Consider the following 56,185-nt stretch of genomic DNA (forward strand, 5'->3'; position numbering starts at 1 on the left):
ACGGGCTGTGCGGGGGGGTGCGGGGTGGGGGGGCCGGGGGGGGGGGGGTGCCGCGGCCACGCCGCCGCCCCCCCGCCGCGAGGGTTGGCCCTAGGCGGGCTTCGCCCTCCGGGCGGACGTAGGGCTCCCCGACTTCTGGGAGGCCAGCGGATCGTCTTCCCAACAGCGGGGGTTGGAAATCTGCTCGGCGACGGCCGGGTCTGCTACCTGAGTGCCGGCGAGGAGCACCACAGGAACGTGCTCGACCGGATCGAGGATGTGCACGGCTGTGGCCAGTACACCGGGGGAGTGGACGGCGGCGCTCACAGGACGGTGGCGGTGATGTGGCAGTCCGGCGAGTACAGGACCGGCATCGCGGCGGCGGCGCCCTTGGTCCAAATCTGCACCGGGTCGTCCTGGACGTCGCGGGTGATGACGATGCCGGGGGAGTCCTCCCGCTCGATCTGCGGGTTCGTGCCGCGTGACAGGGCGAGGGACTCGGTGGTGGTGCCGTACTGGGTCTGGCCCCACTTCGCGCGGTCTGGCGGCAGCATGATCCACCGGTCTTCCGGCAGGACCCGCTTGGACACGTCGTCCTGCCACACCTGAGCCTTGTAGAAGGTGACAGGCGGGAGCCCGTACGTGCCGCGCACTGAGTTGACCTGCTCTGGATTGAGCGTCGCCGTCGGAGTCTGGCCACCAGCAGGAGTGCCGTAGTAGGCCGCTCGGTAGGACTGGTTGCTGACTAGATGCGACCAAGCCTTGCGGGAAGTGAGGACCATCTCCGGTGCCGGGGCGCCGATGGAGTCGAGGTAGTCGATCCACCGAAGCTCATCCGCGATGGGATCCGCTGCAGGGTCAGACCACGGCTTCGGCGCCGTAGGCATGTTGGCCTGCGGTACGCGGTAGTCCGCCTCGACCGTGAGGCCGTTCTCCCCTGCGAGGGTGAACTTGCCGTCCAACAGCACGTCACCGGCAGCGAGTTCGAGGCGGGAGCGGATCGCTTCGACGTGGCGCTCCACATCGTCGTACAGCAGCTCCACCAGGCGGTCCTCGTCAGCGCCGCGCGAGGCGTCCAGGAGGAGCTGCTCCATCTCGCCGACGAGGAGCTTCTGGCCGAGCGCCGGCAGAGTGCCCTCGGTCTGCGTGGACTCGGCCTGCCGCTTCGCGAACGGCACGCTCGTGTCGTACGCCCGGTAGGAGGCGGTATTCACACGGCGCTTGCTCTGCCGAATGCGCCACTTCACGTCCTGCACCTTGGTCTCGGCGAACACCGTCTGGGTGAGCAGGAAGTCGCCGGGGTTCGGGATAGTGCGGGCGTAGACCGTGAGGTCGGCGACAGAGACGTTCTTCAGGAGGTCGGCGACGCTCATGCGCTTACCGCCCCGAGGAAGCGGATCTGCGCCCCGGCCGGGCTCGGCGCAATCTTGGCCGGGTCAATGCCGCCCGGGATCTTCGCCGTGTTCACGGTGCCGTGCCAGAACAGTGCTGCCGGGATCTTGGTGATGCCGGAAGTGAACGGCGCCTCGGCATACACGAGGCCGGCGAAGACCTCGCGGCCGTCCTTGGCCGCGGGATCGTATGCGCCGAAGAGCCCGGAGGCGGTGATGCGTCCGACAGGGACGCCCGAGCGGACGTAGCCGTGCGGCTGGGCGGCGGACGGTTCGACGTAGTGGGTGTTCCTGGTGAGCTTCGTCAGGTCGAGGGTGATGGTTTCCGTGGAGTCGGTGCCATGCCGGGACGCGAGCCAGTCCCGGTTCGTGGTGGCCGTCACGGAGGTGGTGTACGGCTGGATGCTCAAGCCGTTTCTCCTGGTGATGCGGTGCGGTCGCGCACTCACCGGATGGTGGAGCCGTCCACGAGGAGAAGCGAGGCGTGGTCCCCGAGCGGGTGGTTCGAACTCTGAGAGCTAGTCGGAGGCGGAGATCAAGCCGCGGCGACGGGCCATCTCCAGGCCAGCCGCGCCAGGGGTGCGTTCGATGCCTCCGGGATGGGGCGGCGGTACGGACGCGGGAGCGCCGCCGGGAGCGGCTGGACTCGAACCCGCGGAGGCGGAGAACAGCTCGGGCCGGCGACCCTGCAGATCCTGGACGGCTTCCTTGAGCGCGGGGTCGTCCACATCGTCTGTGACGCGCAGCAGTGCCATGGCATCGTCGAGGTCGCGGCCTGCTACTCCCGCGCTTACGAGCATGGAGCGGCGTGAGGCTTCTTGCTCTTTCGCGGACGCTGCTGTTTCGCGGGCGAGGGCGGCCTGCTCCCGGTCGGCGAGCGCCTGTTCACGGCGCTGTGTCTCGGTCAGCTGCTCTTGCTCAACTTGGCGAACCTGGGTGATGAACTCCTCGAGAGCTGAAGCACTGGGAAACCCGAGCTTGTCGACGAGGGTGCGGACCGCGGCACGACCACCCTGGTCCTTCTCTCGCGCCATCAGGGCGTTCAGGTGCTTCTGGCTGAGGCTGAGGGGCGCCTCGTCATTTGAGGGGTCCTCTGCGGAAGCACCCAGGATGGGGAGGATCGGGCGGCCGTCGCGGCGGAAGCCGAGCGCGATGTTCGGGTCAGGCAGGGTGCGGGTCATCAAGAAGTGCTGCTCCCAGACGGCCCCGCGCCGTACCCGAGTCTACTGACGTGAACAGCAGCCCCGCGATCACGTCGCAGGAACGATGGGCAGACAGACACAACAACTTCGGGCGAACAGGGTAAGCGCGGATATATGGGGTTGAAGCGACCCGCCCAGCAAGATCAACAGTTCGCTTCATCTCCGTATCCTGATGTTCAGGACCTTTGGGGGGAACATGCGCAAGTATCCGCACCGTACGAAGCTGGTCGCAGTCCTCGTGGGAACGTGTGTAGTGACGGCCGCCGCGATGTTGCTTGTCACCGCGGAGGGGGACGACTGGGATCGCGTCCTCACCTACTCGGAGCGGACGGCGATCCCCGTGGGCGGTGGCCGTATCGAGGTCGCCTATGAATCGGTAGATAAGGCGTCATCGAATATCCCCAAGTACGGCGACCGGACTTACACGCCGCACGTGTCGGTGACGGCGTACAACGATTCCGCCGAGGCAAAGACCTACACGATCAGATTCGACGTGTCGCGGTCTGGAGCTCCAGTGCACGCCAGCAGCAACGTAGTGACTATGTCCGGGGTGCAGCCCGACAGCAGGAGCCACGCCCAGTACGAAATCACGCAGAAGGAACGCAGGGGGGAGCCTGGCGAGGCTGCGGAGGACGGGCTGCCGTCGGAGCAGGAGACATACGTCGACAGCCCGACGGGCAAGGACTTCACCCTGGAGATACGAGAAGTGAAGTCAGAGAAGCACTACACAGAATCCGGCTCTACTCGCTGACATCATCTGCCTCTTCCTCGGGGGCCGCTGATTCGGTGTGCTTCCGTCTGGTGCCCGTCTCGGACCGTTGCCCGGCCCTGATCCGTTCGAGTTCCTGACGGGCGTCCTCGATGGGGTACCCGGCGTCTTGCAGCATGCGAATGCCTGTCTCCAGCGAGAGCACGCCCGCGGTAACGCCGCGCACCACCTCTTCCAAGATGGCCGTCCGGTCGGTGGGGGTGTGCGGGCCGAACACGATCTGAGCAGACAGCGGGGCCCCTGCAGCCCAGCCCTCTGTACGACCGGCTTGGTGGATCCGCTGGACCATCTTCAACAGCAGCGCGTACTTGTGGGCGCGCGCGAGCCGCATGGAGTCGACCAGGGAGTCCAGTGGGCCGAGGGACAGCTGTAGGGCGTATCCGCTGGGCACGTCGGAAGGATCGACGGTTCCCAAGCTGACGGCGGGGAGCCGGGCGTTGACGGCGGCCCTGTCTCGGACCTCCTCGACCCGGGCACGCAGCTCGGCGAGCTGGTGCGAGGTGTCGAGGACGTCCATGCGGCCGCCGTCGGCGAGCGCGAAGATCGTTCCAGGCTCGACCGCAAGCGGTTTGGGCCTGCCGGTTACGCGGTCGACCTCGGGGCGTGCTCCGGCCAGGCCGATGATGGGTGCGCCTGTGGTGGCGGAGGCGCGCGCGGAGTCGGTGTCGGATTCCGCAAGTTCGTCGAGTGCCTGCATGACCTTCGCGAGCGTCGGCTGCCCGAAATGCTCGCCGTCGGAAACCGTGTTGCTGATGTGGACGAGCGGGATGAAGTCCAGCCGTAGGTCCAGCTGGTGCAGAACCTCTCCGTCTCCGCGGGTGCGGAAGCGGGCCTTGTCCAGCGGCAGTTCGTCAAGGGACTGGCCATGACGCAGATCGTCCAAGGACCATTCAGCGTCGGTCAGGTAGCACGTAATAGTCGACGGCCGACCAGATGCCCAGGGGTAGAGGCGCTCGATCTTGCGGGAGTCAGGGTTGTAGCGATCGCCTGGCTCGACGACGAGCCCTCCGGCCCCATCGCCGACTGGCTGCCGTACCCCCTGTCCGTCCACTCCCTCATGACTGCGTGTGGATGGCTTGATGGGACCGAGTTCGTACGTGATCCGTCGCAGCCTGGCCTTCACGCCCCTCTTGGGGTCTTCAGGGAGCTCCCAAGCCAGGTGTACGCGCTGCGGATAGTCGCCAGGGTCGGCATCGTCCTCGAGTACGGGGAAGTAGAAGCCGGGGTCGTACGTCTTGAGACGCGCTCGCTGTTTGTCCGGATCCCAGGCCAGCAGGTACAGGCCGTCCCCGAGGAGCACGGCCTTGCGCTCGGCGGCCTGCATACGCAGCGGCAGTAGCTCTGCCTCCGCCCACGCTCGCAGACGCTGCTGTACCTCCGCGGCCGCCACAGCTTCGGGCGCCGGGGTTTCGTCGGTGGCGTGCTCGGCGCCGGGCACGATGATCTGCTGCGACTTGCCCAGCAAGTGTGCGAGAGCGGTGTCGACGAACGTCGACGCATCGCCGAACTCCCGGCGCTCGGTGGCTGCTTCGTTACCTGTGTGAGCGGCGAGTTCTCCGGCCTGGTTGTTGTCGTATGCCGCCATGAGCTTGTACGCGGCGAGACGACGAACTGCCTCATCGGGCAGCCACGTCGCGTGAAGCTGAGGAGTCAGAGAGCGGTGAGGCCGTCCGTCGTGCGTGGCGGACATGACCGGCTTGTAGTTGAGCCACGACCAGGAGTCGGTGAGGAAGGTGCGCAAGCCCACGGGGTGAGGTCCGTAACGTCGGCCCCGCGCCCTCTTCACCCTAGGTGATCGAGAACCTGTGTCAGTGGGGTGGAGTGTGGCGCAGCACCTCCTCCAGGCCGGCCTCGGTATCGAGCACGTCGCGGAGGCGTTGCCGCAATGCGTGGTGGTGCTCGCCCAGTACCTGCTGCCCACGGTTCTCTACGGGGTTGTCCCCCTAAACCTGCGCCATGACCGTTCTCCTCCCATTTGTGACGGGCCCGTGGCTTGACCCGTCATGAGTAAGAGGCGCAGCAGGGTGCTGGCGTGAACTCGCCGATGCGACTTCTCCGTACTCATCGTCGGCCGGACAGGCGGTTGTCGCCGTACGGTGTCGACGTGGAACTTGCCTGACTGGGTCCGGCGAGTTGTGTGAGCGCGTGAACAGCGGCGTCCATGCGGTCCGGTGAGTCCATGCCGGCGACCCACGTCACCATCTGCTGCTCTAGCGCAGGCCATTCACCGACGTGGTGCACGCGGCCTTGCTCGTAGAGCTGGGCGATCGGCTCCGCTCGAAGGCGCTTGCCTTGTTTGGCGGTCACCGGCAGCACCGCGGGCATCAGCATGTTCTCCGTGCGCTGTTCGCGTTGGAGTCCCTGCCACGCCTGGTGGAGGATCTGCGTGCTCATGTCGCCGCCGAAGTTTGACTCGACCACGATGGCGTCGGCCCGCAACTCGATTGCAAGCAAGCATGCTTCGCGGCCCCACGCGTCTGCTCCGCGATTACCGGAGCGGTCGTCCAGGACGTAGAGGTGACCGTTGCGGTCCGACGCTGCGGCGACGATGCCCGTCTCGTCGCCGACAGCGGACTCTCCGCCTGCCGGGTCGACGGCAACGACGATGCGGGCCAGGTCGATACCGCGCAGCTGCGCCGCGCTGGTCCGGTTCTCTGTGATCCACGACCACTGCCACACACCGCCGTCCTGCGGGCGCGGCTGCTGCATGTACAGCGACCACCACACGCGCTCGCCCACGGAGCGGCGGATCTCGGAGAGCGCCTCGGTGTCGTACCGCTCCGGCCACAAGGCGGTGCCGATGGGGCGGCCGAGTGCGTCGTCTTCGGCGAGGGCGAGGGCGGGCAGGTCGATGACCGTCCATCGGTCGCCCTCGTCCGCGAGGACACGGCCGGCGAGGTCGTCCTCGTCCCAGCGGGTTTGGATCAGGATCACGGAGCCGCCAGGCTCGATGCGGGTGAGCAGGACGGCCTGCCACCACTCCCACAGCCGTTTGCGCATGGTGGGGGAGGAGGCTTCGGCGGCGTCCTTGATCGGGTCGTCCACCACGGCCAGGTGGGCGCCCTTGCCTGTGAGGCCGCCGCCGACACCGGCCATGACGGCGCCGCCCTCGGTGCCGGCCAGGTCGAAACGGTTCGCGGCCGATGAGCCGCTGCGGAGGCTGATGCCGATCTGGGGGCCGTAGTTGAGGATCGCGTCCCGAATCCACCGGCCGTGATCGTCGGCAAGGTCGGAAGAGTAGGAGGCGATCATCACCCGGTGCTCTGGGCGACGCCGGAGGTACCAGAGCGGTGCCCATCTGGCGGCTCGGCGACTCTTGCCATGTCGGGGCGGCATCGTCAGCAGCAGCTTCGTCGGCTTCCCGGCCGCAACCTGCTCGAACGCCGCGTCGATCTTCGCCAGGTGCGGAGCCTGCATCTCGCGCCCGTCTGTGAGGACGGAGGCCATCGCACCGGGGGAGCGGTTCATCGCCAGCTCGCGCTCGATGCGCAGGAGCTGCGCACGAAGCTCGGGGGTGGAGGCTGCGGCTATCTCACGGCGGCGCTGTGCGGGAAGCGACCGATAGATTTGGAGGACCGCAGCCTCGTCAGGCCTCGCCACCCTCGCCGTCGGCGAGGCTGATCAGCCGTTCCAGCTCGTCCAGACCGGCGGTCTCGACCTGAACTGCCCCACCGTCCGGACCCGACAGCTCCGTGCGCACGGGCCGGTCCAGGCCCAGGAGGCGACTGCTGCGTTCGATGATCCGCACGGCCCGGTCGACGGCCTGATAGTCGCCGTTGCGGATCGCGGCCCGGTAGACGCCGAAGAACAGTCGCTCGAGTCGCTCCACCATGAGCTGACGCAGCTCATCGGAATTGGTATCCAGGGCAGTGGTGCGCTCGACGAGGGCCTTGGAGACGTCCTTGCACGCGAGCTCGATGAGCCGCTTGTCGGTGGGAGGTTCCAGGCCTCGTTTGTACTTGTCGATGCCGTACCCCTGCGGGTAGGCGGCACCATCTGTATTGATCGAGGGGTCGGCGGCGAGCTTGCGGCCGATTGTCAGCCAGTCGACGCCGGCGAGCTTGAGGTCGATCGCGTCAGCGCGGCGCTGGGTGATGGCAGCCCGGGTGGCGCGGTTGGGGCGGCCCATGACACAACTCCCTGGGCCCCGCGCCTACTGTCCATGATCCCTGACTCAGCCGCGAACCGCGGTGACCTGCGCGTTCACAAAATCACGATCCGGGATACAGGGGCGCCCGCAGAGACAGGAGCGGCGGTGGCGCTCCAAAGCGCACTGCCGGCCGCACCTCGCGTCGGCCGGGGACGACGGCAGACCTTCCAGGGGCTTTCACCCCTTGAACAAGTCGAGCACATCCAGGGTGGGACGCACGTCGCCAAACGTTCTGTAGACGGTGTGCAGTGTGGCGTTGTGATCCTGATCGCGACCTGCCGCGTTCGCGTCGGCCACCATGATGACCCGGAAGCCGAGGGTGCTGGCATCGCGGGCCGACGACTCGCAGCACACGTTGGTGACAGTTCCGGTGATCAGGACCGTATCTACGTCGCGCTGCTCCAACAGCTCAGGAAGGTGGCAGCGGCCAGGGAAGAACGCGCTGGGCGCGGATTTCTCCACCAACAAGTCGTCGCGGTGGACCAGGAAGTCTTGCCAGAGACGGTTGGCCAGAGGCCCGGTGCCACCAGAGGTGCGGAAGAGTTCGGCGACTTCCGGGCCGAAGAACTCGTCACCCACCGCCGTACGCTCACCCACCGCCGGCAGGACCCAGGCGACCGTGCCGCCCGCCGCTCGAAGGCTGTCCGCGAGGCGGCTGATGTTCGGCACGATGCCTTGGCAGTACGGGTTCTGTGAGACGAAGAAGGGCACCATATCGATCACTGCCAGGGCGGTGCGGGCTGGGTCAAGGTGCGTGAACGCGAACCGGCGGCTACGGCGTTCCTCCTGCCGGGCGTACTCCCGGTCTTCTATTCGCCATTCATGCTGCTTCGCGTCGATCTCCGGCAGCAAGAGTCCCCCCGTCCTCAGCACCAACATGATGACGTGAGCTGGCCAACCTACCGGCTGTACAGGGGCGGTGCGGGAGCGACGGAGAAGCCGCTCCTGCTGGAAGCGTCACCAGGGTGAGGTTGAGCGTCGACCTATGCGTTGCCCTCGGCAATGCGAGGGGACAGCGGGTTCGCAGGCGGCAGGCTCCCATTGATCTCTGCGCATTGCCCGGCGATCCGGGAGGCGGCATCCGGGAGGAAGGGCTGCAACTGGTTGCTCAGTACGCGGCATGCCTGAACGAGGGCGGCGAGGACCGTGTCGAGGCGTTCCCCGGCCTCCCGGGCACCGCTCTGCTCTGCCTTGGCCAGCTCCCAAGGTCGGGTGTTGTCGATACAGCGGTTGGACTCTTCCACGATCCTCCAGACCGCGGAGGCTGCCTTCCGCAAGTCGAAGCTGGATAGGGCCGTTTCAACCTCGTCCGGGACGCTACGGCAAGCCGCGGTCAGCGGTTCCGTGGCCAGAGCCTCGGCGCGGGGCAGGGGCACGTGACCCTCTCGGTAGCGATGGACCATGGTCACGACCCGGTTTACGAGGTTGGCCGCCCGCCAGGTCGGCGTTGGCGCGGGCGATGAGCCGCTCCCGGGTGAAGTCGGCGTCACCGACCCTGGGGACTTCCCGCAGAAGCCACCAGCGCACCGCATCGGCGCCGAACTCGTCGACGAGGTCCGCAGGGTCGACGGTGTTGCCGCTGGACTTGCTGATCTTGCGTCCGTCGACGGTGAGGTAGTCGTGGACCAGGATGTCGGTGGGCAGCGGCAGCCCTGCGGACAGCAGCATGGCCGGCCAGTACACGGCGTGGAAGCGCACCACCCCCTTGCCGACCAGGTGGATGCGTCGGTTGCTCTGCGCCCACCAGCGTTGATAGGCCTCGGCATTGTCCCCGTAGCCGAGGCTGGTGACGTAGTTGCCGAGCGCGTCCCACCACACGTAGACGACCTGGCTGGCGTCGCCCGGTACAGGAATGCCCCAGCCGCGGGCTCGGATGTGGGAACGGGAGATGGAGAAGTCGTGCAGCCCGCCGGCGATGAGGGCGAGGACTTCGTTGCGGCGGGCAGCCGGTTCGACCCGCAGGGTCCCGCTGGAGATCAGTTCGTGCAGGGTGTCGGCGTAGCTGGACAGTCGGAAGAACCAGTTCTCCTCGGCGACCAGTTGGGGTTCGGTGCCGTGCTCGGTACATCGGCCGTCGACGAGGTCGGCCGGGGTGTAGAACTGCTCGCAGCCCACGCAGTACAGGCCCTCGTAGTGCTTGCGGTACAGGTCACCGGACGAGGCGCACTGGCGCCACAGCCGCTCCACGCCGATGCGATGACGCGGGTCGCAGCTGGTGCGGATGAAATCGTCGAAGGAGAGCGCCAACGGTTCCCGCAGCGCGGCGAACGCCTCGGCATTGCGGTCAACGAGGGTCTGGACGTCGACTCCTTCGGCCTCGGCGGCCAGGACGTTCTTGAGTGAGTTGTCGTCGGTTCCGCTGAGGAACCGAACCTCATCGCCGCGGTGGCGGTGGTGCCGGGCGAGGACGTCTGCCTGCACCAGTTCCAGGGCAAAGCCGAGGTGCGGGCGGGCATTGACGTACGGGATCGTTGTGGTGACGTAGTGGCGTGGTGCGGTCATCGGAACCTCCAGTAACGAGGCGGAGCTCCGAGTCCTTGAACAGACCGAGGCCCCGTCTCGGGGCCTCGGAAACGCGCGTGTCCGGTATCAGCAGCCCCGCTGGCGGGGCATCATTTCGATTCGGAACGAAGGCGCGATCATGCGGGGATGCTAGCAGCGGTGCCCGCGTTCGCGGCGAGCATTTCTGACTGGAGGCGAGGCGTTGCCGACCGAGCCGAACAGCCGAGCTCCGCGCACCGCGGCCGCAGCCGAGATGCGCAGAGCAAGCAGGTCGGCATCGGCGATGGAGCTCCGGACGCAAGGAAGTCACCTGACAGGCTGATCAGGCCCGTCGGACAGGCCGCAGACGTACCAGATCCACACGGCGGACTCGGTGGGCGGCCCGCGATGGCCGGCCACCTCGTCCACCGATCAGCCGGTCAGGCGAATGTCAGTTGCTCCGGGCCGTTCTCGTCTGCATCACCTCCGGGCAGGGGTAGCGCGTCTGGTACGTCGCGGTTGATGCGCAGCCACCAGGCGAACTGCCAGTTCCTGCAGGTCCGGTACAGCCGGGAACTCCTATTGCCCGCGTCGAGCGGAATGGAGTGCTCGCCCCATCCGAGGATGGGGCGAGCGTTGGTCAGTCGGACGCCGAGGCCTTGTACGAGGGCGTCTCCCTCCCAGGTCTCGCCGGGTGTGTGCTCGAATGCCAGGTGTGCATTGCGGGGCCAGGCCCAGGGGATCGGTAGTGCACACAAATACCAGGCGACTGGCGGATTCGCCGTGGGAAGATGGAGTGTCTGCCGGCGTTGATGGATGTTGATGTGTGGCCGGTCGCATTCTCCGAACGTCTTGAGGCAGTGCTGTGTCAGGTCGATTTCACGGATGCCGGCCAGCCACATGATGCGATAGCTGTCACGGGCTTCAATGTCTATGCGAACCCTGCTCGAGTCCGCCATCGAATGCATTACCCTGCCCCTCCAAATTAGAATTCCTATCCTCGATCAATTCTAGCAAAATTGCCAGAATTCCGCTGTGCTTATTGTGTCGGAATTCGTCAGGGTAGGGCATGTTGAATTCCTCCGAGAATGCCAGTCGGTATTCCTCGATCGGCAGGACCCGGGGGTGCTTGCAGACGGCCTTGACTGTGGCCCTTGTGGTGTCACTAATCTGCACGTCCTCGAAGTACCGGGACAGCAGGCCGCGCAGCGACTCGGGTGTGTGGTAGCGGATGCGCTGCCACTTGCCGCGCACGAACCGCATGTCCACGTTCTCGCTGTCGAGAAACGACAGGCGAGTGGAGTCGCGGCTAATGGAGTGCTCGGACTTCTCGTACGTCAACTCTCGCTCCAAGTTACGCGTCCCGACGCAGACTTGCCCGTCCGCCGCACAGAGCGCGTTCACAGTGGTGAGCACCCAGTGCTGGTAGTCGAGGGAGGTGGTGGCGTTGATGACAGAGTCGAGAACCACCACCTCAAAGAGGCCGTTCTCCTTCAACTCGCGTTCGATGCCTCGGATCTGGCCCACGATGGTGCGGATGTCGACGGCGTACTTGCCCTTCAGGGTGCGGTACGGCTCGTAGTCGTCGATTCTGTAGCCCTTGCCGCGCAGGTGACGTGCGTAGTCGCCGTGCCCGGAACCAAAGTCCACCACCCGGTGGGAGGTGGTCAGCCACGGCAGGACGAGGCGCTCCCATACCTCGGACTTATAGCGGACCTTGTCCGCCTTGGCCTTCGAGGAGTGCTCGCGCAGCCGGTTGGGCTGCACGATGTGCTGATTCCACACCGGGGCCTGCTCTTCGAGCCCTGTCCAGTCGTAGACGCCGTACTCGCCGGTGAGGTCCTCGACGAGCTGGCCGGCATCGAAGGAGGCCACGGTCCAGGCGAGTATGTCGAAACGCTGGGCCTTTGCGACGGCCGCGTACTCGGCATTGAGGACGACGCGGCCCTGGTCATCGATGACTACCGAGCCCCACGGGCCGTGGGCGGCGGTCATGAAGCCGATCGCCTGCTGGAACGGCAAGTTGCGTGACTCTTCGACTTCAATGGTCTGCCACGGAATCCAGCACCACTGGCCGATCGGCCCCGGCTCCGCGTAGACGACGGAAGAATCAGTCTCGACGCGGTTGTGCAGGAGGTTGAACTTGATCTCGTCCTGAAGCCGCACCTTCTGCGGAAGGATCATCGCTGGCGTCGTCGTCTGACCGATCGCCTTCAAGGCCTTGGTCCTCTGGTGACCTGCGACCAGTGTCCCGTCGGCATTCAAGATCACAGGCTTCACCCCACCGTGGCGGCGCAGCGATCCCTGGAGCCTGACGAACGACTCCTCGGATAGGCGTCGAGGGTTGTAGTCCGCGGGCCTCAGCTTCTCCAAGGGGAAGACAGGGTCGAACCGTACGTCGAGAGGGTTCACGCGACCGCTCCTTCTGCGGCCTGGTGCTCCTCGTTGAGGATGTGCCAGCCGAACCCGAGGTCGGAGTCGTGATCGCCGACGAAGTTCTTGTACAGGGCATCGAGCAGCTCGACTTCGGCCTGTGTGATCCGTACGCGGGTGGAGGACCACTGCATGTACCCCCACTGCAGGTAGTCCACCGTCGCCGCAGCTCCGGTGTCCGCGCCGTCGGTGGGCAGCTCGATGGGTGCTGGGAGTGCCGTCTCGTCCAGGAGCTGATCGAGCTGGTCTTGGTCGTAGCCCGTGCCCTGGAGGTTGGGGAGTTCGGTGAGGATGTCCGCGAGGAGCACGCTGTCGTACCCGGCGAGATCGCTGGTGCGGTTGTCGACGATGACGATCTTCGCTGCGGCGTCGTCATCCACGTCGAGCCAGGTGACAGCGATCTTGTCCCAGCCGAGCTGTTTGGCCGCCTTGAAAGTGTGATTGCCAGCGAGGATCTCCCCTGGACGCCCGGTCAGAGCGCCGCGGTTGACGACGATCGGCCGGTACTGTCCGTTGACATACAACGACTCGGTGATCGAGTCCAGGTCACCGGTACGCGGGTTCCGGTGGTACGGGACCAGCTTATCGACCGGGACGGCCAGGTCCGCGAGTGAGGCCGGTATGCGAAAAGCGGTGGGCATGCTGCTCCAGCCCCACGCCCATCCCCGAGCCTAGGCGAGCCAAGCGAGGGCCTACGCCAGCAGGCTGGGCAGCCCAGTCGTTGTCAAATCACCCGCGTCATGTCTCGCGGCAGTGTTCTCTGGGAACGTTTCTTGATCGGCAGTATGGGACAACGGCCGATGGATTGTCAGTGCCCGAAGCTACGGTCCTTGGGTAGCGCAATGAGGTGCTGCGGGGAGGGATCGCCGGTGGATGAGCGAGCGACAAAGAGCGCAAATCCGAACGTTCGCGCGAATGCGTTGCCGCGGCAGCGCGGTGGGCATGCTGGATCAGCGACGGAGGTTGATGCGTGGGCCCTTGCGGGGCTGCCCGGGCGGATTCGCTTCGCCTCCTATTTGACTGTCCGAAATTCTGCCCCGTATCGACTGATTGTCGATGTGCTCCTGGAAGGTCAGGCGCGATCCCTCACGGGAGTTGCTCGGGTAGATCTGCCGCGGCTGCTGCGTGAGCACGCAGCTGAGCAGTATGGATACGGGGTTGCGGAGGATCTGCTTCGAGAGGACGCCCTTGAACTCGACCAGAAGATGGTGCAGTTGTTCAAGTGGGGGACCGTCGAGAGCTGGCAAGACCGCGCCGAACTTGAGACGGACTTCCTCCGGAACCGCGAGCGGTACCAACTCACCCAACAAGCCGCAGAGTTGCATCGATTTGTCGTAGCCCAAGAGCGGGCACAGCGAGACACCTCGACATCAGCCCTCCTGGGGCCCGCGTTGATCGCCAAGCATGTCGAGGAGTTCTGCAGTGCGGCACTCGCGCGAGATCACGAGACAGCGGACACAGCCTGGGCGCAGGTTCAGCTGACTCTGAGCGACATGCAGCGGGCTGCTCATCGCTGGCAGTCATCGATGGCTCACGGCTTGAGCGGAGCCCCCACCGCAGACAAGATCGAATCCCTCACCACCCTGCTGCGCAACTACGTCGATGTATGGGGAGCGAGCGTTGACCTACATACGCCGGCTATCGGGGCTCTCGCCCTGCGGGTAGCAGAGCTCGACGCCGATACCTGGCGAGCGATCGCTCTCCATCGCCTTGGGGCAGAAGTGCCTGATGGTGTTCTCGCAGATGCAGTCCACGAGCTGACGGACGCGGCAGCGACGCTCAGAGCTTGGTTCTGCGGCCGAGACAACGAGTCACGACGTCTTCGGCGTCAGGTCAGAGACGCCGTACCGGACGTACTGCGCAGCCACAGAACGCTCCTTTCCGTGGGTGGAGCAGTAAGCCGGCGAGCAGAAGTACTGGCCCTGGCAGGGGAGTTGGAGCGAGCTGAGGACGACCACGCGGCTTGGAACATCTGGCGCAGGGCAACGGGCCTCTACCGGCCCGTCCACCTGATCCTCAATGCTCCGGATGCCGCGCCCGCTGGTTCATCGTTCTGGGACGCTCCCCCCGCCGCAGTAGACCGTCGATTGCGCGCGCGGGGCCACCAAGCGTTGAAAGGCACCCCAGGGCGGATTCCCGACCTTTCCCAAGCACGCGCCGTAGCCCGGAGCAAGGCAGCCCAGGCCCGCCGAGAGCTCGCCGAAGCGGAAGAAGGAATCCTGCGCCGAACCGGACAGCCGCTGAGTACCTGGGGCGAACTCACGGATGCGGAAGGGGCCTTGCTCTGGGAAATGCTGTCCACCGCGAGGTCAGGCACGAGACATCCGGATGGATCACGCAGCGCATCCACCGAAGACGCGCGGTGGCAGATCCGAATGGTTCCAGCCCCCCAAGCCACGTCGTCCGCCACCATCCAGCTTCCCGAAGGAGTCGTCGTGCTCGATGACGTGACCTTGGAGTTTCAACGAGGATGAAGGCGCTCACCGTCAACAAGAGGTTCGAGGAGCAAAGCGCCTTCGTCGGACTCCTGACCAAGCCGCTGGTAACTACGGCCAACGACAGCAAACTCCACCGGCTTGTCATGCGCCACCAGCGGCAGCTCACGGAGTGGTTCCGCAGACTCGGATACCGGCTCATCATCGCCGGGCAGATCATCCGGCTTCACCGTACGCCGCATGCCGGAACGATCGCCGTCCCCTACACCTCGCAGCCCCCCAAGCGACGAGAGCTCGTACTCACTCTCCTGGCCGCCGCTGCATGCGAAGAGCGGGACACCACCACCACCTTGCAGGCCATTTCGGACCAGGTCCGCGTGATCACCAGCCTCGAGACGAGTCCGGTAACCGCCTACGACCCCGAGCAAGGCCCTGAACGTTCCACGCTGCTCCTCGCGGTCCGCCGCCTGGAGTCACACGGAGTCCTCGTCCGCCGCACACGCGACGAAGAAATGCTGCGTGCCTGGGAAGCCGCGCGTACCGGTATCGGAGCCGGATACGACATAGATCGTGCCGCGCTCCTTCAGTTTCTTGACCCCCACACCGTGGCCCTGGCCCTGTCGGCATCAGCAGAAGCCGAGCAGGAGCTCTTTGCGGCAACCCGTTGGTCGCGCATGCTGCGCCTCCTCATCGAGACACCGGCGCTGCTGTACGCCGACCTCAACGAAGATGACGCCGCGTACGCCACGAGCATGGCCGGGCGCCTGGCCGATGCGGCACGGACCATGACCGGGGGAACCGTTGAAGTGCGCGCCGAGGGCTTGGTGCTGATCCTGCACCCCGACCATGCATGGACCGTAGACGCGACGCTCGACTGGCCCAAGGCAGCCGCAGCTTCATGGGTGGCGCTGAGGATCTGCGATGCCGCAGGCAACATTGGACAGCGAAACGCTGATGGAACCGTCTGGCTGAGAGCACACCAAGTCGACGCTCTGGCAGCCGACTTGCACCGCCAACATCACGCCGATCTGACCGACTACTTCAAACAACGCCCTGAACGGATCAGACCAGTCTCCGAAGAAACGCTGCGCGACGCGGGCCTTCTCCACGTCGACGACGACGGCCACTGGACACTGACAGCCGCAGCCGGCAGGTACAGGGCCCCGGAGCCCGCAGCGAGCTGGAACAGCTCAACGTCCCTCACGGAGGACTCAGAGTGAACAACACCACCCAGGCTGCCGGCTTCGAATTCCGCGGAGCCACCAGTGAAGCTCTATCCCCCGAGCAACTGCTGAGCTGGCGTGAAGCGGCAGTATCCGGAGGGCTTCCAGAACCCACACGCACCGACCGGTGGCAGCAGCTGCGCGCCGGTGTCGTCAACATGTGGGAGTTCGAGGTAGCAGAGTTCTGGGCCAGTGACGGGCGAGCCCAGCTGATGGGGCGCAACGAGACCGGCAAGTCGACGCTGATGACCCTCACCACGTTGATCATGCTTGCCGGAAACACGGGGCCGCACCTCATCGACACCCTCGGGGACGGCAAGAAACGCTTCCGGTACTACGTGGAGCCGACTGATTCCGACAAGGATCGACGTGACGCATCCAAGTCGGTGAGCCGGGGATGGATCTGGGTTGAGTACGGCCGCACGACGCCCGCAGGTCCCGAGTACGTCACAGCTCTCCTCTACACAGAGGCCAAGCGTGCCAAATCGGGCCGACCATCACTGACTTGGGCAGTATGTGAAGGGCCTGCCCGCGTCCGCGACGGTATTCTGCTCGTGAAGGGCGCTTCAGTCATCCCCGCGAGCGACCTTGAAGCCACCGACGGATGGCACCGCTGCGAATCGGCGGAGGACTACAAGAGACACCTCGCGCGGCACGTGTTCGACAGCGACGAGACGGCCCTCGACAGCTATGTCCGGATGTTGCGGGTGATCCGAACCCCCAAGCTTGGCGAGCGCCTCGACATGAAGTTCTTGTCCGAGCAACTACGGATGGCCTTTCCGCCCCTGAAGGACCACGAGATTCGTCAGCTCGCCGACGGTTGGGACCAACTAGAGAAGATCACTAACGATCGCGACAGTGCCCAACAAGCCCGGGACGCTCTAAGCGTCTTCAACCGGCGCGCTTGGACGCCTTGGGCCGGAGCGACGGTCCGCCACGCCGCAGACAATGTCGTCGCCGCAAACAGCAGCCTCGATGACATCACCCGCAAGGCGCGCAACGAGGGCAAACGCCATGACACGGCCATCGAGGAGATCAACAAGCTCGATGATGAGTCGGCCACGGAGGAGCGGCAGCGAGACGATCTGCTGACCGAACAGGGTGAGATCCGCCGACTGGACGCCTACACCAATGCTGAAACGGCACAAGAGCGTGCCCGCGCCCTCGCTGAGGATGCCAAGCGCCATGCAGAGGATGCCGCACATCAGGAAGAGCAGGCGAACAGCACCAGGGGCTCCGCTGACCAGCTGCAGGAGGAGGCCCAGCGGCTCAGCGAAGAGGCGCTATCCCACGAGGAGAAGATTCAGGAGGCAGCCGGAGGTGCTGCCCAGCTAGCCCATGAGGCGGGACTCTCCGAAGCCGTCCAGCAATGGATCACTGATGGTGATGACACTCGCGCCCAGGCCTCGTACGAGGCACGTCGCGGCCACCTCGACCACCTGCGTGGATTGCTCAAAGACCTTCAAGGCGCTCAGCACGATGCGGAGGTGAAGGACTCAGCAGTCCGAACCCTCAAAGAGACCGATGATGAAGCAGGGAAGGGCCTGACCTCGGCGATAGAGGACGCAGACACTGAGCGCCAGCGCCTCGTAGATCACATCGGGCAGTGGTCCGTCCGCATCCCAGCCCCACCGTCAGAACAGCACGTCCAGGCATGGACCGAGGTTGCCGGCCGACTCCGCGGGAAGGGCGCTCTCCCTGTCCTTCGACAGTTCATCGACCAGGACTTCCTTGGGCCTCGGCGTGAGCAGCTCATGGAGACGAAGAACAGGGCCGAAGCGACAGTCCAAGCCCTCCAAGTACAGGCAGATGAAAAGCAGAAAGAGATCGACCACCTGGAGAACCAGCCTGACGAAGCACCCCCCAGCCCGTACGGCTGGGTGCGACGGGACAGGCCCGCGTTTCCCTCCCACCACGGCGCACCATTGTGGCGACTCCTCGACCCAGCTGATGGAACAGATGCCGCGGAACTCAGCCTCATCGAGGCTGCACTTGCGGCAGCAGGTCTCCTCGATGCGTGGGTGACTCCCGACGGCAGGTGGGAAGCCGCCCGCGACGGGATCGACGCGGTTATGTTCCCCGGGGGTGAGACGGAGGCCAGCACATCGTTGGCCGCCATGCTCACACCCGCCGATGATTCCGGAGCCCTGGCCGAGCCGGTTACGGCCATGCTGTCCTCCATCGCGTGGATCACCGCTGGACCGCCCCCAACGAACGGCTCATACATCGCGGCGGATGGACGTTGGTCCGCTGCAGGCATGGCAGGGCAGTGCAAGGCCCTGGACGAGGGCGCCTGCTATATCGGCATCGCGGCGCGGCAGGCACGCCGCGAACAGCGCATCGCCACGCTCCGCAACGAGCTCCAGGAGCTTGCCGAGCAGATCGACAAGGCGAACACCACCGCCAAAACCGCCCAAGACGGACTATCGCAATTCAGGGTCATCACGGCTGACGCCCCGGACGACTCAACTCTCGTGACGCTGGTCCGTGCCGTCGCTACCGCAGAGAAGCACAAGGATGACACCGCCGGCCGCCTCGCAGCCGAACAGCAGCTTCTCGACGACCTGCACGAGCAGGTTGCTGAAGCACGACGCGCCGCCTCTTCATGGAGAGAAGCGCATCACCTTCCCCAAGCAGACGAGCAGCTCCAACTGCTTCAGCGGCAGCTCGATGCTCTCGGCAGGCGCCTACAGACCTTGAACACAGAACGGCGGGTTCTCCAGGGAGAACGACAGAACGTACGGCACGCAGAAGGCATCGCCGGGCGGGAGGCCGCTCGGGCAAGCGAACAGGAGAACAAGGCGCAGACACTGAGCCAGAAGGCCAAGCAGCTCAAGGTGCAGGCGCGTACGGCCCTGGAGGCGCTCTCGAAGGACGGGCAGGACCTCCTGGCTCGCGTGCAGGAGATCGACAGGCTCCTTGAGGAGCAAAAGCACAAGGCCGAGCTCAGGCAGAGGGCGCGCTCTCAACACGTTGAAGAACGTGTGGGTGCGGAGGCACAGCTCCAATCGATCGAAGAGGAGCGAGCGAAAGCCAAGCAAGTTCGCGAGGACGCCACCGCAGACTGGAAGAGGGTGGTCGACTGTGGTCTGGCCGAAGACTTCGAGATTGGGACGGAACAAACTTCAACAACGTCCGGTGCGTTGGAAGCGGCGCGGGCGGCGCGGGCAGCCATCGACCTTGTGGACTGGCCTGAGCGAGACACCCACGCACAGAACATTCGTATCCAGAGGGCATGGCGCAAGCTCGCTGAAGAAACCACGCAGGTGCGCTCAATCCTGGAAGTAGATGCCGGACGCACCGTGCGCATCATCGAGTCCGACAACCCCGATGAACTGCCAATGGTCGAAGTGGTCGTCGATAGCTCGGGCATCGGATACAGCCCACGAGAAGCTCTCATCCGGCTGGCACAGCAGCACGAGGAGCTCCAACGGGGCTACGACCAGGCATGGCACGAAACCCTTGACAAGCTCCTCGGCTCCACATTCATCGAGCACCTGCGCGACCGGCTTGAGACTGTCCACTCGCTAGAAACGACCATCAACCAGACACTCGCGCAGCATCCGACAGGAACCAGCCGGATTACCCTCCGGCTCCGTCGTGCTCCCTTGGAGGAAGACCCCCATGGCGCCGAGGTCCTCGACGCCCTCAGCGGAGAGGCTTTTGACCTCCTACCAACGGAAGCTCAAGACCAGATCCAGTTCTTCCTCCGCAGCCGCGTCGAGGAAGCCCAGCGCAGAGCCAGGGACGAAGGCGAGACGGATTGGCGCGGCCGGCTGACCGAAGTCCTGGACTACCGACGGTGGTTCACCGTCGTCATCGACAGCCGCATCGGCACAGGCCGGTGGACACCACTCGAACGTGATGCACACGGAGAACTCTCCGGAGGCGCCCGCGTCGTAACCCTCATGCTGCCCCTCGTCGCGGCGCTCGCCACGATGTACCAGGGCACCCCAACGGGCCCGCGGCCTTTGTGGCTGGACGAAGCGTTCGATGGCGTCGATGGCCCCAATCGCTCCAGCGTCCTCGGGCTGCTCCACGAATTCGACATGGATTATCTCCTGGCCGGCCCGGGGCCTTTGGTGAACAGCGCATCTGTGCCCAGCGCCGCCATGTACGAGGTCGTTCGAGCACCCCACCCCCTGCCCGGAGCTGACCTCACGCTCATGCTCTGGGCGGCGGGCCGCATGGAGCCCCTCGAGCTCCCAGACCCAGCCCACCTGGCGGCACGTGCGGCGGCAACCTCCGCACATGCTGGCCAAGAGCCGGCCCCAGACCTCTTCTCTGCTGCTGGAGAACTCCGTGACGAATAACGACATCGACGCCTCGCTGTTGGCTTGGGCCAAACTGCCGGGGCCCAGCAAAGTCATCGAGGAAGTGCGGCGGCGGATCGGGCAGAGGGGGATCGTGCGCGGTGAGATCAAGGTGGAACTCACCGAATCGGAGCGTCGTGAAGTCGGGAAACTCCTCGGACTCTCCTGGGTGACGTCTGGCAAAGGCGTCAGTGTTCAGCCACTGGAGAAGGCGCTCGCTGGTCGATCCGCGACGCTCAGGTCGCTCGCCGAAAGTCAGGGAAAGCTAGACGATCTGCGGGCCCTGAAGGCCCAGAAGCAGGCCGAGCGAGAAACTGAGTTCAGTGAATCGCTGCGCAGCCTCACCGCTGCCGGAGTTCCGAACTCGGTGGCTCATTGGTTCTTGAAGCTGAGAGCGCGTCCCAGGGCAGGATCCGGAAGCCTGAAGCACCAAGTGGACGCGGTAGGCGCTGTATGGGCGAAGCTACCAACAGCCGACCAGGGGGCGGTGTCTCTCCCTGTCTTCGCTGCCGCCGTCTTGGATGATCCACACGCGCTGGACAAGGACACCGAACTCGGCAGAGCTATGGCCGTGCTGATCACTGGGTGTGCAGCATTCGAGACGGACGGGGCCGTGGACTTGGCCGATCGTGTTACTCCAGGCACCATCACCGCAGGTGAGAACTGGCGGACAGCCTGGGCAGCACGAGGCATCGCCTGCGACGAGGTCTCAAGTACGGTGCTTTGTCTCAATCTGACGCTCACGGGCACGGCGTCAGCGGTCTCCATCACGGCAGCGGCGGCGACGGTCGGAGAGCCAGTCTGGCTCACCCAACGCTCACTCCGTGGGCCCTGGTCCATGGCGCCAGGGGCGGACGCCGTCTATGTCTGTGAGAACCCCGCGGTCGTCGAGGCAGCGGCCGAGCAATACGGCACCAGCTGCGCTCCCCTTGTCTGTACCTACGGCTGGCCTTCATCAGCGGCGCTAGAGCTGATCACCGGCCTGGAACGATCGGGAGCACAGCTCCATCTCCGGGCTGACGACGACAACGCAGGCCAAAGGATCGTCGCCTTGCTACGGGAGTACGCGCCCGGCAGCCGACTGTGGAGGTACGAGCTGCGGGTGACCGCGGCCAACGACACTGCTCGGGAGTACGAGGAACAGGTTCTGTCAAAGCTTCTTCATGATCTGCGGGGGCAGTGACTCGCGCATGTTACGGACAGGGACGTCTGTTGGCTGCTCACGTCATCACGGCTGCCAGATGTGCGCAGGCACCTCGTCAGCGAGAGTGGAGAAGAATCGCTGGTCGCGCCAGGTATCCAGGTTGCCGATGAGGTCGCTTGGCCCGGCTGACGGCGACGTTGAGGAGGTTGGGGCGGGAGGCAGCCCAAGAGCGGGCGCCTGGACGGCGCGGGTCGCTGCCGAGCACAAGGATCACTACGTCGGCCTCCTTGCCCTGTGTGGTGTGGATGGTGCCGACACGGGAGTCCGGGAGCAGGCCACGACAGGCGCGCTCCGCACCCCGCACCACTGCGCGGAACGCGCTGATGACGTAAACGTCTTGGGCGAGATCGACACTGCCGTCGTCCCGTAGCCTCTCCAAGACGCGACGCAGCGCGCGGCCTTCTTCGGGAATCCAGTGCCCGTCTGCTTCGGCGGCCTCCACGTTCACCCAGCAGCTGCGGGGGCGGTAGCGGTAGTCGCCGCGGTCGGGGGTCCCGTAGACCATGAGGTTGTCGTAGGCGATGGGGTTGCTGATGCCGAACATGGGGTTGTCGCAGCGCCGGTGGACACGGAGCGGGCTGCCGACCCACACCTCTTGGGAGCCGTCGGGGAGTTTAGCGGGCAGCAGGGTGCCGTAGCGGTTGGTTCGGTCGGCGAGTTGCTGAACCGAGGTGCGGCTGGGGGCCCATTCCGCGTTGACGCCCAGCTCGTCGCCCAGGGCCCGCTGTGCGGTCCAAGGCAGGACCATGACCGGTTCGAGCTGGAGGGGGTCACCCACGACGACGGTGCGGCGGCGCGCCACATTCCGCCGACGGCCATCTGCCCGGTGGCCTGTCCGGCTTCGTCGATGAACAACCAGCCAAGCGCCTCCGACCCGAGGCGTCCAAAGACCCGGTCCAGAGAGGCGAACGTGGTGGAGACCGCCTGGCCCGGCAACAACCAGTGCCGGGAAGCCGGTGACATGGTTCTGCACGCGGTGACGCTGTACAACGGAACAGCTCACCTGCGGGCTGATGACCGAGAGTTGTGGACTGGCTTTATCGACACAGTGCAGGAGCACGAGCCGCCTCCTGGGTACTACTCGTACGAGAAACTGGCCAAACTCGTAGCCTCATGGAGGTGATTCCGTCGCGGGTTGCGCTGAGGCGATAGGCGTAGCCTCGGGTCGCTGAACTGGCCCCGCAGAGGGGGATGCTGCGGGGACTCGTGACGGTTAGCGGGCAGAGAGCTTGGGGAGTTCCCAGGTGCTCGACGCGAGAGACGACATCCATGGAGGAGCTGTACCCGTGAACTTCGTTGGAGAGACGATCCGCCTGACCCCGCTGGATTCCCGTCTTCATCTGATCGACCGCGGTCCTCTCGTACTCGGCGACCTGAAGATCGAACTGGCGACCGAGCGTGATTCTCGGCAGCGCGTCTTCGAGCAGTACGCAATCGAGGTCGCGGACGGATGTCCGGAGGAATGGCTGGAGCTGGAGGTGGAGCTCAGCGAGCTGGGGGCAACTGTTCCGGCATCGCAAACGATCAGTGATCTGGTGGTGGCCGCGACCCGCACGTCTCACGCCGGTATCGAGGTATGGGGTTCTGCCGCGCTCAAGGGGATGTGGCCGTACCTGGCGGTCCCATGGGTGGACTTCGAGACCATGGGCGCCTGCGTGGCATCTGGCAGGGACCGGGTGAGCTTCGGGGGGCGTCTCTTCGACAGGGATTGGGGATGGCACTTCGACCCGCCCACTGAATCCAATGGGCTCCAGGTGCCGTTCGTGCCACTCCTCGAAGCCGAAGGAGGCGCCCTGTGGACCACGGGTTTCACCGACGTTCCCCCGCCGGCGGTCACACCGCCCGGCGAATGGCCTGCGTTCGTTGAGCAGTCGGAATGGAAGGGCTACATCCCGGGTCGACCGCCGGTCGGGACGGTCTGACGCCAACGCTGGCCGGTGGGGCCCCCTATGTCGTTCTGTGTGAGTCTCAGGGGCCATCCCTCGTCGGATCATGCCACGTGACCGCGTCCTGCTGCAGACATCGGACTGCTGGTCGGTGATCCTTGATGGCATGGTGCACGAACCCGACACTCTCCCCGACGGACCTATCAAGGCGCCCTCGGCCTCGCCTTTATCCGGTGAGGAGGCGTTCAAAGGCATAGATGCCGCGGTCATGGACTTCTGGCGCTTCGCGATGTCCGACCTTCGGACAAACACCTTGCGTGGCTACCTGGCAGAATTCTTGGTCGCCCGGGCTGTGGGCGCGACCGCGAACCGCGTGGAGTGGGACGCTTACGACGTTCTGACCCCCCGACGGCATCAAGATCGAGGTTAAGGCAGGCGGTTACGTTCAGGCGTGGACACAACCTCAGGCCAGCAAGGACCCCCGGTGGGACGTCCCTCAGATATTGCCCGTTGACCCAGACACCGGAAAGTATCTTCCACCAGAGGCGCGCGGCTTCCAGGCTGACGTCTACGTCTTCGCTGTCCACAGTGTCCGCACACACGACGAGTACGACGCCCTGGATCTCAGGCAGTGGACCTTTCATGTACTCAGCCGGACCCAGCTCGTGGCTCTGCCCCGAGGCAGCAAGGGCCACGCCCTGGCTACGCTGCGACGTGTCCGTGAGGCGTCCGTGCTTGTGGGGTATACGACACTCGCTGAACACATCCGCAAGGCCGCCGAGGCCGGAACGGATCCGTCGGTCTGACACGCCACGCGCGTCACAAGCCAGAGCACCTCACTCTTGCTGTCGCAGATCAACAGCCCCGGAACCCCGCGGCCTTCTCCTCGGTGGCGCTTGTGGCGATCGCCACGCCGTGAGGGCGATCTGGTACTCGACCCTGGCCCTGCGCTTCGTGGCGTCGGGGATCGAAGAGCCCCGAAAGTTCGTCCAAGGCGCCGCGGTTCCTTGGGCACTCGGAGTTGTGGATGCCTGTGTCAGCGCCCGGGCCCGGGCCCCGTTCACCGCATCTGGGCGGAGCCAGTGCTGCGCGGCGAAGAGTTAGCGCCGTGCGGCGCCGTTGAAGCAGGCGTAGACGCTGGCCGTGCCGTCGTCGGCCAGGCGGGCGGTGGCATCGAATGCGCCGGCTGGGCGGAAGGCACTGTGGCGGCCGGTCCGGATGCGGTACGCGAGGTTGGTTGCCCGGTTCAGATTCCCGAGGTCTTCGATGTGCGCCCACTCGCCTGGGCGCTCGCGGAGGGCTTGGGCGGTGTCGTGCGCCTCCTGGCTGCGGGTCGGCGCAGGCAAGGGTTTAAAGAGGGCGTGCATTCAGCGTTCTCCGGCGGTGGACAGGGCGGTCTCGGCGAGTTTCCGGATGCGGGCTGCTGTGTGCCACTGGCTATCGGCAAGGTGTTCGCACAGTTCGTTGGCAAGGCGTGCGACTTTGGCGAAGACCAGCTCGGTGCTGGGGCCCGGCGTGGGGATGCTCTGCTCGCGGTCCGGGACGGTGGGTGCGGCAGGTGCTGTTGTGTGGCCGGCCGTGCGGGCAGAGTGGTTCACGACGGGTTCCCTGGGATGGTCAGCGGTGGTTGCAGCGGCAGGTGTTGGTGATGGGATTGAACCAACTGTCGCAGGAGTTGCACCACGTGGCTCCGGGCATCGGAGGGATCTCGGAGTGCTGCTCGGTGCGGTCGTGCACGGGCCTGTTTCCTTTGTCAGAAGTTGTCGGGGAGCTGGGCGCGGGGACCGTCTGGGGCGAGGACACCCACGATGTGGTCGAGGTCCTTAGGCCGCCACAGTGCGGTTTCGAGTCCGCAGGCGGCGAGGTGTTTGAGCCAGTCGCGCTGAGCGGGGCGTATGCGCCCGGTGTCGGACTTGAATTCGGCAAAGATGGTGCGCTTGGTCCTGGGGTGTCCGTAGACCTCGTCGGGCCATCCGGCGTCACTGCGCTGCGAGTTGTGGGTGTGGTAGCTGAGGGTCCAGCCGCGCAGGGCGGCGAGTTTGCGGACGTGGCGGCGGAACTGTTCCTCGGTCATGCGGCACTCCGGCGTCGGCGGGGTGTGTCGGCTTCGAGGAGGGCTGCACGGTGCGCGGCAGCATCCGGGTCGGGCCGCGGCTGATGCCGTTTGGGCGCGTCGGGGAGTTGAGGGCGGCGGTGGCGTTCCTTGAGGAGCTCGGGCAACGGATGACGGGTCTCCTCCCACAGGATTTCGTGGAGCGGGCGGCCGTACCGCTCTAGGACGAGGGCCTGGTGAAGGGCGTCGTCGTGGCGCGTGAGTTGCATGTCGTCGTAGGTGTTCGTGGCAGGCATGTCTGGTTTCTCCATGGGTTGGCCGGGACCCGCAGGGGGTGCGGGTCCCGGCCGGAGGGGTGGCTCGTATTGGACGAGCCGTTCCGGGCGGGCGGGGCGCGGGGGGTCGCTGCCCGTCCGGAGGTTGGGTGGATGTGCGGGCCGTGCCAGGGCCTGACATCACTCAGAACCTAGCACGAAGATGTGTACTGGCCTATTTTGGGTCAGTCGACGATGGCGAGTTCGTCGGGCTCGTAGGGGAGGGGCTTGGGTGCGCCGGGCCACTGCACCATCACGAGCCTCTTGCCGCTGAAGGGGTCGGTGGCGTGGCCGCGGACTTCTCCGAACGGGCGGAGCATCCCCTTGGGTGTCGGCCGGGCGAGCGTCGCGCCGGTGTGCTGCTTGAAGTCTTCCATGATGCTCTCCTTGCTGTTCAGGTAAGGGAGTTGTGCGCAGTGAGGGTGAGTGCGCGCCCCCACTGTTCGGTGACGGGTTCGTCGAAGATGAAGCCTGAGCCCGGAGCTTCGAGCTCGGTGGCACGCCAGTCTGCGCAGGTGGCGGCCAGCGGGCGTTCGAAGTACTGGACCGCGCCGTCGGGCAGGGTCACGGCCAGGCGGATCGCGCCGCCGGGGCTGATGGTTGTGTTGGTCTTGCTGCCCGTTGACAGGGCTTCCTGAGTGAGTGAGTCGCCGAGGATCACTGAACGCTCCTTTTGGGTATTGGCCTATTTAGGATCAGGTGAGTGCTGCGAAGCCGTCGCAGATGGTGCAGGTGTCGCCCGTGACAGGGTTGGCGCCGTCGGTACATGCGGGGCAGGGCAGGCATCGTCCGGCGCCGTGGCAGGTGTCGCATTCGCGAGTGTTCGCGTACGGCCCGTGTAGGTAGGTGACGGCGCCGCTTCCTTCGCAGTCGTCGCACTCGGGGGCGACGGTGCCGGTCACGGTGACAGCTTCGACGGGCGTGAAGAGGGTCAGCATGGAGGGCTCCTCGGGTCCTGGGCGTGGCGGGTGATCGGGCGGGCTCGGCGGGCGTATCTACCAGTCGCCGCAGGCGGCGCACCAGGGGCCCTTGCAGGTGCGGCAGTGTTCCTGGCGGGCAAGCTCACACTCCCAGCAGACCCCGTAGCCCTTGTCCTGAATCGCCCTGATCCGCTTCTCCTTGGCGGCCAGCTGGGCCCTCTGGCTCGCCGAGTACTTCTCGACGGTGGTCATTGCTGTGATTCCTCGCGGGTGTCGTCGGTGTTGGCGTTCCCCCTTCACCGATTGAGTTAATTCTACTATCCATGATGGGGGTGTCCAGTCCCGGAACGTGATCTCCGGTACATACAACTCGCCTGCGGTGAAACCTGCCTGGGGCTCCACGAGCCACCTGCCTCGTTCACCTACGGGGCGAACAACCCCTCCTGCGCAGGTTCCGTCCGCGCCGTCGCATCACCTTCGAGGTGTGTAGCGGCATCAGAGGTCGCCGTTCCAGTCAAATTGCCGCTGCAGATGGACCGCGTACAGGCCCAGCGCCTGGCGGAACCAGGCGCCGGTGCGCTGCGGCTGCTCGCCGCGGCCGTGCGCTTGGCGGTCGGCGACGGGACGGGCGGACTCCCACGCCGTGTATTGGGCGGGAGAGAGAACAGGTGCGCGGCGACCCGCATAGCGGTCGTCGAGCTCGTCGGTCATCACGCGCAGGCGGGCGAGGTCGTCGCGGTGTTCGGAGAGCAGCTGACGGATTGTGTCGGGGGCGTGGTCGCTCACGGTTGGGTCCTCGTCTTTCTCGTACAGGAGATGTGAGAGTCAGCGGCCGGTCTGCTTCTCGCCGGGATGGAGGATGACGAGAGCGGCGAGGGCGCGGCCGGGCCGGGTGTGGGGGCGCTCCTCGTAGAGCCGTCCCACGATGAACTCCCGTTCCAGGTGGCGCTCGAGGTGGCGGAGCCAGCCTGCGGCCACGGATCCGGCGCTGTACTCGGCCATGTGGGCGTGGTAGTCGGGGACCTTCACGCCGCGCCAAGTCAGAGTCACGGCCGGAATGCCTTCCAGCAGGGTGGGCTGGGCGCGCCAACCCGGGCGGTCCTTGTCCGGTGAGTGGGACCAGATGCGGCGCTGGTGCAGGGCGCTTCGGACGTCGCTGGGCAGCGTTTCGGTGCTCACGTGCACGGACTTGCTCCTTGCGGAATGTGGGTGTCAGAACAGTTCTTCGTGCCCGTCGGCGTCGCCCGGCCGCTCACGGGCCTCCCGGCGTGGGCCGGAGTCGGGGACCGGGTCACCGAAGAGAGCAGCGGTGCCGAACCGGTCAGGTGTGGCGGCAATCCGCGCGGGGCCTGCCGGTACAGGAAGCTGGTTGGGGGCCGCTTCGTCGAAGTCGGTACGGCCCATGCCCATCCAGTCCGTGCCGGCCTCGGTGCTCACGGTGTCGTCTCGGTGGCCGGGGCCGACTGCGTGTCTGCTTGCTGCGTGCCTTTTGCTTCGAGGACGGCGTCTGCCCAGTCGAGAACGAGAGCGGTACCAGCCCGGCCTGCGGCCTCTCCCGGCCGGTGTCCTTCCTCGAGGGCCTTCAAGTAGCGGCCCGCGGTGACCTCCAGGGCACTGGAGGACGTGAATGCCTGCATGAGGCGGTCGATGTTCACACCGTGCGTGTGGTTGAGGGCTCTGGCGGCGAAGGCGACGATCATGCCGACGTCGTTGCCGAGCTGCTCGGCCTGGGCAGGGGTGAGGGGCATGGTGTAGCGCATGACGGAGCTGTCTCCTGTGAGGTAGGTGAATTGAGGGAAGGGCCAGCCGCTGGACGGTGCGTCCGGCCTTTTGCCCTGGGGGCGTGCGGGCGGGTGTGCCCGCGCACCCCAGGGCTGCGGCGTTCAGGCCGCGACGGGCTCGCGCTCCGTCTTGTCCGCCTGCTCGGTGCTGCTGTCGGCTTCGGCCTCGGGGTTGACCGTGACCAGCGACTTGGCCTCGGCGTGTGCCTTGGCTTGCTTGAGCTGGAAGCGGGCCTTCGTTAGCGATTCAGCGACCCGGTCGAGCTGCTCCAGGCGTGCCCCGACCTGCGTTTCGAGGGTCTCGGCGAGCTTTAGCGGCTCGGTGCGGGCGATCTCGTCCAACAGCCCGCGCACCTGCTCGATCTTGTCGAGCGTGCTGCGGGTCTTCTTCTGCGCGGTGGCGCGCTCGGTGCGCTGTTCCTCGGTCATCTCCTCGACGACCATGAGGACGGCCTGGTCCTGCTGCTGTTTCATCGCGTAGGCGAAGTGCACGATCTCGTTGTCCGAGGCGAACTCGCCGCGCACGAACTTGCTCAGGACGGAGCCCTGGTTGGCGAGGTTGAGCGCGGCGATCTGCACAGCGGCCTGCGTGCCTATCTTCCCGTCCTGTACGAGCTGCTGGACCTCGATGCGCAGGTCCAGCAGGGCGAGGCGCAGCTTCACGTAGGTGGTGGTCTTGGCGAAGTCGGCCGCTACGGACTCGATGGTCGCGTCCTCCTCCTCGTCGAGGATGCGCTGGTAGCCGTGGGCTTCCTCGAAGGGGGTCATGTCCTCGCGGGTGACGTTCTCGCTCATGGACCGCTTGAACCGCTGGAGTTCGTTCTTCTCCGAGGTGATGGTGACGCGGATCTTGGTGCGGCCGAGGATCTGGTGGGCGCGCCAGCGGCGCTCGCCGGCGACGATCTCGTAGCCGCCCTTGGCGTTGTCGGGGCGGACCTCGATGGCCTGCATGAGGCCGTAGTTGTCGATGGACTTGGCCAGCTCGTTCAGCGCGTCCTGGTCGAAGTGCTCGCGCGGCTGGCGCGGGTTGCGGTGGACCTGGGACATCTTGAGGACGCGGTGCATGTCGGGCTCCAAGTGGTGCTGGTGAGGTTTCTTTCTCCCTCACCTCTTGAGTTAATTCTACTATGTATGGAGGGGGTGTCCACTCACGGAACCCCCCGCCAACGTGAACTCGACCACGCTCCTCTACGCGGGTGTTGACGTGCGAAGACGCCGGTGGGCGCCGAGATGTTCTCGGCGCCCACCGGCGTCACCTGTCTACTGGTCGTCCACTCGCTCGCGCCACGCACGTACCCGTACAGGCGCACTCGCCTCCGGGGTCGAGAAGCAACCGCCGCGGATCGGGCATCTCCCACACACCCGCGCCGCGTCGCGGCCATCCTCCGGCACTTGGGCCTCCGTGCTGTGCGCGCTTGTTACGCACCGTGCCGCCGACCAAGCCACCGGACCCGTCGGCGCAGTGGATCCCTTCCCGCCCCCGATCAGCGCCACCATCCGCTCCGCATCACGTCCCCGGCCTGCGCCCACGCGGGCCGGCTCCCGGACCAGCGCCAGGATCCGCTCAGCGTCGATCACTCCCGCCCCCTCGCCCCGGCACAACATGGACAGGCCGCCGCTCTTCATCCGCGGTGCAGCTGCTCGCGCTCGCTGCACCGCCGCCTTCCCCCGCAGCCCCAAGAGGGCTGCCGCAGCATCCGATCACCGTCTCAGTGCCCCATACCCGCCCCGCCGTCCACGGGGATGACCGCGCCCGTCACATAGGAGCCGTCCTCAATGAGGAAGCGCACCGCGCGCGCGATCTCCTGCGGCTGCCCCAGGCGGCCGAGTGGGATCTGCCCGAGCAGGCCCTTGATGCGCTCCTCGGGCAGAGCGGCGGCCATGTCGGTCGCGGTCAGCCCCGGCGCGACGATGTTGGCCGTGATGTTCCGCGAGCCGTACTCACGGGCGACCGACCGGGCAAGCCCGATCAACCCTGCCTTGGACGCCGCGTAGTTGGTCTGCCCGGCCTCGCCGTGCATCGCCGTCGCCGACGAAATGAACACCATGCGGCCGCTCTTGGCGCGCAGCATGCCCGGAAGGGCGCGTTTGGCCACCCGGTAGGCAGCGGTCAGGTTCGCGTCCAGGACCGCGGTGAAGTCGTCCTCGCTCATACGGGCCAGGAGCCCGTCGCGGGTGATGCCCGCATTGGAGACGAGAGCGGTGATGGGGCCGTGCTCCGCCTCGGCCTGCTTGAAGGCGGCATCGACGTGCCCGGCGTCCGTCACGTCGCAGCGAACAGCTAGGAAACGGCCGCCGCAGTGCTCTTGGCCCGGCTGATAGGAGTTCGCGGGCGGCTCCCCGGAGCGATAGGTGACAGTCACGCTGAAGCCGGCCTCGGCAAGCTCCTGGGCTATGGCATACCCGATGCCTCGGTTGCCGCCGGTGATGAAAACGCTCATGTCTGGACACCTCTTGGATCGTCGATGATGCGGCGTCCGCTCGCGGCGGCCTGCCGAGGTGGGGGAGGCGCAGCGTGGCGGACTGCTGCCGTAAGGAGATGGCCCTGGGCAGCGGTGCCACACCTTGCCCCGTTTCAGTGCTGTTAGGCCGGTTCTGGGGGTGTCGGTACCAGCAGTACCGGCACTGCTGGTGCGGGTTATTGAGCGCCCCGTGGGTAGTTATGCCCGAAAAGATCCAGGCATGGGTGGTGTGACGGTTAGTCACCCCCAAGTCAGACAAAGATATAAACTGCGTTAAGGTCTCCTGATACTTTTACTTTTCTTTACTCAGGGGAGTCTTGCCTTTTATGTGCAACCTGCCGCCGATCACTCGGATGCTCAGGACCTGGCGCGAAGAGCGCGACCCGCACGCCGTGCCCGGATTCACCGCCCGCTACGGCTCCCGCCACCGCAAGGGCCTCACGCAAAGAGGCCTGGCAGAGCTGACCGGCGTGACCGAAGGCTGGTACGGCAGGCTGGAGCGCGGCGTACTCGACCACGTCGGTGACGAGTTCCTGGAGAGGATCGTTCGCGTCCTCGGCCTGGACAGTGCGCAGCGCGCACACCTGTGGCTGGAGGCCAACGGCAGCGAGCCACCGCCGCTCCCACGCGCGGACGCCAGCACCATCGACCCGGTAGGCGCGGCCATAGTCCACAGCCAGAAGTACCCCGCCTACACCTTCGACCACTGCTGGGACGTACGTGTCTTCAACGAGGCCGCGGCCCGCGACTACCCGTGGATGATGCACGGCATCAACGTCATGATTTGGGCGCTCACCTTCCCCGAAGCGCGCCTGCAGCTCATCGACTGGGAGGAGACCTGGGCCAAGCCCATGGCCTCACAGCTGCGCCTTGCCCACAAAGCGAACCCGAACGACGTACGCCTCAACGAGGTCTGCGATCACATCAGGCAGGCCGATCCGGTCGCCCGCAGAATCCTCGACGACGACGTCACCACGGTCGCCCACCCGGATGGAGACAGGCGACGCCTCTACCTGCCACACCAGCATGAGGAGACCGAGGTCGAGTTCGTGGCGCTGGCCCGACTGCGCGACAACACCCGACTCATGATCGTTGCACCGGGCGACATCGTCTAGACGTGGACCCAACTTGTTCTTTGTCTACGGGTGCGGGCCGGTGCTGACACCGGCCGGTCGATGTTGGGTTGCTGGGCAGTCCGGCGATCGGGAGACTCCCGCTCATGCCTACGACCGCACGTGATCTGACGCTGAAACACTTCCGATGGGTCGGCGTGCACGCCGATGTGTGGGCGATCTTCCGGGACGCCAAGGCACTGGCCGCAGTGGTCGCAGGGCTGGTGGAACCGTTCCGGGACGAGGGGGTCACAAGCAGTCTGTGGGATCGAGTCGCGGGGATTCCTCCTGGGCGGTGCAGCAGCAGTCGAGCCCGGCATCGGATTCGTTCCTGTTCGGAGGAGTGAAGGCCTCTTCCCGGGCGACCAAGTGGTGCGCCAGTCGGCTCCCGATTACCGGCGCAGTCGCCACATGCTGCGCCTCCAGCGGTCCGCGCTGGGGCCGGCGAACCGGGTCCTCTTGATCGATGACTGGATCGAGACCGGAAACCAGGCTGCGGCAGTCAGGGGCATGGCCGAGGAATGCAGGGCCACCTGGGTGGGGTGCGGCGGCATCGTTGATCAGCTCACCACGTTGCCGAAGAGCGCACTCGGCACCGTTCGAGGGCTGCTGGATGCGCAGGAACTCCCGCCGTCCGAGACCTGAGTTCAGTCCGCACTTCGCACGAGTCCGAACTTGAGGAAACCTTGCGCAGTTCAATGGGTTATGGGGGCAGGCTCCGTCTGATCTTGTGCCACGGCCAGGATGCACGTGACTGCGACGAAGGCCGTGATGGTATGGCTGTTGGCTGATGCTGTCCGGGTGGGGGGCGTTCGCGAACGCCTCAGGTTTCCGCAGAAAGTTCTATGTGTGTCTGACCGCCCGTCCGGACGAACTATTCGAACTGGCTGACGCGATGCTGTGCGTCGACGGGTCGCTAGTCTCGCCAGTGGATCTGACGCTGGTGCCCGAACATCGGCGTGGGCACGGCGCGTTGTACGGAGCTCTCAACCATGGCCGAATCGACGTCGAGCGGTTGCGTATCGTGCTGGCCGGGCTGCCATTGCCCCGTTTCGAGGGCGCCTGGTGCTGGTGGTCGACGTGTCGCCGTGGTTGCGTTCGGACGCCCCATGCTCGGCGGAGCGGCTTTGCCTAGTAGGTACGGAGTGCTCTGATGTGGTGGACGGCCTCGGGGCGCGGAGTGTGAAGCTGCGCGCTTCGGAGCCTCATGCGGAATCACAGGTACGGCGCTCTGGACGGTTGCCTGCGCCAAGGGCTGACGCCGGCTAAGGCGCCAATCTTTAGCCAACCGCTAACTCTGCTGTTTCCGAGCGCGCGGCGATGGAGTGCCCGGTCCGGAGCGCATCACTCCATCTCCCATTCCAACTCCCTGTCGACAACGACTGGCCGGAAATCATCAAGGACTTCCATCGCTGCTAGGGCGCCTGCTGCTTTCTCAAGCAGATCAGACATACAAGAGCCCATAACGCCTTCAGCGAAGTCAAGGTCTCCGAGCTCATTGCGAAACCCAACCCGAGGCTGCGCCCCCCCTAGTTGACCGAGGACGTAGTGGGAGCCACCGCCATCTCCAGATATAGGAATCCATTCTGGTGACTGCGTGTTCACGTACGTATCTGTATAGGGGTCGCGAGAAATCTGGACCGCCAACAAGAAATCTGCTGCAATAAGTTCGGCGCTCAACAGCGTATGCCCTGGCAAGATTTCAACGTCTCCACTTCCGTTATGGCATCGCAAAGAGGCGTAGAGCTCCGAAGGGAACGCCACCCCTATCTGCTGCTCAGCAGAGGCGATTTGCTCGTGAGTCGCTGGCCGCGGAAGAGCAGCAAAGGTAACAGGAGCCTGTTCGGCCAGCCATGTGTCGATGCGACTCCATGCCTGAATAATCCGCGATGAAGACATGGGCCTCATGATTCCACTCCATGAGTAGCTGTGTACACCGTTCTGCCGGGCGAGCAGCGGCGCGCTTGCTTGCCAAGCCTGCTGTGTCAGTCATTGCCGATGGGGCGCACCGCAGCCGCAGCCGCCTGTTATCGATGACATTTAAGTATGCAGTCTATAACGCTTTATGCGGCGAAACGGCCGAATGTGTGTGATGTCTGACCTTCGGAGAGGTGGGAGTCAGACACCACACACAGACGGCTTGGGCCGGGCCCTTAGGGGCAGGGACGTCCGGGTGGCATCGCCAGCACCCCGGCCCGCGGCTGGCGTTCTGGCCTGCATTGCGCCACAGGAGGAGTCTTTGCCGAGAAGTTGAGCCTTGCGTCCTTCCTCAAGACATTAGAGGAGACCAGCTTGAAGGATACGAAGCGAGGTCTATAGATGGTCGGATCTCGATAGTGCGCACCATCGGGCGTGACGCGGTTGTCGAAATTATTCACGTTATACGACAGAGTCCAGCGGTCTCCAGAGGCCAGGGATGGGTGGACGTGTGCGTTATACGAGAAGCAACGACCGTCCTCCTGTCCGGCGACACAGTCCCCGAATGGTATCGGTCCTGGTTCAGGCATCCGGTAAACCTCGTCATGGCCGTCCCAAGAGCCGAATGGGCCGAATGGGTCGCAGCCGGTCCACATCCGAATTTTTCCACTGAACGCTTGGGTGCTGTCCTGGCTGACAAGGACGAAACTTCCCTTATGAGGCGTCACGCTATACTCATTGGCAATCCCTCGCGTGACGTTGTCACCCTCGGTCTCCCCATACATCCATTGGCTTCTTCCAGTGTTCAGATACTGCCACTTGCTGGCATCAGCGAGATTCGTTCCCTTGACACGGGCCACCCGCATACCCTTGTTGATCTTGGCGTCCTCTACGCCGTAGATGTATGAGTAGCCATCGCCGCTTTGCTCGGCGGACATAACCGCAGCTCCCCATTGGACGCCTGCATCAGCGGGAAGCGGTTCGATCCACTCGGGTTCTGAAAGGCTATTAGGATCGAACGTGGCTACCATCGCCTTTTCGAACCTGAAGTCCCAGTTGCCAGGGCCAAACTTATGCCACTCGTGAAAAATGACTTGCAGGTACTTCTTCCCATCTATTGTCGTAACCTGCCCATCCCCGAGCCAATACCAATGATCCTCTGCGGGAGGTGGCATAATAGCTTTGGGGCTGCTGCTGCTCCCGCCCGTAATGGTAGTCAGATTATCACCAACCTGAGACACGAAGGAGCTGTTGATCAATGGTGCGCTCGTTGGGCGTTTTCCATCGGAATCTAGTGGCCCAATGAAAGTGTCCGAGAATAGCCACAGCCGGCGTCCGTCAGGGAGGGTGACAGAGTACGTAGAGTCACCACCGGTCCACCCATCACGCGTCGTGGACGCGTACTTGTTGAATAGGTCCTCAGGGTAAGCATTCCTTTCTGTCTGCTGAGCCTCCACCATGCTGGAGGACTGGCACTGGCTGTATTGAACGGGAGCGGCAGCACCGCTCGGTTTGTCCGGGCCGTTGTAGTCACCGCCCGAAGCAGTGACTACATGGACAAAGAACCTGTCCTCGTAGAGAATTCGCTGCGTTTTGTAGAAGCCGCCGAGCCTTGCGCCTGCGGTCCGGTTAGGCCCACTCGGCATGGCCTCTACGGCAAAATGGGATGTAGCCTCCCTCACGGCGTCCCCGTAGTAGGACCCTTCCCGTGTCGATTGAAACGGATATTCGTCACAATCCCACGTGCCTCCGCGTGTATATCCCTTGCCGCGATAGAGCTTGCACGCCGCTACCGATTTGGTGTGATTCTTCTTCTTTAGTGACTCAGGTAAGCGAGTCAGAGGATTATTGCTTTTGATGGAGCCAGGGATTTTCTTGACCTTGTCGCGCGGGATCGTATCCATAGGCCGATTCTGCGCTGTCCAGATCAGATCGGCTGACTCTTTGACCGCCGAATCTGCAGTGAGTCTCCATATGGGCACCGCGTCCAGAAAAACGCAGCCGTGGCCGCTCACATCTGCTTCTGAGTCGCAGCGGAACTTCACTCCGGAGATGGTGTCATGAGTGTCATCTCGCACCGGCTGATCTGGCAAACTCAGCATTATGTCGAAGTTATACTTAACCAGGTCTGTACTGTTCGACTGAAAGTCGAACATGGCACTTCCGTGCAATTTCCATGCATCCAGTGAGTCGATTCTCCCATTCGTTGAACTCTGCCCGCAGCCAACCGTGGCATTTATGGGCGAACATAACGCCTCGGCTTTAAGGCGAGCATTTCCGCGCGGGTTTCCGCTCACGACTACGGGATTATCCAACAATAGAAATATCTGCATCTTCCGTTCTGTCGTAGAGCTCCCCTGGTTCCCGAGTCCCAGCAGGGAAACCCGCCACTGCATTACCCCCACCACCTCGCATCTTCCATTAGTGCATTCGATATCCGCTAACTCCATAGTTCTCACCTTGCACCAGGTGAAGTGGTCAAAAAGGATATCGGACAAGCCGGTTTCCTTTACCTTGTCCCAGCAAAATTGCATGCTTCCAGGGGCGGAAGCATCCAATTCACGCGGGGCTTCAGATGCGTATGCGGAGATTTTCCTCCTTTCTTCTTCTGTAAGTCGCGAGTTGCTTGAAAGACCATCCGGTACGGAAATGTCAATCGACTGCTTGCGTGTTGTGTCAGAGTCCGCCATGGCGCTTGGTGAGAAACTGCACAGCAGTAGGACTGACGCCAGTAACATCAAGAGCGCCTGCTTGAGTGACATGTCTCTCCCTTGAGGGGGGTGAATAAATCTGCTGCCAGAAATTGAAGAAGGGTAAGACCAGGGTTGATTGCCCCCTGGTTCGCAAAATGTTGGCCACTATAGAGTTTCTTCAACGCCCGATCAAGGCTTCATGGCGGGAGCATGAGAAATACCTCCCTGGATTTCATCGCACACTATGCCTGCGCTGCAGAGTTGTGCGAGCCCCTTTTTGGCAGGTAGGCCAATGTCAGCCTCGGGTCGATGTACATCCCGACGGGAAATGCCTAACGGGGCTCGGTCTCGGTGATCCACATCTCCTTGACCTGGACTTATGTCGTTGCTTCTATTTGGCCTGAAATAGGTGACGTGGCATTTGAGACCGTCGTCAGTCTTTTTGTCTTGCAGGTGTTGTGCACCCTATGGCCCCTATATAGAGACACGCCGAGGATCGGCACCCGTTTGACAAAGACGTTCAAGGGTTCCGTGGCATGCTTTCAAGATGGATTTGATGTGAGACATGAATTCCTGAATTCCTGCATGCCAGTCGCCGGTTTTCAGTAGCAGGTACAAAGGGCCGCAAGCGTGCCGATGCTGCTGCTGCTGCGTCGTCGTCCTAGTGCCGCATCAGGCAACGTTCGCCCGGCGGTGATGTGCCGCCCGGCTGCTGCGCCGGGAGGTATCGAGGTGTCAACCGGACTAAGGGACGACGCGCCGATGAGGACGGCATCACCTGCTTGGCATCACCAGTTCACGCGGGCGGAGTGGACTGATGTACTGGGACGAGCAGACGGCATGGCAGAGCTTGTTCCTTGACTCCGTTGTCCCCGTCTGGCTCTACCCGATACAGCTGGGCCTGAGGCGTGCGAGTCACCGTGTCCGTCAACTGCCCGTCGGTGAAGAGGGCACCGACGCCGTCCCCCACTGCCCAGCCGGCCGGAAGAGCGTGGTTCGCCACGGCCGTCTGATAGGACGAGCGACGCCCCGGCTCACTGTCGTAGTGCGGGCAGACCGAGCCGGAGAGCACACCCAGCCCATCCGAGAGGTGAGTCAGCGGCCCGAAGGAGTCGGTATGTGAGCCCTCGGCCCAGCAGTTGGCGCCGGCGCTGATGCCGCACAGCAGGGTCCCCCGGTCGAAGGCCTCGCGCAGTAGTCGGTCCACGCCGTGCGCACGCCAGACCGCCAGCAGGTTCGCGGTGTTTCCCCCACCCACGTAGACGACATCCTGAGAGAGCAGGAACGATCGCAGGTCGTTGTCATCAAGGTCTCGCCGAAACAGCTGCAAGACGCTGGGCTCGCAGGAGCGTGCCTCGTATGCCGTGAGGAATTGCTCGACGTAGCCGGGGGCATCGCCACTGGCTGTCGGAACGAAGCACACCTTGGGGCGAGGCGCACATACCTGTTCAAGCACCCAGTCATCCAGCAGGCCGTCGTCGTCAGTGGAGAAGCCGCCTCCAAGGAGAGCCAGACGACGTTCCGGAATGACAGCCACGAGGGTGCCTCCTCAGTTCACGATCCAGACGCGGACGATGTCCCGAAAGGTGCCAAGCCATCGGGTCCGTCCGCAATCGAATAGGCCCTCCGCCGACCTGAAGTCATCTCCACGCAGGAAAGGCAGGGCAACCGCGGACCGAGAACGACAGCAAGCCCGTGATCCACTCCTCAGTCCGGAAGGGACGGCCAGAATGATCACGTGGCTGAACGCGTGCGGGTCCGGGAGATCGATGACGACGAGGGAAGGCGATTGCTGTGGATCATTCGCAGAGGCACCGGGTCGGTGGTGACCTGGCGACGGGCCCAGATGGTGCTGCTGTCCGCACAGGGCATGCCCGCGGCGAAGGTCGCCGAGGTGACGTTCACCAACGCGGATCGGGTCCGCGATGTGATCCACAACTTCAACGCCGACGGCTTTGAGGCGCTCTACCCGAAGTACAAGGGCGGACGGCCCAGAACGTTCACACTGCCGGAGCGGCGCGAGATCAAGAAGATCGTCAAGTCCAAGCCGGCCGAGCACGGTCTGCCGTTCTCGACCTGGAGCCTGGCCAAGCTGGCCGACTTCCTGGTCGCCGAGGGGGTGGTCGATGACATCAGCCACGAGGGCCTTCGGGTCCTGCTCCGCGAGGAGGGTGTCTCCTTTCAACGCATAAAGACCTGGAAGACCTCACGCGACCCCGACTACGCGGCCAAGAAGGCTCGCGTCGAGCACCTCTACGCGATCGCCGACGGTGAGGTCATACCAGAGGATGGCGAACCCGAAGTTGTCTTATGCCTAGATGAGTTCGGCCCGCTCAACCTCCAGCCCCACCCCGGCCGACAGTGGGCCGAACGCGGCGGCCGGCACAAGGGCCCCGGCCGCGAGCCGCGGCCCCGCAGGCGGGCCACCTACACCCGCCCACACGGGGTCCGGCACCTGTTCGCCGGCTACGACCTGGCGAAGGACAAGCTCTACGGTCACATCAAGCCGAAGAAGAACCGCACCAGGTTCCTGGAGTTTTGCCGCCATCTGCGCAGCCTCTACCCGCCGAAGATCCGGATCGCCATCGTGCTCGACAACTTCTCCCCGCACCTGACCACGAGGAAGGACACCCGAGTCGGCGACTGGGCGGCTGCCAACAACGTTGAGCTCGCCTATACCCCGACCAACAGCTCCTGGCTCAACCGGATCGAGGCCCAGTTCACCGCCCTGCGCTACTTCGCACTAGACGAAACCGACCATGCCAGCCACAAGGAACAGGGCAGCATGATCCGCCGCTACATCATCTGGCGGAACAAGCACGCCGCCGACGAACGGCTACGCGAAGTGGTCGACAGGGCGAACGTTGCCTGATGCGGCACTAGTACTGCAACGGTGCTTGCGCTGACTGCTGGGCAGCTCCGTCGTTGATGTGGTTATGGGTGAGGGCCTTGCTGATGTGCGTAGGTGGGCGAGTGAAGTGGAAGCCGTGCACGGGTGGTTCGTGCACCGGTTTAACCGGTCCGAGTCGAGGGAGTCGGCGCTGGCCTATATGCAGGGATTGATTGCCTCTCTGGAGCGGAAGAACGGCTGGCCGCTGGAAGCGCGGGCAGGTCATGGCGCGCCGGACCGTATGCATCGGCTGCTGAACCGGATCGGGTGGGACGCCGATGAGGTCCTGGATGACGTACGCGAGTTCGTCGTCGAGAGCCTCGGTGACCGCGATGCTGTCCTGATCGTGGATCACCGGTTTCCTGAAGAAGGGAATCGGGCGGCGGACCAACGTCTTGGCCATGGCCACCTTCGCGGCGAAGCCGACCATGTCATCGATGCTGGCCCGCCGACAGCGATCTCGGTCGTCCGTCCATGACGTGGGCAGATACAGCCGCCGGTCGATCGTCCAGCAGTTCTTACGTGGCAGGTCCGACAGCAGTCCCAGCACCAACCGCCGGGCACACAGCCGGGGTTCGACCCGGGCAAACCGGCCTGCGATGCGGCCCATGGCCTCCTCGAACACCTCCCGCCAACGGCCTGGATCTATGCTGTGACCTGCGGCCACCGTCTCTTCGTCAGTACACACAACTCACGATGATCAACGGTGGCCGCACCCGTCACCGCACCGGCCCTGGCTATCCGCGCGCTGGCCATCACGTACGGTCTGCGGCATGACAGCAGAGGATTCGAAGGCCCCAAAACCCCGGGTGCAGTTGGTCATTGGCATCATCCGCCAAGGCGACGAGATCCTGCTCGTGCGAGAGAGCCTCGGCGCCGCCGGCGAGATCCTCTGGTCACTGCCCGGTGGCGGGGTCGAGGACGGCGAGCTCATGCACGAAGCCCTCCGGCGCGAGCTACGCGAGGAGACCGGCCTGCTGGTAGGCGACCCGGTGCGGACCGCATTCCTCATGCACATCGACTCCGAGCCCTACCCTTCGGCACTGGCCGCTGCCGTCGAGATCGACGAGTGGTCGGGTGCCATCGCGCCACAGGATGACGACATCAAACAGGCCGCCTTCTTCCCCCTGACCGACGCCCTGAAGCTGCTCGGCGAGCTGGACAGCGCAACACAGCGGGAGCCCATCGTCGGCTACCTGACCGGGGATGTCGCGCCCGGGGCCACCTGGCTGTACCGCAACCGAGGTAGAGACGAGACGCTGGTCGCCCGCTGGTGACGCCAGACGATGGCCACCACACGAAGATCACGATCCCCAGCTGGAGTATTAGAGCGCGCCAGATTCTGGCCCGCCGCGTGGGCCCCTGCTGATTGGCCCACCTATCTGAGAAGGCTGTCGGCGCGTAGAACGACGTAGGAGGTGCCGACGACGGTCATTAGCACGTGGTATGAGGGCTGACCTTGCCGGTTGTCACGGTAGTAGGTGCGTCGAGCCTCAGCGTGAGCCGCTGGAGGGTCCAACACCTGTTCAGCGGCTACCTACGCAACTCTGTTGTGGATCACTGTGGGTGGGTGAGAATAGGGGGTGCGCGATGACACCAATCCCCGGCTGCTGCGGGCTTTCCTGGCTGTGGCCGAAGAGCTGCACTTCACCCGCGCCGCCGCCGGCTCTTCGTCGCACTTGCTCGCAGAGGAGCTGCACGGCTAGCCCACTGTTGTTCAGGCAGCCAGCTGTCGCCAGTCGATCAGAACCCGCTTCCCTGGAGCCTGACTGCCCTCGACCCGTCCGACCCGCACATGCTCGACCTCCAGCAGCACCAGCCCGCGTTTGGACGCGAACGGGGCTGTACGCCACCAGGCCACCAGGTCGTGCACGTCACCGATCGGCAGATCGGTCATCTGCTCCAGGTACTTCAACCGGAGCTTGGAGAGCCGCAGATCTTCCTGGCTGGCCTTCTGTGCGGCGACGAATGCGGCCTTCACCATGAGGCCCCGCCCGTACAGATCGCCGATCCCGACGAACCGTTCGTCAGCCCCCGAAATGTGCTCCTTTAGGCGAGTGATCTCCGCCTCGATGTCACACTCCAGCTTCTCAAGCCGCTCACGCGCCCCTGGCTTCAGCAGCTCGGCCAGGACGTGCTCGGCCACGAAGTCTTCGAGCTTCTCGGCGTTGATGCGGGTCTTGCCGCAGCCATCACACTTGTAGGACGGCGGAGCCTCGGAGTGGACGCGGCTGCCGATCATGCCCGCCGTGCACTCGTCACACACGGCGCACCCGCCAGTCATCAGATACTCGTGGGCGTCACGCGGCTTGCCGCGCTTCTCACTGCGTTCCGTGAACAGCTCTTGCAGGCGCAGGAAAACGTCCGGTTCCAGGACCCGCTCGTCCCAGCCGTCGATCGGCTCACCGTTCTCGTCCAGGCCCGCGAGTCGCGGATTGGTCAGAAGCCGGTGCAAAACCTCGCGGCGAAACTCGTTGCCCCGCGGGGTCAGCATCCCCTTGCTGGTCAGCCACCGCGTCGCCTCGGCTTCCGGAGTGCCACCGAACAGCAGTGTGACGGCCTCTCGCAGCAACGGTGCCTCCTGTTGATGCACCACCCCTGCACGCACGTAGCCCGACAACCGTCCCACGCAGCTGACTCCGATCAATTATTCGCACCTGCGACCACTCGTGTCGACATCATGTTAGGGGTCGCTTAGACCTGGCGTAGGCCAATGTATATCGGTGGCCAGGTGGAACATGCATACGATCTGGCTAACTGGCCAGTGGCAACGCGATACTTGCAGGCCAGGGCTCACCATCCCCTGTCAGGTGTGGCGCGGCTCACAGCAACCTGTACGGGGCATCTTCCGTCTTCAGCAGTTACGTGACCGTCGAAACAGCTATGAAAAGTGCCCGGACGCCCGCAAAGCGCGAAACATCCGGGCCGCATAGGTGGCTACACATCTGAAGCGATTCCCAGGGCCTTCCAAAGGCTCACCGTCGACACCTTCTGTGTCTGCCCCAGCGGAATCGTCTGTGCCGGGAATGCCCCATCCTTGATCAACTCATACGCCTTGTCCGAACCGATCCCCAGCGCCCGAGCCGCCGTCACCACACTCACCGCAGCCGGCAGAGACCTCACTTCCTCCACCGACATCCCGCCACGACGCCCCTCAGAACGAGCACGCTGCACAGTCATCACAGATGAGGACAAAGGTGGTCACATCCCTCTTCCCCGCGCCACCTGGCAGGAAGCATACGGCGCCCAAGGAGGCATCCCCTTCGCTACAGCATGATCAGGACACGTAAGGAACAACCCGGCACATTCAGGGGGACCCACGTGTTCGACGGCAGCACCTACAAGCGATGCAAGTGCACCGAACCCAAACTCGACGACAACGGCCAACGCATCGTCGACGCGAACGGCAAACTCCTGGTGCGGGAGCTCGGCTCCGCCTGCCCCCTGTTGAAGAAACGCGATCACGGCACCTGGTACTACTACGTCAAACTCCCCGACGGCCCCGGCGGCAAGCGCCGACGCCCCCGCAAAGGCGGCTTCCTCACCCAGACGCAGGCCAAAGAGGAGGCACAAAAGCTGTGGGATCAGGCCCAAGGCGGCATCGACGTCGACACCAAGGAGACCGTCGCCGAGTACCTCGACCGCTGGCACACCAAGCGCGTCGACCTCAAACGCAAGACCCGCGGCGACTACCGCGACTTCATCGACCGCATCTTCAAACCCGCCCTCGGCCACCTCGCCATACGCGACCTCCGCGACCGCCACATCCAGGAAATGTTCCAGCAGATATGGGCCTTCAACGACATCAAGAAGGCCAACCGGGAAGCGGCCGAGCTGGCCAAACTCGAATACGAGGCAGCCCACCACGCTTGGAGACAAGCCCCTACCCCACGGCCGCCAGAACTACGACAAGCATGGCGCCAGGCCCGAACAGCCCTCAAAGAAGCCCGCACCAAGCCCCGTCAGGACACCGGCCCCGCCTCACAGAAGAAATACCTCGACTGCCTCGCCGCCGCACTCAGTGACGCAACCACCGAAAAACTGATCACCCACAACTGGGCCAAGCTCGTCGTCATCCCCAAATACGACCGCCCCCAACCGCTTGTATGGACTGACGAGCGCGTGGCCCGCTGGCGCGAAACCGGCGAGAAGCCCGGCCCCGTCATGGTCTGGACCCCCGAACAGACCGGCCAGTTCCTCGACGCAGCAGTCAACCACCCCATGTACATCATGTGGCACCTCATGGTGTACCGGGCACCGCGTCGAGGCGAGGCAACAGGCCTGCACTGGACCGAACTCGACATGGCCAAAGGCGTCGCCTACGTCTCCGGGCAACTCGTCACAGACTCCTCCTACAACGTCTGGCAAGACACCCCCAAGAGTCGCAGCGGCCGCCGCGCCATCGCCCTCGACTACGCCACCTTGGCCCTGCTCACCGCCTGGCGCGACGTACAGAAGGCCCAGCGCACCGAATGGGAGGAGAACCACCGCAACGCCCCCAAGGCATACGGATCCTACGTCGACTCCGGCTACGTCTTCACCCGACCAGACGGCCGTCCCCACCACCCCACGAACGTCTCCCAGGCCTTCAACAGGTTCATTCAGCGCATCGGCCTACCACCGGTCCGCCTGCACGACCTGCGCCACTGCGCCGCATCACTCAGCCTGGCCGCCGGCCTGTCGATGAAGGCGATCCAGGCCCTGCTCGGCCACAGCAGCTACCAGCTCACCGCCGACACCTACACCAGCCTCCTGCCGCAGTTCGAACACGCTGCCGCCAACGCACCCGTTGACCTAGTACCGCGCCGCAACGGCGTCGAGAAGCCCACCAACCCACAACCCCCAGCAGCTGAGGCAGACTTCATGAACCCTCCTGCCTCAGCCCATGGGGACGTAGAGGTGCAGCAATATGCACCCCCCGCTGCCGCAGCGGAGACAACAGAGGACCGGCACCTGCGGGTGGTGCGCGCCGCCCCTCGGGATGAGGCATCCGACGCCGCTTGATCGCGGTGTCCCCCGCTCGTCCCCCGCCCATGGAAAATGCCCCTCGGAGATCACTCCGGGGGGCTCTTCATACGCTGTTTACCCTGGTCAGAGCTGGATTACCAGAGCACATCAATCTGCGACACGCTCTTCATCGACGAGGGCTTCGGCAGCCTCGACGACCAGACGCTCGACGAGGTCCTCGACGTCCTGGACTCACTGCGCGAGCGGGACCGCAGCGTCGGCATCGTGAGCCACGTCGCGGACCTGCGGCGCCGCGTGCACGCGCAGCTGGAGGTCGAGAAGGGGCGCGCGGGCTCGATCGTACGGCAGCGGGGCGGGGTGTGAGGGCCGGGTTCAGCGGCCCAGCGGGCGCCTCGGCAGGGGAGAGGAGTAGACGATGCTGGTCGTCACGGACCCCAGCGCGCCGATCTTCCCCGCAACCTCCTCGAGGTGGCCCATGGAGCGCGCGGCGACCTTGATCACGAAGCAGTCGTCACCGGTGACGTGGTGCGCCTCCAGGACCTCGGGGGTCACCTCGACCAGGTCGTGGAACGGCTTGTAATTGCCGTTCGGGTAGCGCAGGCGCACGAACGCCAGGATGGGCAGGCCCAGCCGCTCCGGGTCGACCACGGCCGCGTACCCCTGGATCACGCCCGCCTCCTCCAGGCGGCGGACCCGTTCGGTGACGGCGCTCGGGGACATCGCGACGGCACGTGCCAGCTCGGCGTAGCTGGCGCGGCCCTCGCGCTGGAGGACATCGAGGATGCGCCAGTCGGTGGCGTCCGTGGAATAACCGGTCATGCCTGAGAGGTAACAGGGGAATCCCCGGCCGATCAAGAGGTACGCCGGTGATCGTCTCTTCTGGGCCGGCGGCTTCGCCCGTAGATTTCTGGTCATGAGCACAGTGACGAACGCAGAGCCGATGACCGCCGCGAGCACTCCGGACGCCGCCGCGAGCGCCCCCCATGCCGTCCTGCGGGTGGCCCCCGCCTCCCCGGCTGCCGCCGCCGCGTACTTCGGCGCGAGCCTCGCCTTCCACGCAGACGTGTCCGACGTGGCCTCGGCGCTGGCCGCCGAAGGCGACCCCGGCTTCGTCGTGGTCGACTCCCGCTCGACGGCCTCCTGGGACCAGGGCCACATACCCGGAGCGATCCACCTCCCCACCGCGCTCATTCCCGAGCAGGCGGAGCAACTCCTCGACAAGTCCGTCCCGGTCGTCACGTACTGCTGGGGCCCCGGCTGCAACGGGGCGACGCGCGCCGCCCTGGCCCTCGCCCAGCTCGGCTTCCAGGTCAAGGAGATGCTGGGCGGCTTCGAGTACTGGGCCCGCGAGGGCTTCGGGTTCGAGACCTGGGAGGGCAGCGAGCGGCGCACTCCCGACGGCCTGACGGCCCCGCTGGACGCGGAGGACTGCGGCTGCTGAGAGCCGGGCGCGGCCCCGCGGGGCCGCGCCGTGCCCGCGGGGCAGGCGACCGATGCGGGCGTTCTAGAGCGCCGACAACTCGTCCACCAGATCGTCGAGCCCCAGCGACCCCTGCGACAGCGCGGCCATGTGCCAGGCCTTCGCGTCGAACGCCTCACCGAGCCGCCGCCGCGCGTTCTCGCGCCCCAGGAGCCAGGCCCGCTCGCCCAGCTTGTAGCCGATGGCCTGGCCGGGGATGGAGAGGTAGCGGGTCATCTCGCTCGCCACGTAATCCGTGGGACGGCTGCAGTGCGCGTCGTAGAACTCCTGGGCGAGGTCGGGCGTCCAGCGCTCGCCCGGGCGGAAGGGCGAGTCCGCCGGGATCTCCAGCTCCAGGTGCATGCCGATGTCGACGATGACCCGCAGCGCCCGCATCATCTGCGCGTCCAGATAGCCGAGCCTGCGCTCCGCGTCCTTGAGGAAGCCGAGCTCGTCCATGAGCCGCTCCGCGTACAGCGCCCAGCCCTCCGCGTTGGCGCTGACGATGCCGATGGTCGCCTGGTAGCGCGAGAGGTTCTCCGCGACGTGCGCCCACTGCGCCAGCTGGAGGTGATGGCCGGGCACACCCTCGTGGTACCAGGTGGAGACCAGGTCGTACACGGGGAAGCGGGTGTCGCCCATCGTCGGCAGCCACGTCCGCCCGGGGCGCGAGAAGTCCTCCGACGGGCCCGTGTAGTACGGGGCCGCGGCGCCGCCCGGCGGGGCGATGCGGGACTCCACCTTCCGTACCCGCTCGGCGAGTTCGAAGTGCGTGCCGTCAAGCGCCTCGATCGCCTCGTCCATCAGCTCCTGGAGCCAGACCCGCACCTCCTCCACGCCCTCGATGTGCGTGCCGTGCTCGTCGAGGTGGGCGAGCGCCACCCACGGCGTGTCCGCGCCGGGCAGGATCTTCTCGGCCTCGGTGCGCATCTCGCCCAGCAGCCGGTGGAATTCGGACCAGCCGTACGCGTACGCCTCGTCGAGGTCCAGGTCGGCGCCGTTGAAGTAGCGGGACCAGCGGGCGTAGCGCTCGCGGCCCACCGTGTCGGGGGCGCCCTCGATCGCGGGCGCGTACACGTCCCGCATCCAGTCGCGCAGCGCCACGACCGAAGCGGTGGCGGCGCGGGCCGCGGCGTCCAGCTCGCCGCGGAGCGACTCCGGGCCCTCCGCGGCGAACTCCTCGAACCAGCCGCGGCCCTCGTCGCCGCCGGGACCCGCCCACTCCCCGAGCTGCCCGATGAAGATGTCGGTGGGCCGGGGAGCCGCGAACAGCTTGCGCTCCAGGCCGAGTTCGAGCGAGGCGCGGTAGCCCTCGTACGCGGCGGGCACGGCACGCAGCCGTTCGGCGATCGCCGACCAGTCCTCGTCCGTCTCCATCGGTGTCACCGTGAAGATCTCGCGCACCGCGTGCGGAATCGTGTGCAGATTGCCGACCGCGCGCAGCCCCTCGTCCGCCTCGTGCACGGCGAGTTCGGCGGTGAGCCGCTCCCGCAGCAGCCGCGCGCACCGGCGTTCGGCGTCACTGCCGGCGCCGGGCAGACGCTCCGCCGCGTCGAGCCGGGCGAGCGTCGTGCGGGCCAGCTCCGCGATGGCGTCCTGGCCCGCGGGCGAGGTGTCCGGGAGCTTGCCGTGACTCGCCTTGACGCCGAGATACGTGCCGTTGATGGGGTCGAGGGCGATCAGGTCGTCGACGTAGGCGTCGGCGACCTGGCGGGGCAGCAGAGGGCTGCCGCTGTCGCTCGTGTTCGGGATCTTCGTGTCTGACATGCGGCCATCCTCGTATGCGGCAGGCGCCCCCGTCATCAGGATTGGCCGGAGGACGCTCCTTGGTCATCATCGGCTCCCGGGCCCGGCGGCAGGAGGGGGCCGCACTCCCACTGCTGGAAGATCAACCGCGTCTCCACGCGTGCCACTTCACGCCGCGCCGTGAACTCGTCGAGGACGAGCCGCTGGAGGTCCGCGGTGTCGGCCACCGCCACATGCACCAGATAGTCGTCGGGACCCGCGAGATGAAACACCGAGCGGGATTCCGGCAGCGCCCTGATCCGGTCCACGAACGGTCCGACCAGCTCCCGCCGGTGCGGGCGCACCTGCACGGAGAGCAGCGCCTCAAGGCCGCGCCCGAGCTTCGCCGGATCGAGCCGGAGCTGGTGTCCGAGGATCACGCCGGAGCGGCGCAGCCGGGAGATGCGGTCGAGACAGGTCGACGGCGCGACGCCGACCTGGGCCGCGAGATCGCGGTAGGTGATCCGGGCATCGTTCTGCAACAGCCGCAGTATGCGGAGATCCACCGGGTCCAGTACGACAGAATCAGCCACTTGCCGAACGTAGCACGGGGTTCAACTACCCAGCACCGGCCTTTGTTCAGGCTGTGGGGCATGGAGACGAACACGGAACCCCGCACCGGATCCGGCCACCAGGACCCGGTGCCGGCGCCACTGCCGGGAACCCCGGCGCCGACCGTACCGCCCGCACCCCGGGCCCTCGCCACCGAGGCCGTGCACGCCGGACGCGACGACCTCGCCGGACTCGGTCTGCACGCCGCCCCGATCGACCTGTCCACCACCTACCCCTCGTACGACACCCGGGGCGAGGCCGCGCGTATCGACGCCTTCGCCGCCGACGGCACCCTGGACGACGGACCGCCCGTCTACGCCCGCCTCGCGAACCCCACCGTCGCCCGCTTCGAGACCGCCCTGGCCCGGCTCGAAGGCACGGAGAGCGCGGTCGCCTTCGCCAGCGGCATGGCGGCGCTGACCGCGGTCCTTCTCGTACGGGGAGCGGCGGGCCTGCGCCATGTCGTCGCCGTCCGCCCGCTGTACGGCTGCAGCGACCATCTCCTCACGGCGGGGCTGCTCGGCTCCGAGGTGACCTGGGTCGACCCCGCGGGGATAGCCGACGCCATCCGCCCCGACACCGGCCTGGTCCTCGTCGAGTCGCCCGCCAACCCGACCCTCGCCGAACTCGACCTGCGTGCGGTGGCCCACGCCTGCGGCACGGTGCCGCTGCTCGCCGACAACACCTTCGCGACGCCCGTCCTGCAACGGCCCGTCGAGAGCGGCGCGCGGCTCGTGCTGCACAGCGCCACCAAGTACCTCGGCGGACACGGCGACGTACTGGGCGGAGTGGTCGCCTGTGACGAGGAGTTCGCGCGGCAGCTGCGGCAGGTCAGGTTCGCCACCGGCGGGGTGCTGCATCCGCTCGCGGGCTATCTGCTGCTGCGCGGTCTGTCCACGCTGCCGGTGCGGGTACGTGCCGCCTCCGCGAACGCGGCGGAACTCGCGCGGCGCCTGGCCGCCGACCCGCGTGTACGCCGCGTGCACTATCCGCGGCTCGGCGGCGCCATGGTCGCCTTCGAGGTCGAAGGAGACCCGCACGCGGTGACCGCCGGGGTGCGTCTGATCACCCCGGCGGTCAGCCTCGGCAGCGTCGACACGCTCATCCAGCATCCGGCGTCCATCAGCCACCGCGTCGTGGACCCGGCGGACCGGCGGTCGTCCGGCGTGAGCGACAAGCTGCTGCGCCTGTCGGCCGGTCTCGAGGACGTCGAGGACCTGTGGCAGGACCTCGACCACGCCCTCGGCGTCAGTGCCGCTCCGCCCGCCCCTGCGGCTGGTCGTACGGCAGTCGTGAACTCACCGGCGTAGCTTCGAGGCGGGCGGTGATGACCAGCGTGCCCTCCTCGATCTGGTAGTCGAGGGGAAGCCCGAGTCCGCGCATCGCGGCGACCATGCCCGTGTTGGACGCCTGCGTCACCGCGTACACGCTCTCGCAGCCCGCCTCGATCGCCATCGTCACCAGGCGGCCGAGCAGCTCGCCGCCGATGCCCCGGCGCTGCCAGTCGTCCTCGACGAGCAGGGCGATCTCGGTCTCGTCGCCGTCCCAGAGGAGATGGCCGATGCCGACGATCCGCCCGGACGCCGTCCGCACCGCCAGGGTGCGGCCGAACCGCGGGCTGAGCAGGTGCTTGAGATAGCGGTCGGCGTCCCGCACGGGGCCGTGGTAGCGCATCCCGAGGGTGCGCTGCGAGCAGCGTTCGTGCATGGCCTTGGCCGCGTCGACGTCGGCGGTGTCGGCCCGGCTCACGGTGATGGAGCTGCCCTCGGCGAGAGTCAGTACGTCCTGGCTGCGCGGGATGCGCGGGCCCAGCCGGGTGTCGAGCTCGACCAGGGCACGCGCGCGGGCGAACTCGGTGGGCGTGAACGGCAGATACGGCCGCTCCACGGTGATCACTTCGCCCTCCGGGGCCCGCAGCCGGAGCACCGTCCCCTCCCCTTCGAGCGCGCCCTCGACGGGTGCGCCGTCGGCGGGCTTGCCGGCCCGCGGTCCGGACGCGCCCTGTGCCTTGGCGGGCAGCGACCGGATGGTGCAGCGGCCCAGCAACTGGCGCAGTGCGAGCGGGAGTTCCGCGGCGTCCAGGGCGGTGCGGGTCGCCAGGCCGAGGATGCGGGTGGGGGCGTCCACCAGGTCGTGGGCGTCCGCACGCTCGATCCAGGTGCCCGAGCCGCCCGCGTGGGCGACGCCCCGGGTGATCTCGGCCGCGGGCAGGTCGGCGGGGGCGCGCAGCAGGAACTCGTCGACGGTGCCTTCGGCCAGCGGGTGCGCCTGGAGGCTCAGGATGTCGACCTTGCCGTGGGCCAGTGCCGTGCACAGGGCGGCGAGCGAGCCGGGCTCGTCCCGCACCGTGGTGCGCATGCGCCACAGCGCCGTCGCCCCCGCGGACGACTCCGTGGCGATGGCCCCGGCCTGCTCCATGGCCGTCATGGGCCCGGTCCGCCGCCCGGCGGCGTGCGGCCGGGCGCCCGTATCGTCCGCCGCCGGGGGTGCGTGGTTGTGGCGGCGTGCCCACCATGTGTGGAACCCGACCGTGGCGAGCAGCGCCACGGCCGAGATCACGAGCAGGGCGGGGCCGTCGGGGCCGTGCCCGATCATGTTCGCCACCGCGTCCGCCACGGCCACGGCCGTGAAGAGGGCGGCGAGTTCCACCAGATCCCGCCGCCAGTGGTGAACGGGACGGCCGTGTTTGGTTCGCTTCACATCAGACATGTCAGCACTCATACAGTCACTGTGGATGAGGGGTGTTGCGTGATCGCGAACGTTCTGTGACTGACGAGTTAAGATGCCTTCTGCCCGATTAGTTCATCTTTGGTCTTTCGCGATGTCCGGACGCGACCTGCCCTTGCGCGTTCGGGGGCGGAATCACTGCTGTCCCACCTGTCCCGGCTGCAGCACCTTCGTGAACAGCACCCCGCCGCCCTCCTGGCGCAGCCGCACGGTCAGCTCGCCACTGCCGCCGTCGATGTCGACCTCGCCGAAGTACTGCGGGGTCTCGGCCGGTGAGGTGTTGGCGCGGGGTGGCGCCTTGATGAAGCGCTGCTCGGCGCCGAACGTCCCGTCGAGCTTGAGGGCCTGGAAGCCACCCGCCGCCAGTGGCCCCGACACGAACTCCCAGAACGGCGCGAAGTCCTTGAACGCGGCGCGCGAGGGGTCGTAGTGCTGCGCCGACGTGTAGTGCACGTCGGCGGTCAGCCACACCGTCCCGGTGACCTTGCGGTGCTTGATGTGCCGAAGCAGTTCGGCGATCTGCAGCTCGCGGCCCAGCGGCGCGCCGGGGTCGCCCTGCGCCACCGCCTCGAAGTTCGCCGAGCCGTCGGGCACGACGAGGCCCAGCGGCATGTCGGAGGCGATGACCTTCCAGGTGGCCCGGGAGCGCGACAACTCGCGCTTCAGCCACTGCAGTTGGCGTGCGCCCAGAATGCCGGTGGCGTCGTCGGGCTGCCGGCCGGGGGAGTTGGCGTTGCGGTAGGAGCGCATGTCCAGGACGAACACGTCGAGCAGCGGTCCGTGCCGCAGCACGCGGTACACCCGCCCGTCCTCGTCGCCCGGCGGGAGCGTGGAGACCGGGAAGTACTCGCTGAACGCGCGCAGGGCACGCCCGGCGAGGACGTCCACGTTCTTCTCCGTGTAGCGGGCGTCGGTCAGGATCTGCCCCGGGTACCAGTTGTTGTGCACCTCGTGGTCGTCCCACTGGACGATGGAGGGCACCTGCGCGTTGAAGCGCCGCAGGTTCTCGTCGAGCAGGTTGTAGCGGAACGCGCCACGGAACTCCGCGAGCGACTCGGCGACCTTCGACTTCTCCTCCGTGGTCACGTTCCGCCACACCGTGCCGTCGGGCAGGGTGACGCTGGGCAGGATCGGCCCGTCGGCGTAGATGTTGTCGCCGCTGCACAGGAAGAAGTCCGGGTTCCTGCGGCGCATGTCGTCGAAGACGCGGTATCCGCCGCGGTCCGGGTTGATGCCCCAGCCCTGGCCCGCGATGTCCCCCGACCACAGGAAGCGCACCCCCTCCTTGCGCCCCTTCGGTGTCGTACGGAACGTGCCGGTGACCGGCTCTCCCGTACGTCTGGGGTCGTCGGGGTCGGCCAGGATCACGCGGTAGTGGATCTGCTCGCCCGCGGGCAGCCCGCGCAGCCGGGTCGTCCCGGTGAAGTCGGTGTCCGGACCGAGCACCGGGCCCTTCCAGCGGGTGGGGTTGCGGAACGACTCCGTGGCGGAGGTCTCCACGATCATGCGGGCGGGCCGGTCGGAACGCACCCACACCAGGCCCGCGTGCGACGTCACGTCACCGGCCTGCACGCCCCACTCGGCCCGCGGACGTCCCGACCGGGCGAACGCCGGAGCGGCCACGGCGAGGGACGGCACGGCCAGCGCCGCCGGCACGGCGAGCGAGCCGCGCAGCACACTGCGGCGGCGGGGGGACGGGCTCGGCTGAGGGTGTGACATGAATGCGCCTCCAGTGACAGGTCCGACCAGTGTGCAGGGCCACAACTAGTGGTGCGCGGCGGCGCACACACAAACCCCAAGTGAACAACTGCCCATGGGTGCGGGGGAACCAGTGTGCGAACGGTATGTCGATTCCACAGGCGGAAGCACAGGTGCAAGCGGAGGCACAGGCGCAGGCGTCCCGGTCGTACGACCTAGGCCCGGTGGCCGATGCCTGGTGATCGTTCGCTGTCTACGCTCTGCGGCAGAGGCGCGCGGTCGGGCGCGCTCGTCCTGAGGGGGAGCCTCATGCCGGTCAACGGTCAGAGCCACATCCGTATCGCCCGCCCGTCCCGCGACCTCGCCGCGGCGGAGCGCTTCTGGGTGACGGGTCTCGGTCTGGACGTCGTGTGGCGTTCGCGGGGCGGTGACGTTCCCGGTGAGCACGACCTGCTCATGGCGGGCTGGCCGGACGCCTCCTGGCATCTCGAACTCGTCCACGACGCGGACGAGCCGGTCCTGCCCCGCCCCACGGAGGAGGACCTGCTCGTGATCTATCTCGACGAGCCGGTACCGGACGACCTGGTGGTCCGCCTGGAGGCACATGGCGGAAAGCGCGTCCCGTCACCCAACCCGTACTGGAACGAATGGGGCGTCACCGTCGAGGACCCGGACGGCTACCGCCTGGTGCTCTGCACGCGCGCGTGGTCCAACTCCTGAACCACGCGCGCGTGCTGCCCACTTCTGGATTGCACCGAGGTGGCGGCTAGCCCGAAACCGGTGCCGCGCTCCCGGCGTCCCCGCCGGGGCGGTCCGCCCCCTCCTCACCAGGGCGGGCCACCTCTCCGGCGTCGGCGAGCCGGACGAGCTCGGTGAGCCAGCCCGGGGCCTCGCCGCCGTCGATGACGGTCCCGGCCCCTGCCGTACGCGCCGGTTCCGTTCCGGGAGCGGCGGAGTGGCCGCTCGTGACGGACTCCGCGGCGGGCCCGGCGTCGACGGCGCCCGTCGCGTCCGCGGCACGCGGCACGGAGAGCTGCCGGTCCGTGCCGGGCGCCCCGGCCACCACGGCCCCTGGGGCCGCGCCCGCGTCCTCCGCGATCGTGATGTGCAGTTTCATGGCCGTTCCCCTCGTCCAGTTGAGGACCGCTCGTTGAGGACCGCTAGTTGAGGACCGCGTACCGGCCTTCGAAGTTCATCTGGGTGCTGCCGATGTTCTTCACCGTCAGCCAGTACGTGACCGTCGTCGACGAGGCGCGCTCGACCTCGGTCTCCCACTCGATCTGCGGGCTGCCCGTCTGAGGCGTCGTCGGCATGAAGTACCAGATGACGTGCCAGCCCTGCGGCCAGTTGAAGGTGAACCAGCGCCCGGTCTGCCCGGGGTTGAGTGTTCCGGTGAACTGTGTGCCTACTCGCATCGTTCTTTTCCTCTCACCATCCGAGAACCGCGAGAACCGCGAATCACCATCCGAGAACCGCGAACCGGGCCTCGAAGTCGACCGAGTCGGCCACGAGGTTGGTTACGTCGATCCAGTACGTCGCGTAGGTGTCGTTGGCCCGCTCGACCCGGACCTTCCAGCCGATCTGCGGGGCGCCGGTGCGCGGGCTCGTCGGGACGACGGTCCACACCACATGCCAGTGCGCGGGCCAGTTGAAGGTGAACCAGCGGCCGGTGCGGTTCCCGGCGAGGGCGCCCCGGAACTGGACCCCGACCCAGCTGCTCGTCTGGAGGGCCGCGGGGATGAGCTGCCGCAGGTCGGGACGCCTGCCGATGCGCTGGGTCGCCGGGCGGCCGGGCGCGTCCTGCTGCGCCGAGCCGGTGGCGCGCAGCAGCTCCCGGGAGCGTGCGGGCGACAGTGGGATACGGCCGGCCGCACGCAGGACGCCCTGGGTGCTCGCGAGGGCGCCCACGACGATCGGTGAGGCGCTGGACGTACCGCTGAACTGGTCCGTGTACCAGAAGTCCTGGTCGGCGCCCGCCTGGAGGCCGCCGTAGCCGGTGGTGGTCACCTCGCGTCCCCAGCCCTGCGCGTCCACACAGGCGCCGTAGTTGGAGAAGTCGAGGCGGGAGCGGTCGGGGCCGTGCTGGCGGCCGTGGGTGCCGGCCGGCGGTGCTCCGGCGCCCACGAGCACGGCGCCCGCGTCCAGCGCGGCGCGCCGGAAGGGATTGCGCCACCAGGCGGGGAAGCCCGCCCTCGGGGTGTCGTAGTCGGCGTGGTCCAGGTCCTCCGCCCCGTTGCCCGCGGCCTCGACGACGGTGATGCCCTTGTTGACGGCGTAGCGGATGGCCAGATAGTCGTCGGGCCACCACTCGACGGCGATGTACCCCACCTGGCCGACCCCGGTCGCGTGCGGCCCCGCGCGGTGGATCTCCAGCAGGATGATGTCGCCGGGGCCGAGCCGGTCGGCTGCGTTGCGGATCGCCGTGGCCGTGGGGATGGAGAAGGCGGACGCGCTGGTGACCGTGTCCGGCGCGATCCCGGTGATCCCGAACGCGTTGACGTCGCCGCCGATCTCGCCGAGCACCGCGGTGCCGTGATCGGTGTCCGTGCTCCCGGTGCCGGAGACGATGCCGCCCTGGTTCAGCCGCAGGTCCTCATGGGTGAAGCGCCAGCCCCACTCGCAGTCGATCACCCGGACACCGGCGCCGCGCCCGCCGGCCAGGGTCCACGCGTAGCGGGCGTCGACGCCGCCCGGAGCCGCGTCGAGATAGCCCTGCCGGGCGGTGAAGTCCGGGGTTACGGGTGGCGCGTCGGCGCCCAGCGGCCGCATGTCGTTGAGCAGCGGGTGCGCGGCCTCCTCGCTCTCCTCGCCCTTCTTCTTCGGGACGACGTCGGGCACGGCGAGCGCGGCGGCGGGCTTGACGTAGGCGCCCTCCACGGCGTCCGACGCACGGAGCCGCTCGGCCAGTTCGTCCAACTGGTCCTCCGGCGCGTCGACATGGAAGAAGAGCGCCATCCGGTCGACGGTCTCCAGCGTGGCGTCGTCGCCCCCGGCGTGCTCCGAGGGCACCCCCGCCTGAGCGCGCAGCCTCTCCTGGTCGGTGCCGAACAGCGGCCTGATGGTGACGTCCTCCCGGGCCGCCACGGCGTCCAGGGCGCTCACGGAGATGTCCGCCGCGGCGGTCGCGCCGGTCGGGGTGATCTGTACCCCGGCGTCGGCGCGCGTGACGCACACCAGCTCAGGGCGTCCGAAGAGTGGTCCGAATCCTGGAGCCGGGCGACTGTTCCCCCGGCTGTTCCCCGCACCTGATCGCTGTGGCACAGCTGACTCCTTCACCACGTTACGGAAGGTCCGCCGGTGGTTTCACATAGGCGGCCTCGACTGCCGGGTGGCCGCGCAGGGCCGTGGCGACGGCCTCGGCGTCCACACCGGCGGGGACGGCGACCCG

56 protein-coding genes and 4 pseudogenes (1 of these 60 only partly in view) are annotated in these 56,185 nt (G+C 66.2%); 18 read left to right on the forward strand and 42 right to left on the reverse strand.

The genetic code is table 11. From position 1 onward, the window contains the following. Positions 1 to 302: 302 nt before the first annotated feature. From AB0E78_RS33500 to AB0E78_RS33510, 3 genes are all read right to left on the reverse strand, one after another. On the reverse strand, positions 303 to 1,352 hold the full coding sequence (locus tag AB0E78_RS33500) for a major capsid protein (protein ID WP_361840684.1): 1,050 nt from the start codon (positions 1,350 to 1,352) through the stop codon (positions 303 to 305). Next, on the reverse strand, positions 1,349 to 1,780 hold the full coding sequence (locus AB0E78_RS33505) for a head decoration protein (RefSeq protein WP_361840686.1): 432 nt from the start codon (positions 1,778 to 1,780) through the stop codon (positions 1,349 to 1,351). Before AB0E78_RS33505 ends, AB0E78_RS33500 begins: the two co-directional genes overlap by 4 nt. A gap of 108 nt (positions 1,781 to 1,888) precedes the next feature. Further along, positions 1,889 to 2,551, reverse strand: coding sequence for a hypothetical protein (locus AB0E78_RS33510; RefSeq protein WP_361840689.1), 663 nt, complete (start codon positions 2,549 to 2,551; stop codon positions 1,889 to 1,891). A gap of 193 nt (positions 2,552 to 2,744) precedes the next feature. On the opposite strand from AB0E78_RS33510, the gene AB0E78_RS33515 reads away from it, so the two are divergent. Continuing rightward, complete coding sequence (locus AB0E78_RS33515) at positions 2,745 to 3,323, forward strand: hypothetical protein (RefSeq protein WP_361840692.1); 579 nt, start codon at positions 2,745 to 2,747, stop codon at positions 3,321 to 3,323. Here the strand turns inward: AB0E78_RS33515 and AB0E78_RS33520 are convergent. From AB0E78_RS33520 to AB0E78_RS33560, 9 genes are all read right to left on the reverse strand, one after another. Continuing rightward, positions 3,313 to 5,082, reverse strand: coding sequence for a hypothetical protein (locus AB0E78_RS33520; RefSeq protein WP_361840694.1), 1,770 nt, complete (start codon positions 5,080 to 5,082; stop codon positions 3,313 to 3,315). The two genes, AB0E78_RS33515 and AB0E78_RS33520, sit on opposite strands and share 11 nt — an antisense overlap. A 320-nt stretch (positions 5,083 to 5,402) precedes the next feature. Beyond that, positions 5,403 to 6,941, reverse strand: coding sequence for a terminase family protein (locus AB0E78_RS33525; RefSeq protein WP_361840696.1), 1,539 nt, complete (start codon positions 6,939 to 6,941; stop codon positions 5,403 to 5,405). Then, a complete protein-coding gene (locus tag AB0E78_RS33530; protein WP_361840699.1) occupies positions 6,928 to 7,470 on the reverse strand; it encodes a hypothetical protein in 543 nt (180 codons plus the stop codon). Before AB0E78_RS33530 ends, AB0E78_RS33525 begins: the two co-directional genes overlap by 14 nt. A 198-nt stretch (positions 7,471 to 7,668) precedes the next feature. Continuing rightward, the gene (locus AB0E78_RS33535) at positions 7,669 to 8,343 is read right to left on the reverse strand and encodes an isochorismatase family cysteine hydrolase (protein WP_361840701.1); all 675 of its coding nucleotides are present in this window, start codon (positions 8,341 to 8,343) and stop codon (positions 7,669 to 7,671) included. A 131-nt stretch (positions 8,344 to 8,474) separates the two neighbouring features. Continuing rightward, positions 8,475 to 8,735 carry a hypothetical protein gene (locus AB0E78_RS33540; RefSeq protein ID WP_361840704.1) on the reverse strand — a complete coding sequence of 87 codons (261 nt, stop codon included), beginning with the start codon at positions 8,733 to 8,735 and terminating at the stop codon, positions 8,475 to 8,477. Between the two features lie 73 nt (positions 8,736 to 8,808). Then, entirely contained in the window at positions 8,809 to 9,993 is a 1,185-nt protein-coding gene (locus AB0E78_RS33545; RefSeq protein ID WP_361840706.1) for a methionine--tRNA ligase, read from the reverse strand. A gap of 419 nt (positions 9,994 to 10,412) precedes the next feature. Further along, on the reverse strand, positions 10,413 to 10,931 hold the full coding sequence (locus AB0E78_RS33550) for a hypothetical protein (protein ID WP_361840709.1): 519 nt from the start codon (positions 10,929 to 10,931) through the stop codon (positions 10,413 to 10,415). Next, positions 10,897 to 12,384: a ParB N-terminal domain-containing protein gene (locus tag AB0E78_RS33555; protein ID WP_361840712.1), complete on the reverse strand. Its 1,488-nt coding sequence runs from the start codon at positions 12,382 to 12,384 to the stop codon at positions 10,897 to 10,899. Before AB0E78_RS33555 ends, AB0E78_RS33550 begins: the two co-directional genes overlap by 35 nt. After that, positions 12,381 to 13,046 (reverse strand): ParB/RepB/Spo0J family partition protein, encoded by a 666-nt coding sequence (locus AB0E78_RS33560; RefSeq protein WP_361840715.1) that lies wholly within the window; start codon positions 13,044 to 13,046, stop codon positions 12,381 to 12,383. The genes AB0E78_RS33555 and AB0E78_RS33560 overlap by 4 nt, the downstream gene beginning before the upstream one ends. A 228-nt stretch (positions 13,047 to 13,274) precedes the next feature. Between AB0E78_RS33560 and AB0E78_RS33565 the strand changes: the two genes are divergently transcribed. From AB0E78_RS33565 to AB0E78_RS33580, 4 genes are read left to right on the forward strand one after another with little or no spacing between them, the layout of a single operon-like run. Then, positions 13,275 to 14,879 carry a DUF2397 domain-containing protein gene (locus AB0E78_RS33565; protein WP_361840718.1) on the forward strand — a complete coding sequence of 535 codons (1,605 nt, stop codon included), beginning with the start codon at positions 13,275 to 13,277 and terminating at the stop codon, positions 14,877 to 14,879. After that, positions 14,876 to 16,060, forward strand: a complete 1,185-nt coding sequence (locus tag AB0E78_RS33570; protein WP_361840721.1) for a DUF2398 family protein — start codon at positions 14,876 to 14,878, stop codon at positions 16,058 to 16,060. The genes AB0E78_RS33565 and AB0E78_RS33570 overlap by 4 nt, the downstream gene beginning before the upstream one ends. Then, positions 16,057 to 20,376 (forward strand): TIGR02680 family protein, encoded by a 4,320-nt coding sequence (locus tag AB0E78_RS33575; RefSeq protein ID WP_361840724.1) that lies wholly within the window; start codon positions 16,057 to 16,059, stop codon positions 20,374 to 20,376. Before AB0E78_RS33570 ends, AB0E78_RS33575 begins: the two co-directional genes overlap by 4 nt. Further along, positions 20,315 to 21,559, forward strand: a complete 1,245-nt coding sequence (locus tag AB0E78_RS33580) for a TIGR02679 domain-containing protein (protein WP_361840727.1) — start codon at positions 20,315 to 20,317, stop codon at positions 21,557 to 21,559. The genes AB0E78_RS33575 and AB0E78_RS33580 overlap by 62 nt, the downstream gene beginning before the upstream one ends. Positions 21,560 to 21,635: 76 nt before the next feature. Here the strand turns inward: AB0E78_RS33580 and AB0E78_RS33585 are convergent, their stop codons facing one another. Next, a complete protein-coding gene (locus tag AB0E78_RS33585; RefSeq protein WP_361840730.1) occupies positions 21,636 to 22,358 on the reverse strand; it encodes an AAA domain-containing protein in 723 nt (240 codons plus the stop codon). 508 nt (positions 22,359 to 22,866) lie between these two features. Between AB0E78_RS33585 and AB0E78_RS33590 the strand changes: the two genes are divergently transcribed. Continuing rightward, a complete protein-coding gene (locus AB0E78_RS33590; RefSeq protein WP_361840733.1) occupies positions 22,867 to 23,502 on the forward strand; it encodes a hypothetical protein in 636 nt (211 codons plus the stop codon). 1,064 nt (positions 23,503 to 24,566) lie between these two features. Here the strand turns inward: AB0E78_RS33590 and AB0E78_RS33595 are convergent. The 14 genes from AB0E78_RS33595 to fabG all read right to left on the reverse strand — a co-directional run bounded on the left by AB0E78_RS33595 (position 24,567) and on the right by fabG (position 30,975). Continuing rightward, positions 24,567 to 24,833, reverse strand: coding sequence for a hypothetical protein (locus AB0E78_RS33595; protein WP_361840736.1), 267 nt, complete (start codon positions 24,831 to 24,833; stop codon positions 24,567 to 24,569). After that, positions 24,834 to 25,064 (reverse strand): hypothetical protein, encoded by a 231-nt coding sequence (locus tag AB0E78_RS33600; protein WP_361840739.1) that lies wholly within the window; start codon positions 25,062 to 25,064, stop codon positions 24,834 to 24,836. A gap of 155 nt (positions 25,065 to 25,219) precedes the next feature. Next, the gene (locus AB0E78_RS33605; protein WP_361840742.1) at positions 25,220 to 25,540 is read right to left on the reverse strand and encodes a VRR-NUC domain-containing protein; all 321 of its coding nucleotides are present in this window, start codon (positions 25,538 to 25,540) and stop codon (positions 25,220 to 25,222) included. Next, positions 25,537 to 25,815, reverse strand: a complete 279-nt coding sequence (locus AB0E78_RS33610; RefSeq protein ID WP_361840744.1) for a hypothetical protein — start codon at positions 25,813 to 25,815, stop codon at positions 25,537 to 25,539. The genes AB0E78_RS33605 and AB0E78_RS33610 overlap by 4 nt, the downstream gene beginning before the upstream one ends. A gap of 203 nt (positions 25,816 to 26,018) precedes the next feature. Next, positions 26,019 to 26,210 (reverse strand): hypothetical protein, encoded by a 192-nt coding sequence (locus AB0E78_RS33615; RefSeq protein WP_361840747.1) that lies wholly within the window; start codon positions 26,208 to 26,210, stop codon positions 26,019 to 26,021. 17 nt (positions 26,211 to 26,227) lie between these two features. After that, positions 26,228 to 26,494 carry a hypothetical protein gene (locus AB0E78_RS33620; RefSeq protein ID WP_361840750.1) on the reverse strand — a complete coding sequence of 89 codons (267 nt, stop codon included), beginning with the start codon at positions 26,492 to 26,494 and terminating at the stop codon, positions 26,228 to 26,230. A 34-nt stretch (positions 26,495 to 26,528) separates the two neighbouring features. After that, positions 26,529 to 26,771, reverse strand: a complete 243-nt coding sequence (locus tag AB0E78_RS33625) for a hypothetical protein (protein ID WP_361840752.1) — start codon at positions 26,769 to 26,771, stop codon at positions 26,529 to 26,531. Positions 26,772 to 26,828: 57 nt separating this feature from the next. Next, positions 26,829 to 27,005, reverse strand: coding sequence for a hypothetical protein (locus tag AB0E78_RS33630; RefSeq protein ID WP_361840755.1), 177 nt, complete (start codon positions 27,003 to 27,005; stop codon positions 26,829 to 26,831). Between the two features lie 243 nt (positions 27,006 to 27,248). Continuing rightward, positions 27,249 to 27,539, reverse strand: a complete 291-nt coding sequence (locus tag AB0E78_RS33635) for a hypothetical protein (protein ID WP_361840757.1) — start codon at positions 27,537 to 27,539, stop codon at positions 27,249 to 27,251. Positions 27,540 to 27,578: 39 nt separating this feature from the next. Continuing rightward, positions 27,579 to 27,932, reverse strand: coding sequence for a hypothetical protein (locus tag AB0E78_RS33640; RefSeq protein ID WP_361840760.1), 354 nt, complete (start codon positions 27,930 to 27,932; stop codon positions 27,579 to 27,581). Positions 27,933 to 27,965: 33 nt separating this feature from the next. Beyond that, positions 27,966 to 28,190, reverse strand: a complete 225-nt coding sequence (locus tag AB0E78_RS33645; protein WP_361840762.1) for a hypothetical protein — start codon at positions 28,188 to 28,190, stop codon at positions 27,966 to 27,968. Then, positions 28,187 to 28,513, reverse strand: coding sequence for a hypothetical protein (locus tag AB0E78_RS33650; protein ID WP_361840765.1), 327 nt, complete (start codon positions 28,511 to 28,513; stop codon positions 28,187 to 28,189). The genes AB0E78_RS33645 and AB0E78_RS33650 overlap by 4 nt, the downstream gene beginning before the upstream one ends. A 123-nt stretch (positions 28,514 to 28,636) precedes the next feature. After that, positions 28,637 to 29,599 (reverse strand): ParB/RepB/Spo0J family partition protein, encoded by a 963-nt coding sequence (locus AB0E78_RS33655; protein WP_361840767.1) that lies wholly within the window; start codon positions 29,597 to 29,599, stop codon positions 28,637 to 28,639. A gap of 644 nt (positions 29,600 to 30,243) precedes the next feature. After that, positions 30,244 to 30,975: a 3-oxoacyl-ACP reductase FabG gene (gene fabG / locus AB0E78_RS33660; protein ID WP_361840769.1), complete on the reverse strand. Its 732-nt coding sequence runs from the start codon at positions 30,973 to 30,975 to the stop codon at positions 30,244 to 30,246. 347 nt (positions 30,976 to 31,322) lie between these two features. Between fabG and AB0E78_RS33665 the strand changes: the two genes are divergently transcribed. The 3 genes and pseudogenes from AB0E78_RS33665 to AB0E78_RS33675 form a co-directional block, all read left to right on the forward strand. Next, entirely contained in the window at positions 31,323 to 32,111 is a 789-nt protein-coding gene (locus tag AB0E78_RS33665) for a helix-turn-helix domain-containing protein (RefSeq protein ID WP_361840772.1), read from the forward strand. A gap of 408 nt (positions 32,112 to 32,519) precedes the next feature. Then, the gene (locus tag AB0E78_RS33670) at positions 32,520 to 32,753 is read left to right on the forward strand and encodes a hypothetical protein (protein ID WP_361840775.1); all 234 of its coding nucleotides are present in this window, start codon (positions 32,520 to 32,522) and stop codon (positions 32,751 to 32,753) included. Between the two features lie 145 nt (positions 32,754 to 32,898). Continuing rightward, a pseudogene (locus AB0E78_RS33675) lies at positions 32,899 to 33,236 on the forward strand (transposase); the annotation flags it as partial. Positions 33,237 to 33,452: 216 nt separating this feature from the next. On the opposite strand, the gene AB0E78_RS33680 reads toward AB0E78_RS33675, so the two are convergent. The 3 genes from AB0E78_RS33680 to AB0E78_RS33690 form a co-directional block, all read right to left on the reverse strand. Further along, complete coding sequence (locus AB0E78_RS33680) at positions 33,453 to 34,007, reverse strand: SMI1/KNR4 family protein (RefSeq protein ID WP_361840777.1); 555 nt, start codon at positions 34,005 to 34,007, stop codon at positions 33,453 to 33,455. Positions 34,008 to 34,261: 254 nt separating this feature from the next. Beyond that, a complete protein-coding gene (locus tag AB0E78_RS33685) occupies positions 34,262 to 36,787 on the reverse strand; it encodes a DUF4185 domain-containing protein (protein WP_361840780.1) in 2,526 nt (841 codons plus the stop codon). Between the two features lie 727 nt (positions 36,788 to 37,514). After that, the gene (locus tag AB0E78_RS33690; RefSeq protein ID WP_361840783.1) at positions 37,515 to 38,255 is read right to left on the reverse strand and encodes a peptidase E; all 741 of its coding nucleotides are present in this window, start codon (positions 38,253 to 38,255) and stop codon (positions 37,515 to 37,517) included. 201 nt (positions 38,256 to 38,456) lie between these two features. Between AB0E78_RS33690 and AB0E78_RS33695 the strand changes: the two genes are divergently transcribed. Together AB0E78_RS33695 and AB0E78_RS33700 are read left to right on the forward strand one after the other, a co-directional pair. After that, positions 38,457 to 39,590, forward strand: coding sequence for an IS630 family transposase (locus tag AB0E78_RS33695; RefSeq protein ID WP_361840786.1), 1,134 nt, complete (start codon positions 38,457 to 38,459; stop codon positions 39,588 to 39,590). A gap of 64 nt (positions 39,591 to 39,654) precedes the next feature. Beyond that, positions 39,655 to 39,985, forward strand: a pseudogene (locus tag AB0E78_RS33700) (transposase); the annotation flags it as partial. 2 nt (positions 39,986 to 39,987) lie between these two features. On the opposite strand, the pseudogene AB0E78_RS33705 reads toward AB0E78_RS33700, so the two are convergent. Further along, positions 39,988 to 40,218: pseudogene (locus AB0E78_RS33705) on the reverse strand (transposase); the annotation flags it as partial. Between the two features lie 163 nt (positions 40,219 to 40,381). On the opposite strand from AB0E78_RS33705, the gene AB0E78_RS33710 reads away from it, so the two are divergent. Together AB0E78_RS33710 and AB0E78_RS33715 are read left to right on the forward strand one after the other, a co-directional pair. Beyond that, a complete protein-coding gene (locus AB0E78_RS33710; protein WP_361840789.1) occupies positions 40,382 to 40,885 on the forward strand; it encodes an NUDIX domain-containing protein in 504 nt (167 codons plus the stop codon). 306 nt (positions 40,886 to 41,191) lie between these two features. After that, positions 41,192 to 41,314, forward strand: a complete 123-nt coding sequence (locus AB0E78_RS33715; RefSeq protein WP_361841271.1) for a hypothetical protein — start codon at positions 41,192 to 41,194, stop codon at positions 41,312 to 41,314. Positions 41,315 to 41,325: 11 nt separating this feature from the next. Here the strand turns inward: AB0E78_RS33715 and AB0E78_RS33720 are convergent, their stop codons facing one another. Both AB0E78_RS33720 and AB0E78_RS33725 read right to left on the reverse strand, forming a co-directional pair. Continuing rightward, entirely contained in the window at positions 41,326 to 42,255 is a 930-nt protein-coding gene (locus AB0E78_RS33720) for a recombinase family protein (protein ID WP_361840792.1), read from the reverse strand. A 290-nt stretch (positions 42,256 to 42,545) separates the two neighbouring features. Continuing rightward, positions 42,546 to 42,746, reverse strand: a complete 201-nt coding sequence (locus AB0E78_RS33725; protein ID WP_361840793.1) for a DNA-binding protein — start codon at positions 42,744 to 42,746, stop codon at positions 42,546 to 42,548. Between the two features lie 183 nt (positions 42,747 to 42,929). Between AB0E78_RS33725 and AB0E78_RS33730 the strand changes: the two genes are divergently transcribed. Then, complete coding sequence (locus AB0E78_RS33730; protein WP_361840795.1) at positions 42,930 to 44,612, forward strand: tyrosine-type recombinase/integrase; 1,683 nt, start codon at positions 42,930 to 42,932, stop codon at positions 44,610 to 44,612. 120 nt (positions 44,613 to 44,732) lie between these two features. Further along, positions 44,733 to 44,939 (forward strand): annotated as a pseudogene (locus AB0E78_RS33735) (exonuclease); the annotation flags it as partial. A 9-nt stretch (positions 44,940 to 44,948) separates the two neighbouring features. On the opposite strand, the gene AB0E78_RS33740 reads toward AB0E78_RS33735, so the two are convergent. After that, positions 44,949 to 45,395 carry an Lrp/AsnC family transcriptional regulator gene (locus AB0E78_RS33740; protein ID WP_361840798.1) on the reverse strand — a complete coding sequence of 149 codons (447 nt, stop codon included), beginning with the start codon at positions 45,393 to 45,395 and terminating at the stop codon, positions 44,949 to 44,951. Between the two features lie 121 nt (positions 45,396 to 45,516). Between AB0E78_RS33740 and AB0E78_RS33745 the strand changes: the two genes are divergently transcribed. Next, positions 45,517 to 46,017, forward strand: a complete 501-nt coding sequence (locus tag AB0E78_RS33745) for a rhodanese-like domain-containing protein (RefSeq protein ID WP_361841244.1) — start codon at positions 45,517 to 45,519, stop codon at positions 46,015 to 46,017. A gap of 63 nt (positions 46,018 to 46,080) precedes the next feature. Here AB0E78_RS33745 and AB0E78_RS33750 read toward each other — a convergent pair whose 3' ends face one another. Together AB0E78_RS33750 and AB0E78_RS33755 are read right to left on the reverse strand one after the other, a co-directional pair. Continuing rightward, positions 46,081 to 47,802 carry a DUF885 domain-containing protein gene (locus AB0E78_RS33750; RefSeq protein WP_361840800.1) on the reverse strand — a complete coding sequence of 574 codons (1,722 nt, stop codon included), beginning with the start codon at positions 47,800 to 47,802 and terminating at the stop codon, positions 46,081 to 46,083. A gap of 35 nt (positions 47,803 to 47,837) precedes the next feature. Continuing rightward, a complete protein-coding gene (locus AB0E78_RS33755; RefSeq protein WP_361840802.1) occupies positions 47,838 to 48,353 on the reverse strand; it encodes an Lrp/AsnC family transcriptional regulator in 516 nt (171 codons plus the stop codon). Between the two features lie 60 nt (positions 48,354 to 48,413). On the opposite strand from AB0E78_RS33755, the gene AB0E78_RS33760 reads away from it, so the two are divergent. Next, positions 48,414 to 49,682, forward strand: coding sequence for a PLP-dependent transferase (locus AB0E78_RS33760; RefSeq protein ID WP_361840804.1), 1,269 nt, complete (start codon positions 48,414 to 48,416; stop codon positions 49,680 to 49,682). On the opposite strand, the gene AB0E78_RS33765 is transcribed toward AB0E78_RS33760, so the two are convergent. Then, entirely contained in the window at positions 49,621 to 51,081 is a 1,461-nt protein-coding gene (locus AB0E78_RS33765) for a GNAT family N-acetyltransferase (RefSeq protein WP_361840807.1), read from the reverse strand. The two genes, AB0E78_RS33760 and AB0E78_RS33765, sit on opposite strands and share 62 nt — an antisense overlap. A 153-nt stretch (positions 51,082 to 51,234) precedes the next feature. After that, positions 51,235 to 52,818, reverse strand: coding sequence for an alkaline phosphatase D family protein (locus AB0E78_RS33770; protein ID WP_361840809.1), 1,584 nt, complete (start codon positions 52,816 to 52,818; stop codon positions 51,235 to 51,237). A gap of 288 nt (positions 52,819 to 53,106) precedes the next feature. Between AB0E78_RS33770 and AB0E78_RS33775 the strand changes: the two genes are divergently transcribed. Next, positions 53,107 to 53,517 (forward strand): VOC family protein, encoded by a 411-nt coding sequence (locus AB0E78_RS33775; RefSeq protein WP_361840812.1) that lies wholly within the window; start codon positions 53,107 to 53,109, stop codon positions 53,515 to 53,517. Between the two features lie 46 nt (positions 53,518 to 53,563). Here the strand turns inward: AB0E78_RS33775 and AB0E78_RS33780 are convergent, their stop codons facing one another. The 4 genes from AB0E78_RS33780 to AB0E78_RS33795 all read right to left on the reverse strand — a co-directional run. Beyond that, the gene (locus AB0E78_RS33780) at positions 53,564 to 53,914 is read right to left on the reverse strand and encodes a hypothetical protein (protein ID WP_361840815.1); all 351 of its coding nucleotides are present in this window, start codon (positions 53,912 to 53,914) and stop codon (positions 53,564 to 53,566) included. A 43-nt stretch (positions 53,915 to 53,957) separates the two neighbouring features. Then, the gene (locus AB0E78_RS33785) at positions 53,958 to 54,212 is read right to left on the reverse strand and encodes a hypothetical protein (protein ID WP_361840816.1); all 255 of its coding nucleotides are present in this window, start codon (positions 54,210 to 54,212) and stop codon (positions 53,958 to 53,960) included. Between the two features lie 43 nt (positions 54,213 to 54,255). Continuing rightward, entirely contained in the window at positions 54,256 to 55,971 is a 1,716-nt protein-coding gene (locus AB0E78_RS33790; protein ID WP_361840818.1) for a S8 family serine peptidase, read from the reverse strand. 106 nt (positions 55,972 to 56,077) lie between these two features. Continuing rightward, positions 56,078 to 56,185, reverse strand: the final stretch of a protein-coding gene (locus AB0E78_RS33795; protein ID WP_361840820.1) for a hypothetical protein. 165 nt of this gene lie beyond the right edge of the window; only the last 108 of its 273 coding nucleotides appear in the window; its start codon lies off the right edge, out of view; its stop codon occupies positions 56,078 to 56,080.

It is taken from the genome of Streptomyces sp. NPDC032198, assembly GCF_040636975.1.
GTDB lineage: Bacteria > Actinomycetota > Actinomycetes > Streptomycetales > Streptomycetaceae > Streptomyces.

Bases quoted from the DNA above. Each gene is read 5' to 3' on its own strand.
- AB0E78_RS33595 (WP_361840736.1), bottom strand. From the start codon at position 24,833: ATGCACGCCCTCTTTAAACCCTTGCCTGCGCCGACCCGCAGCCAGGAG.
- AB0E78_RS33650 (WP_361840765.1), bottom strand. From the start codon at position 28,513: ATGCGCTACACCATGCCCCTCACCCCTGCCCAGGCCGAGCAGCTCGGC.
- AB0E78_RS33760 (WP_361840804.1), top strand. From the start codon at position 48,414: ATGGAGACGAACACGGAACCCCGCACCGGATCCGGCCACCAGGACCCG.
- AB0E78_RS33610 (WP_361840744.1), bottom strand. From the start codon at position 25,815: ATGCCTGCCACGAACACCTACGACGACATGCAACTCACGCGCCACGAC.
- AB0E78_RS33510 (WP_361840689.1), bottom strand. From the start codon at position 2,551: ATGACCCGCACCCTGCCTGACCCGAACATCGCGCTCGGCTTCCGCCGC.
- AB0E78_RS33605 (WP_361840742.1), bottom strand. From the start codon at position 25,540: ATGACCGAGGAACAGTTCCGCCGCCACGTCCGCAAACTCGCCGCCCTG.
- AB0E78_RS33710 (WP_361840789.1), top strand. From the start codon at position 40,382: ATGACAGCAGAGGATTCGAAGGCCCCAAAACCCCGGGTGCAGTTGGTC.
- AB0E78_RS33670 (WP_361840775.1), top strand. From the start codon at position 32,520: ATGCTGCGCCTCCAGCGGTCCGCGCTGGGGCCGGCGAACCGGGTCCTC.
- AB0E78_RS33545 (WP_361840706.1), bottom strand. From the start codon at position 9,993: ATGACCGCACCACGCCACTACGTCACCACAACGATCCCGTACGTCAAT.
- AB0E78_RS33560 (WP_361840715.1), bottom strand. From the start codon at position 13,046: ATGCCCACCGCTTTTCGCATACCGGCCTCACTCGCGGACCTGGCCGTC.
- AB0E78_RS33550 (WP_361840709.1), bottom strand. From the start codon at position 10,931: ATGGCGGACTCGAGCAGGGTTCGCATAGACATTGAAGCCCGTGACAGC.
- AB0E78_RS33665 (WP_361840772.1), top strand. From the start codon at position 31,323: ATGTGCAACCTGCCGCCGATCACTCGGATGCTCAGGACCTGGCGCGAA.
- AB0E78_RS33580 (WP_361840727.1), top strand. From the start codon at position 20,315: ATGCTGGCCAAGAGCCGGCCCCAGACCTCTTCTCTGCTGCTGGAGAAC.
- AB0E78_RS33770 (WP_361840809.1), bottom strand. From the start codon at position 52,818: ATGTCACACCCTCAGCCGAGCCCGTCCCCCCGCCGCCGCAGTGTGCTG.
- AB0E78_RS33740 (WP_361840798.1), bottom strand. From the start codon at position 45,395: ATGACCGGTTATTCCACGGACGCCACCGACTGGCGCATCCTCGATGTC.
- AB0E78_RS33785 (WP_361840816.1), bottom strand. From the start codon at position 54,212: ATGCGAGTAGGCACACAGTTCACCGGAACACTCAACCCCGGGCAGACC.
- AB0E78_RS33750 (WP_361840800.1), bottom strand. From the start codon at position 47,802: ATGTCAGACACGAAGATCCCGAACACGAGCGACAGCGGCAGCCCTCTG.
- AB0E78_RS33530 (WP_361840699.1), bottom strand. From the start codon at position 7,470: ATGGGCCGCCCCAACCGCGCCACCCGGGCTGCCATCACCCAGCGCCGC.
- AB0E78_RS33775 (WP_361840812.1), top strand. From the start codon at position 53,107: ATGCCGGTCAACGGTCAGAGCCACATCCGTATCGCCCGCCCGTCCCGC.
- AB0E78_RS33615 (WP_361840747.1), bottom strand. From the start codon at position 26,210: ATGGAAGACTTCAAGCAGCACACCGGCGCGACGCTCGCCCGGCCGACA.
- AB0E78_RS33515 (WP_361840692.1), top strand. From the start codon at position 2,745: ATGTTCAGGACCTTTGGGGGGAACATGCGCAAGTATCCGCACCGTACG.
- AB0E78_RS33685 (WP_361840780.1), bottom strand. From the start codon at position 36,787: ATGTCACTCAAGCAGGCGCTCTTGATGTTACTGGCGTCAGTCCTACTG.
- AB0E78_RS33725 (WP_361840793.1), bottom strand. From the start codon at position 42,746: ATGTCGGTGGAGGAAGTGAGGTCTCTGCCGGCTGCGGTGAGTGTGGTG.
- AB0E78_RS33570 (WP_361840721.1), top strand. From the start codon at position 14,876: ATGAAGGCGCTCACCGTCAACAAGAGGTTCGAGGAGCAAAGCGCCTTC.
- AB0E78_RS33500 (WP_361840684.1), bottom strand. From the start codon at position 1,352: ATGAGCGTCGCCGACCTCCTGAAGAACGTCTCTGTCGCCGACCTCACG.
- AB0E78_RS33780 (WP_361840815.1), bottom strand. From the start codon at position 53,914: ATGAAACTGCACATCACGATCGCGGAGGACGCGGGCGCGGCCCCAGGG.
- fabG (WP_361840769.1), bottom strand. From the start codon at position 30,975: ATGAGCGTTTTCATCACCGGCGGCAACCGAGGCATCGGGTATGCCATA.
- AB0E78_RS33655 (WP_361840767.1), bottom strand. From the start codon at position 29,599: ATGCACCGCGTCCTCAAGATGTCCCAGGTCCACCGCAACCCGCGCCAG.
- AB0E78_RS33745 (WP_361841244.1), top strand. From the start codon at position 45,517: ATGACCGCCGCGAGCACTCCGGACGCCGCCGCGAGCGCCCCCCATGCC.
- AB0E78_RS33625 (WP_361840752.1), bottom strand. From the start codon at position 26,771: ATGCTGACCCTCTTCACGCCCGTCGAAGCTGTCACCGTGACCGGCACC.
- AB0E78_RS33765 (WP_361840807.1), bottom strand. From the start codon at position 51,081: ATGTCTGATGTGAAGCGAACCAAACACGGCCGTCCCGTTCACCACTGG.
- AB0E78_RS33630 (WP_361840755.1), bottom strand. From the start codon at position 27,005: ATGACCACCGTCGAGAAGTACTCGGCGAGCCAGAGGGCCCAGCTGGCC.
- AB0E78_RS33680 (WP_361840777.1), bottom strand. From the start codon at position 34,007: ATGTCTTCATCGCGGATTATTCAGGCATGGAGTCGCATCGACACATGG.